Below are 55,528 nucleotides of genomic sequence, written 5' to 3'. Positions count from 1 at the left end.
GGTCCGTGGCGGAGGACGCGCCGGTCGAGGCCGGCGCCGCGGGGGCGTCGGAGCCGCACGCCGTGAGCGCGCCGGCGAGCACGAGCGCCGCGGCGAGCGCCCCGGCGGTCCGGGCGCGCCCGCGCGCGGCGGACAGGAGGGAGAAGCGGGCCATCGTCGGTCCTTTGCGGTCGCTCTCGATTAATCAGGTTTGCCTAACCTAAGTCAGATCGCCCGGGCGATGCAACCACGTCGACTGCGGCGAGCCTCACTCCGTTACGAGCCGTCCAGCCGGCGCGTCCCCGACCACGCGGCCCACAACGTCGCGTACTGACCTCCGGCCGCGACCAGCTCGTCGTGCGTGCCCGTCTCCACGACCGCGCCCGCGTCGAGCACCACGATCCGGTCCGACGCCGCCGCCTGCGTGAGCCGGTGCGCCACCACGAGCCCGGTCCGCCCGTCGAGCGCCGCCGCCGCGGCCGCCTCCAGCGTCTTCGCGCCCGCACTGCCCGCTTCGGCCGTGGCCTCGTCGAGGATCGCCACCGGCGGGTCGGCCAGCACGAGCCGCACGAGCGCGAGCTGCTGCGCCTGCGTGACGGTGAGCTGGTGGCCGCCGTCGCCGACCACGGTGTCCAGCCCCTCCGGCAACGCTTCGGCCCACTCCAGCGCGCCGACAGCCGTGAGCGCCGAGCGCAAGTCCTCTTCGGACGCTTCGGGCCGCGCCAGCCGCAGGTCGTCGGCCAGCGTGCCGCTGAAGACGTGCACCTCCTGGCTGATCAGCGCCACGGTGCGCCGCGTCTGGGCCGGGCCGAGCTCCGCGAGCGGCACGCCGCCGAGCGACACCGAACCCGAGCCCGGCCGGTGGATGCCCGCGATGAGCTTCGCCAGCGTCGTCTTGCCCGCGCCGCTCGCGCCGACCAGGGCGACGCGTTCGCCGGGCGCCAGGTCGAGGTCCACCTCCCGCAGCACCGGGTGACCGTCCACATAGGAGTGCCGCAGCGCGCCGGCCTTCACCGACGAGTCGACCGGCCGGGCCGGCCGCTGCGGTTCCGCGGGCGCGGGCAGGTCGGCCACACCGATCAGCCGCGCGAGGCTCGCCGCGGCCGCCTGTGCGTCGTCGACGAGCGCGAGCGCCGTGTTGATCGGGCCGAACAGGCTGTGGAAGTACAGCGCCGCCGCGGTGGCGACACCGACTGTCGCGAGGTTCGCGCCCACGAGCAGGTAACCCGCCGCGAGCACGGCCGAGAGCCCGACGAACTCCGCGAGGTTCAGCCGGCCGAAGAACCGCGTGACCAGCCGGATCCCGCGCAGCGCCAGCTCGACGGCGCCGTCCGAACGCTGCCGCACGCGCTCCACGTGCTCGTCGGCCAGCCGGAACGCGCGCACGGTCTTGGCGCCGCCGATCGTGTCGAGCAGCTGTTGTTGCTGCGCACCGATGGCGGCCCGTTGCGCCGCGTAGAGCGGCTTCGCCGGCCGGACGTACCAGCGCACGGTGTGCAGCTGGATCGGCACGGCCAGCAGGGCCGCGAGGAGAAACCGCCAGTCGAGCACGGCCATGGCCACCAGCGTCAGCACGATCGTGAGCACCGACCGGCCCAGCTCCGGCAGCGCCTCGCGCACCGCCTCCGCGACGACCGAGACGTCGTTGGTCATGCGCGTGGTGAGGTCGCCGGAGCCGGCCTTCTCGACCTGTTCCAGTGGCAGGCCCAGCGCGCGGTCCACGAACCGCTCCCGCAGGTCCGCCAGCATCGTCTCGCCGAGGCGCGCGAGCATCGAGGTCCCGACGGCCGTGGCGATCGCCGAGGCGACCGCCACGAGCACGAGTTCCACCACCGGCGTCACGAGGTCAGTTGCCGGGCGGTGCTGCGCGACGATGTCGACGACGCGGCCCAGCAGGGGCGCGGTGAGCAGGCCGACGGCCGTGGCGGCCACGACGAAGGCGAACGACCCGGCCGCGCGCGCCTTCGAGCGGCGCACCAGTTCGCCCAGTACGGCGCGGATGCGGTGCCCGTCCGTGGTCGGGAGCAGTTCGCGGGTGCTCACGAGAGCACCGCCGCGCGGTAGTCGGCGCGCTCGCGCACGAGGCCGGCGTGCTCGCCCTCGGCGACCACCCGCCCTTCGTCGAGCAGCACTACGCGGTCGGTGGCCGCGAGCAGGGCCGGGCTGGTCGTCACCACGATCGTGGTGCGGCCGCGGCGCAACCGGGCGATGCCGTCGGCGATCCGGGCTTCGGTCACCGTGTCGACGGCTGTGGTCGGGTCGTGCAGCACCAGCACCGGCGTGTCCGCGGCCAGCGCCCGCGCCAGCGCGACGCGTTGCCGTTGCCCGCCCGAGAGCGAGCGCCCCCGTTCGGTGACGGCCGTGGCCGTGCCGGACGGCAGCGTGCTCGCCACCTCGTCGGCGGCCGCGGCCGCCAGCACCCCGTCCGGCACCGCCGGGCCACCCGCTCGCACGTTCTCCTCCAGGGTTCCTTCGAACAGGTCGGCGTCGTGGGCGGCGACGAGCACCACCTCCCGGACGCGGTCCGGGTCCACAGTGGACAGGTCGACCGCGTCGACGCGCACCACGCCGGTGCCCGGGTCGGTGAACCGGCCGAGGCAGTCGAGCAGGTCGGTGGCCGTGGCCGGGTCCGCGGTGACGACCCCCAGCAGCTGCCCGGCGGGCACGGACAGGTCCAGCTCCCGCAGCTTTCCGTGCGTCACACGGGAAAGCTCGATGCCGCCCGCGGCCGGCGCCGGCAGCGAGGCGCTGCCCTCGGGCACCGCAAGCGGCGAATCGAGCACGGCCGCGACGCGTCCGGCCGACGCGCGACCCTGGGCGAACTGGCCGTTGACCCACGCGAAGATCGAGAAGGGCGTCTGCAGGAACTGCGCGAGCCCGACCGCCGCCACGAGGTCGCCGACGCTGATGTCGCCGTTGACCGCGAGGTTCCCGCCGACGAGCGCCACCAGCGCGATGAAGATGCCCGTCAACGCGAGCAGGGCGCCGTTGTGCCAGGCCTGCGCGCGGGCGGCGCGCACGGTGGCCAGCAGCGAATCCCGGCTGGTGCGGCGATACCGGTCGACGGCGGCCGGCTCCGCGCCGATGCCCTTGAGCACCCGCAGCCCCGCCACCAGGTCGGCCGCGACGCCCGACGCGTGCGCGGCGCGCTCCTGCTCCACCTCGCTGCGCTTCTCCAGCGGCTTGCCGATCAGGTGGGCGACGAACAGCAACGGGGGAGTGCCGAGCAGCACCAGCAGGCCGAGCGGCACCGACATCCGCAGCAGCGCGACGGCGCTGACCACGAGGCCCGCCAGCGCCGAGATCCCGAACGGCAGCGTCGCGTTGATCATCCCGACGCGGCGCGCGTCCGACGTCCCGATGCTGGCCAGCTCACCCGCGAGCGCACCCGTTTCGGTGCCGCCGCGCGAATGGAGCACGCGCCGGGACAGCGACAGCCGGATGTCGTGCGCGGCGCGCTCGGCCGCGCGTTCCGCGGCCCGCGCGCCGAAGCGGTAGCTGGTGGACAGCACCAGGAACACCACCGCCAGCACCCCGAGCCAGGTGAGCAGCGTGAGCACGGAGCTGTCGGCCACGGCGTGGTCGATCACCACCCCGATCACCACGGGCACCAGGGCTTCGCCCCCCTGGTGCGCGGCGGCGAGGACCGACGAGACCGTCACCGCCCCCCGCTGTCCGGAGATCGCGCGCCGCAGCACGTCCCGCCCGGTCGTCGCTGCAGCCGTCGTCACCGGCGCCCTCCCTTTCGCTCCACCTGTCCAGCGTGCCGCCCGCACCGCGATGATAGGTAAGGCTAGTCTAAGAAACGCCCGCGAAGGAGTGCCCGGTCCCCAGGAGGTGTCGGTGGTCGTCAGCGTCAGCCCACCCGTGGCGGCGGGGCCACCCGCACACCGGGGGCGGGCCCGAACCCTGCGCGGCGGCGGCCTGGTGTGTGCCGTCGCGCTGCTCGTGCTGATCATGCTCGTGAGCCTCTGGGTGGGCTCGAAGAGCATCCCGTTCGGCTCGACCTGGTCGGTGCTCTGGCACAACGACGGCAGCGCGGACGCGGTCATCATCCACGACCAGCGGCTGCCGCGGACGCTGCTCGGCGCCCTCGTCGGCGCCGCTCTCGGCCTCGCCGGCGCGGTGATGCAGGCGCTCACCCGCAACCCGCTCGCCGACCCGGGCCTGCTCGGGGTGAACAACGGCGCGGCCGCCGCGGTGGTCTCGGCCATCGCGTTCGCCGGCGTCACGACGGTGCTCGGCTACGTGTGGTTCGCGTTCCTCGGCGCCGCGGTCGCCTCGGTGGTGGTCTACCTGCTCGGCACGGCGGGCCGCGGCGGCGCGACGCCCGACCGGCTGGTGATGTCGGGTGCGGCGCTCACGGCGGTGCTGCAGGCCTACATCGGCGCGGTGCTGCTCATCGAGCCCGACACGTTCAACCAGTTCCGGTTCTGGAACGTCGGCTCGCTCAGCGGCCGCCGCGCGGACGTGCTGGTGCAGGTGTCGCCGTTCGTCGCCGTCGGCATCGTGCTGGCGCTGCTGCTGGCGCGGCCGCTGAACGTGCTCGCGCTCGGCGAGCAGACCGGCAAGGCGCTCGGCGCGCACATCGGCCGCACGCGGGTCATGGGCGCGATCGCGGTCACCCTGCTGTGCGGGGCGTCGACGGCGGCCATCGGGCCGATCGCGTTCATCGGGCTGGCGGTGCCGCAGGCCGTGCGGATCCTGGTGGGTCCGGACCAGCGGTGGGTGCTGCCGTATTCGATGATCCTGTCGCCGGTGCTGCTGATCGGGTCCGACGTGATCGGCCGCATCCTCAACCCGCCCGAGGAGCTGCAAGTGGGCATTGTGACGGCGTTCCTCGGCGCGCCGGTGTTCATCGCGCTGTGCCGGCGCCGGAAGCTGGCGCGCCTGTGACCGCGATCGAGGAACGTCCCGTCCGGGTGCGGCGGGTTTCGCTGCGGGTGACGCCGCGCGCGCTGGTGGTGGGCATCGTGCTCGCCGTGGTGCTGTTCGTGCTCAGCGCCGTGAGCATGACGACGGGCGACTACCCGCTGTCGGTGCTCGACGTCGTGAAGACGCTCTTCGGTTTCGGCGACGCGGGCACCGACTTCATCGTGACCACGCTCCGGCTGCCGCGGCTGCTGCTCGCGGTCCTGGTCGGCGCGGCGCTCGCGGTGAGTGGTGGCGTGCTGCAGAGCCTGTTCGGCAACCCGCTGGGCAGCCCGGACGTCATCGGGTTCACCGAGGGCTCGGCGACCGGCGCGCTGCTCGTGATCGTGCTGGCGCACGGCGGCTCCGGCGAGGTGGCGCTCGGCGCGCTCGTCGGCGGGGTCCTCACGGCGCTGGCCGTCGGGCTGCTCGCCTACCGGCGCGGGCTGCAGGGCTTCCGGATGATCCTGGTCGGCATCGGCGTCGCGGCCATGCTCACGGCCGCGAACTCGTACCTGATCACGCGGGCTTCGCTGCAGGACGCGTACGCCGCGCAGGCGTGGCTCGTCGGTGGCCTCAACGGCCGCGGCTGGGACGAGATCTGGCCGGTCGCGATCGCCGTGGTGGTGCTGCTGCCGCTCGCGTTCGGTTACGGCCGGCGGCTCGCGCTGCTGGAGATGGGCGACGACTCGGCCAAGGGGCTCGGTGTGCCGGTGGAGCGCAGCCGGGCGGTGCTGCTCGCGGTGGCCGTGACGCTGTGCGCGATCGCCACCGCCGCGACGGGACCCATCGCGTTCGTCGCGCTGGCCGCGCCGCAGCTGGCGAAACGGCTGGCGCGCTCGGCGAAACCGGCGCTGGTGTCGTCGGCCCTGATGGGAGCGCTGCTGCTCGTGGCCAGCGATCTGGTCACGCGCCTGGTGTTCGGCGAGGAAGGCCTGCCGGTCGGCATCGCGACCGGCGCGATCGGCGGCCTCTACCTGATGTGGCTGCTGTCGAACCAGTGGCGGCGCAACCGCGGCTGACCCTCAGGCGGGCTGCTCGATCGGCGCCGGCTCGCCGAACCGCGCCAGCGCGAGCGCCGCGGTGACCGCGAGCACGAACCCGGCGACGGCCACGATCACGAAGCCGGGCCGTGTGCGGTCGCCGAGCAGCACCACACCGATGAGTGACGGCAGCACGGTCTCGCCGAGCACCATCATCGCGGTCGAGGTGGTCACGCTGCCGCGCTGCAACGCCGTGGCGTAGAACAGCATCGCCATGCCGCCGGACACCGCGACGAGGTAGAGCGCGGGGTCGGTCAGCAGGTCGAGCGGGGCGAGGCTCGGGATGATCCGGCCCGCGACGGCGACCAGTCCGAAGCACAGCCCGGCGATCAGGCCCAGCGCGGGCGTCCGGACGCGGCGCCCGGCCTTGCCCGCCACGATCCCGGCCAGCCCGAGCACGACCACGGCGCCGGCGAGCGCGAGGCGGAAGCCCAGGCCCACCTGGTCCGAACCTTCGCTCTGCGCCGACGAACCCAGCAGCGCGAGGCCCGCGCAGACCACGACCACGGCCGCCCACTCGCGCGCCCCGAGCCGCACGCCGAACACCCGCGCGGCCACGGCCGTCACGGCCAGGCTCGCCGCCTGCGTGGCCTGCACGACGAACAGCGGCAACACGTGCAGGGCGGCGATCTGCGCGACGAACCCGAGCACGTCGAGACCCAGGCCGGCGACGTACTTCCACTGCCGCAGCACCCGCAGCAGCAGCCGCGGGTCGACCCCCGCGCCCGCGTCGGGCGTCGCCTTCGCCGCCACGGCCTGCATCACCGAAGCGACGCCGTACGCCACGGCCGAGAGCAGCGCACACAGCAGTCCCCACACCATGACCGTCACCCTATTCCGGGCGGGGCGGCGGAGCTCAGGCCGTTCCCCCGGCGGAGGACCGGCCCGGTGCGGGCCGCCGCGCCGGTCAGGCCAGCTCGAGCAGGACGCCGTCCTCGGCTTCGCGGCCGCCGGGGCCGTGGATGCGGATGATGTCGACGATCTCGTCGAACAGGGTCGGGCCCTCACCCCGCCGCGCGGCGGCGATCCGGGCCTCGATCGAGGGCCGGTTCGACGGGTGGCAGGTCCGGAGCAGCTCGGTCAGCCGGAGGATCGTCGCGCCGTAGCCGAGGGCGGCACGGGACGCCTCCGAGTCGAGCCAGCGCAGGACCCAGCCGCCGCCGGGGGTGCCGAAGCCTCCCCGGAGCACGTCGTTGAACGCGTCGAGGCTGCCGCGCCAGCGGTAGCCGTCGAGCAGGCGCGAAAACTCGCGGGTGAACCCGGCGAAGTCGGAGAACCGGGAGCCGTCGACGACCAGCACCGGAAGGTCGCTGTGGCCGGTCATGGTGCCAGCATGGCACGACCCGCGCTGTAGGCTGCCTGTCTTGCGTCAGGATCTCGGCCGCGTTGGAGGCCCTGCAAGGTCGGTGGTCGAGTGCCAAACCCAGCGTCGCAGGCGGCATCCCGACCGAACGGCCAGGTTCCCTCGCCTCGTGGCGGCCCGTACGTTCGCCGACTCCAAGCGTTCGCCGCTGCGGCAAGGTCGTCTGCTGCAGCCATCGTTTCGACGTACGAGGGTGTCGCCGCCGCTCGGAGCCGGTTGTCCTCGGTGTATCCCAGGACCACACACCGCAGCTGCCGACCCGTCGCCGGCCACGGTTCGCCGGGCTCGTCCGTGATGTGTGCGCGGTCCACAAAACCGCGTTCACCTGTGGCCTGGGTTTGCTTCCACGTGGACACCGACATCGGGCTCCACCCCATGTCGCCGCGCGGCCTCGGCCGCGGTCAGCTCACCGGACAGCACCGCGAGTGCAACCCTGACCTTGGCCTCGACCGGGACCTTCGACCGCCGCGTTCTAGCCATGGTCCCCCTTCCGGCTGCCGCGCTCGGGGCGTAAACCGAGCGGCCCTGCCAGGAAGTTCGATGCGGGAGATGCGCGGCACGTCGAACACGAGTTCGAAGGTCGAGCGGGCGTGGCCCGGCCCGCTGAGCTGCGACGAGCTGACCGTGCAGCTGCGCTTCCTCGACTTCCGGCGGGCGACCGCCGTCGACAAGGTCGCGGGCCTCACCCGGGAGCAGGCGGCCGCGACGCCGCTGCCGAGCTCGCCGCGGACGAGTGCGCCCGGGGTGGTCAAGGACCTGACGGCCGTCGAACGGTGGTGGCTCTCGATCGAGGCCGGTGGTCGCCGCCGACCGCGCGGAGTGTGAGCGGTCGGCGGCCGCGCTGGCCGGGCTCACGCCCGGGGACCGGACGCGCCGCGGCGGGGAGTTCACCGTGCGGTGGGTGCCGGCCCAACGTCGTGCAGGAGACCGCCCGCCACGCCGGTCACCTCGACGCGCTGAGGGAGCTCGCCGACGGCGAAGTGGGGGAGTGAGCACCGGGTCGTTACGCTGCCCGCATGGCAGACCAGCTGTACTTCCGCCAATTGCTCGCCGGCCGGGATTTCGCGGTCGGGGACCCGGTCGCGACGCAGATGGTCAACTTCGCCTACCTGATCGGCGACCGCGAGTCGGGTGAGGCCGTGATCGTCGATCCGGCCTACGCGGTGGGCGACCTGGTGCAGGTGCTCCACGACGACGGCATGCGCCTGGTCGGTGTGCTCGCCACGCACCACCACCCCGACCACGTCGGCGGCGACATGATGGGCTTCTCGCTGCCCGGGATCGCCGAGCTGCTCGCGATCCAGCAGGTGCCGATCCACGTCAACACCGAAGAGACCGAGTGGGTCCGCCGCGTCACCGGCGTCTCCGGCACCGATCTGCGCGCGCACGATCACGACGACGTGCTCGGCGTCGGCGCGGTCGACATCCGGCTCCTGCACACGCCCGGCCACACGCCGGGCAGCCAGTGCTTCCTCGTCGGCGACCGGCTCGTCTCGGGCGACACGCTGTTCCTCGAGGGCTGCGGCCGCACCGACTTCCCCGGCGGTGACGCCGACGCGATCTACCGCAGCCTCCAGTGGCTCGCGACGCTGCCGGGCGACCCCGTCGTCTACCCGGGGCACCAGTACTCGGCCGAGCCGTCGGCCGCGCTGTCGCACGTGAAGGACACCAATTTCGTGTTCCGGCCCCGCTCGCTCGACGAGTGGCACCGGATGTTCGGCGCCTGACGGCGTCCCACTCCTCGGATACCCCGCGCCGCCGAGGCCGGGCACAGGTGGCACAAGAGCCGCCGGAGTACCAGTGCCTGGGAGCGGGCGCGGGTTTTGTTGACGCGGTCCGCCGGATCGGGTGAAGCTCGGGACATGAACCTCGGCGCGCTGCTCGTGAGCCGCCTGCACGTCGACCTCCGGCGGCAGGCGAGCGCGATCTGCCGTCCGCGCTGAGCATTTCCCTTTCCCCGTAGCAAAACCCGTACCCGGGAGAAATCCGTGTCGATTTCCACCACGGGCGTGCTGGCGCGCGCCCGAAAACCCGAGGCCACCGGTCCACCCAGGCCTGCCCGGCGGACTTCCGCGCGCCGGGTCTCCCTGCGCCGCTGGATCAGCCCGGTCGTGCTCGTGGCCGCGTGGCAGCTCGCGAGCGCCACCGGCGTGCTGCCCCCGGAGAAGCTCAGCGCCCCGTGGACGGTGCTGACCAGCGCGTTCGACCTCGCTCGCACCGGTGAGCTGGGCAACGCCTTCGTCGTGTCGCTCGGCCGGGTCGGGGCGGGTTTCGCGATCGGCGCCGTCGTCGGAGTGCTGCTCGGGATCGTCGCCGGCCTGTCGCGCTGGGGCGAGGCGCTGGTCGACCCGCCCGTGCAGATGCTGCGGACGCTGCCGTTCCTCGGGCTGATCCCGTTGTTCATCCTGTGGTTCGGGATCGGCGAGGAGACGAAGATCGTGCTCGTGGCCCTCGGGGTCGCGTTCCCGCTCTACCTGAATGTCCACTCGGGAATCCGCACGGCCGACGCCCGGCTGGTGGAAGCCGCGCGGGCACTGGGTTTCACGCGCGGCGAACGGCTGTGGCACGTGGTGCTGCCCGGTGCGCTGCCGCAGGCGCTGGTGGGGCTGCGGCAGTCGCTCGGGCTGGCGTGGCTGGCACTGATCGTCGGCGAGACCGTGAACGCCGACGCCGGCCTGGGCTACCTCATCAACAACGCGCGGGAATTCCTCCGCACCGACGTCGTGGTGGTCGGCCTGATCGTCTACGCGATCCTCGGCCTCGCGACCGACGCGCTGGTGCGGGTCCTGGAACGGAGGGCACTGCGATGGCTGGCCCCGTGACGCCGGTGGTCGCGGTGCGCGACCTGACGAAACGGTTCGGCGAGCGGACCGTCCTCGACGGACTGGAGCTCGAGATCGGCCGCGGCGAGTTCGTCGCGCTGCTCGGCCGCAGCGGCTCGGGCAAGTCGACGCTGCTGCGTGTCCTCGCCGGGCTCGACACGGACCTCGACGGCGCCGCGCACGTCGAGGGCACCGTGTCGGTCGCGTTCCAGCAGCCGCGTCTGCTGCCGTGGCGCAAGGTCTGGCGCAACGTCGTGCTCGGCCTGCGCCGAGACGGCGAGAACCGCTCGCGAGACCGCCGCGTCGCGGAGCAGGCGCTGGAGGAAGTGCGCCTGTCCGGGCACGAGGACGACTGGCCGCTGACGCTGTCCGGTGGTGAGGCACAACGGGTTTCGCTCGCCCGCGCGCTGGTGCGCGAGCCGGACCTGCTGCTGCTCGACGAACCCTTCGGCGCGCTCGACGCGCTGACGCGCCTCGCGATGCATCGGCTCGTCGAACGCCTGTGGCGCACGCACGAACCCGCGGTGCTGCTCGTGACCCACGACGTCGACGAGGCCCTGCTGCTCGCCGACCGCGTGCTGGTCCTCGACGAGGGCCGCATCGTCTCCGAACACGTCCTCGGCCACCCGCGGCCGCGGACGGCGACCGACCACGCCGACGTGCGCTCACGCGTGCTGGCCGACCTGGGAGTGACCGAAGGTGCACCTGCGTAACGCCGTCCGCACCGCCGCAGCCGCGGTGCTCCTGCTCGGCGGGCTCACCGCCTGCTCCGCCTCCGGGGCGGCGAGCGGACCCGCGCCCGTGCCCGCTCCCGTCTCGGCGGCCGACCTGGCGAAGGTGACACTGCGGGTCGGCGACCAGAAGGGTGGCGTGAAGTCCCTGCTCACGGCGGCGAACCTGCTGTCCGACGTGCCCTACCGCATCGAATGGTCCACCTTCACGTCCGGGCCGCCGCTGCTGGAGGCGGCCTCGGCGGGTGCGATCGACATCGGCCGCGTCGGCAACACGCCGCCCATCTTCGCGGCCGCGGCGAAGGCGAAGATCTCGGTGGTCAGCGTCGCGAAGAGCAACGTCGAACGTGAGGCCATCCTCGTGCCGCCGGACTCACCGTTGAAGGACGTGGCTTCCTTGCGGGGCAAGACGATCGCGGTGTCGAAGGGCAGCTCCGCCCACGGGCAGCTGCTGAATACCCTCAAGCGCGCGGGAATGTCCACGAAGGACGTCAAGCTGTCGTTCCTGCAGCCCTCGGAGGCGTACGCGGCGTTCACCCAGCACCAGGTGGACGCGTGGGCGATCTGGGACCCCTACACGGCTCAGGCGCAGCTCGACGCGCACGCCCGCGTGCTCTCCGACGGCCGCGGCAGCTCGAACGGCCTCGCGTTCGAGACCGCGAGCACCGGCGCGCTGGCCGACCCAGGCCGCAACTCCGCCATCCGGGACTTCGTGAAGCGCGTGGTCAAGGCGCAGCTGTGGGCGGACACCCACCGCGACGCGTGGGCGAAGGCGTGGGCCGCCGAGACGGGCCTGGAGCCCGCGGTGGCGCAGAAGGCCGTGTCCGCCGGGCGCGACGAGCCGATCCCGCTCGACGACTCGGTCGTCGCGTCGGAGCAGCAGCTGGCCGACGCCTTCACCGAGGATGGCACGTTGCCCGGGAAGGTCGATTTCGCGGCGTTCGCCGACCGCCGCTACGGGCCCGACATCGAAGCCGTGAGGAGCAACGGATGAGCCTGAAACTCCACTGGTTCCTGCCGACGAGCGGCGACGGCCGCACGATCGTGGAACGCTTCCACGCCAACAAGTCCCTGGGCCGAGCCGCGCAGCGACCGGCGGACGTCGACTACCTCGCCCAGATCGCGCGGGCGGCCGAGCAGCTCGGGTTCGAGGGCGTGCTCACGCCCACCGGCACGTGGTGCGAGGACGCGTGGCTCACCACCGCCGCGCTGATCCGGGAAACGCGCCGGCTGAAGTTCCTGGTCGCGTTCCGGCCCGGGGTCATCTCGCCGACCCTGGCCGCGCAGATGGCCGGCACGTTCCAGCGCCTGTCGTCGGGCCGGGTGCTGCTCAACATCGTGACCGGCGGCGACGCGGTGGAGCAGCGCCGCTTCGGCGACTGGCACGACCACGACGCCCGCTACGCCCGCACCGACGAGTTCCTCACGATCGTGCGCGGCGTGTGGTCGGGCCGCCCGTTCGACTTCGCAGGCGAGCACCTGGAGGTCGCGGGCGCGACGACGCTGGCCGCGCCGGATCCGGTGCCACCGCTGTACTTCGGCGGCTCGTCGCCCGCCGCGCTGCCGGTGGCCGCGCGGCACGCCGACGTCTACCTGACGTGGGGCGAGCCACCCGCGCAGGTCGCGGAGAAGATCGGGAAGGTGCGCGCGCTGGCCGCGGCCGAAGGCCGGACCGTCCGGTTCGGCGTCCGCCTGCACACGATCGCGCGCGACACGTCGGCGGAGGCGTGGGCCGAAGCGCAGCGCCTGCTCGACGCGCTCGACCCGGCGCAGGTCGCGCAGGCACAGGCCCAGCTCGCCGCGAGTGAGTCCGAGGGACAGCGGCGGATGGTCGCGTTGCACGGCGGCCGCCTCGACGCGGGCGCGCGCGGGCTCGAGATCCACCCGCATCTGTGGGCCGGCATCGGTCTCGTGCGCGGCGGCGCGGGCACGGCGCTGGTCGGCAGCCACGAGGAGATCGCCGACCTGATCGAGGAGTACCACGCGGCCGGCGTCTCCGAGTTCGTGTTGTCCGGTTACCCGCACCTGGAGGAGGCGTACTGGTTCGCGGAGGGCGTGCGGCCGGTTCTGGCCCGGCGCGGTCTCCTGGCCGGCGAGCCCGTGCCGCGGCTCCCGGAGGAGCTCGCGCAGCGGAGCGTGGCGGCCCAGTAGGTCAGGTCCAGCGGGTCGAGGCGTAGACCACCACGTTGTCCCGATAGGACCGGGCGGCGGCGTCGAAGGCGCCGCCGCAGGTGATCAGGCGCAGCGCGGCACCCGGGGCGGGGCCGTACACGGTGTCGGTCGGGAAGGCGTCCTTCGGGTAGCGCTGCACGGCGTCGACGACGAAGCGGGCGGCGGCGCCGTCGGAGCGTTCGACGCGGACCTCGTCTCCCGGCCGAAGCTCGCGCAGGCGGAAGAACGGCGCCGGGCCGGACCGGGAGTCCACGTGGGCGGCGATCACCGCAGGCCCGGGATCACCCGGTGCCGGGCCGGCGGCGTACCAGCCGACGTCGGCGAAGCTCGCCGGCGCCTGCAGCTCGTGCGCCGGGCCGAGGGCGAGCGGGACCAGTCCGCGCACGTCGATCCCGATCTCCGGGATCGTCAGGCGGACCGGGCTCACATCCGCCGCGGGCGGCAGCGGCCCGACACTGCCGCGCGGCTCGGTGGCTGTCGTGACGGGAGGCGAGGCGGGTGTCGTCGCGGGGACCACTGTGGACGGTGCAGGCGCGCACGCGGCGCAGGCCAGCACGACCGCGCAGCACGCCCGGATCAGGTCAGCGCGCACGGCCTTCCCGAATCCGCCGGACCAGCGGCGTGAGCACCAGCACGAGCAGGAACACCACGACACCGGCCGCGAACCACGGTTCGGAGTGGTCGCCGCCGGACGCCGTGCCGCCGCCCCCGGTCTCGACGCCGAGCTTCGGCGGGTTCGGCAGATCGGCGCCGTCGGAGATCGGGGTCGCCTTCAACGCCCCGTTGTCCTGCGTCACGAGCAACGTCGTCGATGAGCCGGCCGCCACGGGGACGTCGGCGTTCGCCTTGACGCTGCCGCTCGTCAGCTGCACCGGGACGATGCCCTCCGGTACCTCGGCGTACGGCGTGGTGTCGCCGTAGGCCGCGTTCGTGGCCAGTGCCATGCCGTCCGGCCCGCCGACGGTCACCGGCGCGGGCGTCGCCGACCCTTCGACCACGCGCACGCGGCCCTTGCCCGGGCCCGGCGCGGTGAGGTCGTCGGTCACGAGAGTGCCGCGCAGCGTCTGGTCCGGACCGTTCTCGAACACCAGCAGCGAGTGGGCGGTCTGCTGCTCGACCGAGATCGTCGCGCTGAGCGCGGGCGCGGTCGTCGGCGCGGCGTCGGCGGGCCGCATCGAGAGCGTGTACCGGCCCGGGTCCAGCGAGGAGTACGGCGTGACGGCGCCGTAGCCCGCCTTGCGGATGACCACCTTCCCGGGCTGCCCGAACGGCGCGAAGTAGATGTCGACCGGTGGCACGCCCGGTGACAGGTGCCCGACGCGGATCCAGCCGACGCCGGGTCCCGGGCCGGTGGCCGCGCCCGCGGCGGGAGTGGTCGTCAACAGCAGCAGCCCGGCGGCCGCGAGAAGACCGGTGGGTCTCAGGAGTGTTCGAAGGCGCATCGGAGGGGACCTTTCGGAGGATCAGGGTGCGGTGAACGAGGTGAGCAGGCCGGGCGGGGCGAACGGCGGGTAGGTGACGAGCACGCCGCCGGAAGTCCGCACGACCGCGGCCGGGCGGAACACGGCGCGCTGGCCGGCGTAGAACCGGGTGGCCGCCTCGTCGGCGCCGGTGACGAGCACCTGCCGCCGCGGCTGCCCCGCCGCGTCTTCACCGGGCACGGGCGGGAACGCCGCCACCCGCACCGGCTGCTGCGACGCGAACGCCGCCAGTGTCGAGATCAGCCGGGGATCGAGATCGCCGCCGCCGAGCACGGCACGTGCTTCCGGCACGCAGTTCACGCGTCCGGACCTGGTCAGCGCCGCACCCGCATGGGCGCGCGCGGTCTTCTCGCCGGTCTCGTCCGGCACGGGCACGGGCGGCCCGAGCCGGGCGACGGTGACCTGTCCCGCCCCGGTGCCGAACACCGCGCCCGCGGCGGGGGAGTCCACTGTGGACGACCGGGCGAGAGCCGGTGGCGGGAGCGCGGCCCAGTCGGGTGGCGGGTTCGCGCCGGCCGTCGTGACGAGCAGCCCGGTCGGCCACCCACCGGCGGCCAGCGTGGTCCAGGTGGCGTCGTCGACGAGCACGCGGGAGCCCGCCGCGTTGGCCTGCAACCAGGTGCGGGCCTCGACCGCCGGGTCCGGGCCCGCGGGTCCGGGGCGCAGCGCGGTGAACCCGTGGGCCCAGCTCGCCCCGAACGCCGCGGTCAGGACCACCGCGCCCACGGCGACGCCGGCCCCGGGCCGGGCGGGCGCCCGGCGGTGCGCCGGTTCGTGGTGCGAGGACAGCCCGGCGTGCGCCACCCCGGCCCCGACCAGGGGCGGGAGCGGCAGCAGCAGGGCCAGCACCGCAGTGGCCGGCAACCCGGGGACCGCGAGCAGAGCGGCCACGAGGATCCCGGAGACCGCGAGCGGGCGCACCGTCGCGACGAACAGGCCGGCGATCAGCGCGAGCGCCGACACCGCCGTGAGGGCCGGATCGAAAACCAGCCACCGGGGCAGGGCGGTCTCGTCGCCGGTGGCGAGAGCGGGGCGCAACCAGGCGGCCCGCGGCCCGAAGGCGAGGCCCAGGCCGAGGTTCACCACCACGGCGACGAGCGCGGCCCGCGCCGGAGAACGGCGAAGCAGCAGCCAGCCCGCGGCGGGCAGGAGCAGCAGCGTGAGCGCCGAGGTCAGCACGGCGGCCAGCAGGCAGCCGGCGCCGAGCAGGTCCTGGGCGAGGCCGTGGCGCCCGGGTCCACTGTGGTCGCCGGCTGCGCCCGAAGAGCGCAGGGGTGAGGCGAGCAGGCACAGCCCGGCCAGCGCCCACAGCACCGCGAGGTGCTCGACGACCACCCCGTGCTGCAGGCCGATCGCCAGCGGCGACCCGGCGAGCAGCACCGCGGCGACCAGGCCCGCCCAGCGGGGAAGGCCGAGCCGGCGGGCGAGCAGCCACAGCAGCACCGTCGTCACGACCGCGGCGACGACCACCGCCTCGCGCACGGCGGCGGCCGGCGTCGCCGCGCGGTCGAAGGCGTGGGACAGCACCGTGTACCCGGCGAGCTGGAGCTGGCCGAGCCCGCCGGCGCCGGCAGTGGTCGTACCGCCGTACTCCGTGAGGTGGCCGAGCGCGTAGGCGCGGGCGACGGTCGTGGCCTCCCCGGGCACGGCGGGCGTGGTGGCCGCGAGGCAGACCACGCGCAGACCACCGGCGAGGGCAAGCAGGCCGAGGACGAGATCGAGTGACAGCAGCCGGGTTCCGGCCGCCGCGGCGGGCGCGGCGGACCCTGGAGATCGGCTCAGGGGACCGGCCCGGGAACGTGATCCCCCAGCTCTGCTGGGCCATCCGGCCGATCGTAGTTACGGAGAATCACGAGACCAGGCCTGTGCCCCCGAGGTCATCCGAACGGCCTAACCCGCGCGTAACCCGTTGTGTGGCACGAATTTTTCCGACTGCTCAGGTCTGGACAAACGACCGCGACAACGCGAGCGCGACCGTGCGCACCGCCGGGGCGACACGCTCCGTGCGCATCCGGGTCGCCCAGCCGGTGATGGAGATCGCCGCGACCGCGGTGCCCGCCGCGTCGAGCAGCGGGCTCGCGGCACAGACCACTCCGACACCGGACTCCTCGCGTTCGAACGCCACTCCCTCGGCGTGGATGCGCGCGAGCTGGTGGCGCAGCAGCCCCGGCGCGGTGATGGTGCGCCGGCTGATGCGGGGGAGCCCGGCGTCGATCACCCGCGCCACCAAGGGTTCCGGCGAGAACGCGAGGATGGCCTTGCCGACACCGGTGGCGTGGGCCGGGAAGCGGCCGCCGATACGGGACGGCACGTCGGGCGCGTCCGGACCACGCAGCACGTCGAGGTAGACCACCTCGGTGCCCTCCAGCACGGCGAGGTGCACGGTGTTGCGCGTGGCCTCGCGCAGGTCGGCCAGCGACGGCCGGGCGGCTTCGACCAGGCCGCGGCGGCGGATCGCGAGCTGGCCGATCTCGAACAGCCGCAGCCCGAGCCGCAGCGCGGTGCCCTCGGGTTCGAGCAGGCCGGCGTCGCAGAGGTGGCGGGTCAGGCGGTGCACGGTCGTCTTCGCCAGTCCCGTCCGCCGCGCCAGCTCCGACACGCCGACGGTGTCGTCGCCCGGGCGGAAGGCACCCAGGATCGCCGCGACGCGCGAGGCGACCAGGCCCTCGCCGCCGTTCCGTCCAGTGGTACGCACGGGTTGAGTGTGCACCGCCGTGGCGAGGACCGTCGGAAAACATGGCGGAACGCAAGGTGACGGCCGCGATCGTCGGCCCCGGCAACATCGGCACCGACCTGCTCGCGAAGCTGCGGCGCAGCGAGAAGATCGACGTGCGGTACATGGTCGGCGTCGACCCGGCGTCCGACGGGCTCGCCCGCGCGGCGCGACTCGGCCTGGAGACTTCGGCGGACGGCGTCGGCTGGCTCCTGCGGCAGGCCGAACCGCCGCAGCTCGTTTTCGAGGCGACGTCGGCGAAAGCGCACCTCGCGCACGCGCCGCGCTACGCCGAAGCAGGCATCCGCTCGATCGACCTGACGCCCGCGGCCGCCGGCCCGTTCACCTGTCCCGCGGTGACTCCGCCGGAGCGGCTCGACGTGCCCGACCTCAACCTCATCACGTGCGGCGGCCAGGCGACGATCCCGATCGTGCACGCCGTCGCCCGGGTGACTCCGGTGCCGTACGCCGAGATCGTCGCGTCGGTGTCCTCTCGGTCGGCGGGCCCGGGCACCCGGGCGAACATCGATGAGTTCACCGAAACCACCGCGCGGGGCCTCGAAGAGGTCGGCGGCGCCGCGAAGGGCAAGGCGATCATCGTCATCAACCCGATGGACCCGCCCATGATCATGCGCGACACCGTCTTCTGCGCGGTCGACCCCGACGCGGACTTCGCGGCGATCACCGACTCGATCCACCGCATGGTCGCCGTGGTCCGGCGGTACGTGCCGGGCTACACGCTCATCGCCGATCCGCAGTTCGACCCGCCGCGTCCCGAGTGGAACGGCGTCGCCCGCGTCGGCGTTTTCCTCGAGGTCGCGGGCAACGGCGACTACCTGCCGACCTACGCGGGCAACCTCGACATCATGACGGCCGCCGCGGCCCGCGTCGGCGACCTGGTGGCCGCGGAGCTGGTGACGGCATGAGTGCGCCGACCCGGAACCAGCCCGCGCGGAACCCGCCGGTGCGACTGGTCGACACCACCCTGCGCGACGGCAGTCACGCCATGGCCCACCGCTTCACCGAACGCCAGGTGCGCGACACCGTCCGCGCCCTCGACGACGCCGGGATCTCGCTCGTCGAGGTGACCCACGGCGACGGCCTCGGTGGTTCGACCTTCACCTACGGCTTCTCCCTCACCGACGAACGAGAGCTCATCGCCGCCGCCGTCGACGAGGCGAACCGGGCGAAGATCGCCGTGCTCCTGCTTCCCGGCCTCGGCACCGTCACCGACCTGAGCGCCGCGGCGGACCTCGGCGTCGGGGCAGCGCGCATCGCGACCCACTGCACCGAAGCCGACGTGTCCGTGCAGCACTTCGGCGCGGCTCGTGACCTCGGCCTGGAGACCGTGGGATTCCTGATGCTGGCGCACATGGCGGCGCCCGAGGACCTCGCGAAGCAGGCGCGGATCATGGCCGACGCCAGCTGCCAGTGCGTGTACGTGGTCGATTCCGCCGGTGCGCTCATCCTCGAAGAAGCCGCCGGTCGCGTCGCCGCGCTCGTCGCGGAGCTGGGCGACGACGCGCAGGTCGGCTACCACGGTCACCAGAACCTCAGCTTCGGCGTCGCCAACTCCGTGCTCGCCCACCGCGCCGGAGCGCGGCAGATCGACGGTTCCCTCGCCGCTCTCGGCGCGGGCGCGGGGAACTCGCCGACGGAGGTGCTCGCGGCGACGTTCGAACGCCTCGGGATTCCGACCGGCGTCGACAAGGACGTGCTCATGGCCGCGGCCGAGAACGTCGTGAAGAAGTACCTGACGCGGCTGCCGGTGATGGACCGGTCGTCGATCGTGCAGGGTTTCGCCGGCGTGTACTCGAGTTTCCTGCTGCACGCCGAGCGCGCGGCGGAGCGCTACGGCGTGCCCGCGCACGAGATCCTCTACCGCGTCGGCGCGGAGCGGTACGTCGGTGGCCAGGAGGACATGATCATCGACATCGCGTTGCGGCTGCGGGCGGAACGGGCTCAGTGATCGAACTCGTCCGCGCCGAGCACCAGCCGGACGCAGTGGGCCACGAGCCGTTCGCGGCTCACCCGCAGCGTGCCGTCGAGGTAGGCGATGAACACGTTGCTCAGCGCGCCGACGAGCCCGATCGACACGAGCTGCCGGCCGGTCTCGTCGCCGTGCGACAGCTGTTCGCCGACGAGTGCCGCGAACGCCGGCAGCAGGTGCAGGCCACGGCGGGTCAGCGCGGGATCGGTCAGGGGCGCCAGCAACAGCACCCGGCCCTGGCGCGGGTCGTCGACCATCAGGGCCACGAACGCCCGCACCGCGCGTTCGGCCCGTTGCCGCGGATCCGGCGCGTCGCGGATCGCGTCGACCAGCGCCTGGCGCGCCCGCTCGCCGACGTACTCGTACACGGCCGCGACGAGCTCCTCGCGGTCGGCGAAGCTCTCGTAGAAGTAGCGCTCGGTCAGGTGGGCGTGGCGGCAGACCGCGCGCACGCTGACGGCCGCGGAGCCCTCGGTGCCGAGCAGGTCGAGGCCCGCGGCGACCAGCTGGTCCCGCCGCGCCGCCTTGCGATCGTCCAGCGTCGTGCCCGCCCACGTGCGGCCCGGCATATCCACTCCCGTAGTTGACCACGCCTGTTGTCACATCCTAACCTGACAACAGGCGTAGTCAGTTCATCGACGCAACCGCAGGAGCCGCGATGCCGGGGGAAGAACCCGAACCGCTGGGACCGGACTCGCTCACGTGGCGCTACTTCGGCGACTGGCGCGGGCTGCTGATCGCCCTGTGGGCCGGGTCGATGCAGAACATGCACCCGGGACTCGGTGCCGGAGTGGAGCAGCACTCGCGGTTCTTCGAGGAACGCTGGCAGCGGCTGTTCCGCTCGCTCTACCCGATCGGCGGCGTGGTCTACGACGGCCCGCGCGCCCACCGGACCGCGCTCGAAGTGCGCGGATACCACAACCGCATCAAGGGCGTCGACGCGAAAGGCCGCCGCTACCACGCGCTCGACCCCGACACCTTCTACTGGGCCCACTCCACGTTTTTCGTCAGCACGATCCTCATCGCCGACCATTTCATGGGCGGCATCGGCGAAGAGGAGAAGCGCGAGCTGTTCGACGAGCACGTGCGCTGGTGGCGCATGTACGACCTGCCGATGCGCCCGGTGCCCGCGTCCTGGGAGGACTTCCGGCGGTACTGGAAGCATATGTGCGCCGAGGTCCTGGAAGACAACAAGGCCACGCGCGACGTCCTGGATCTGCGCGGGATCGCGAAACCGCCGTTCCTGCCGTGGCTGCCCGACGTGCTGTGGCGGCCGGTCTCGGCGGTGATCGCGAAGCAGTTCGTGTGGCTCACGGTGGGGCTCTACGACCCGGAGATCCGCGACCTGCTCGGCTTCACCTGGACTGCCCGCGACGAACGCCGGCACCGGTTCGCCGGGCGCGCGATCAACGCCGTGTTCTCCCTTGTCCCGCACGACCGCCGCTACCACCCGCGGGCACGCGCCGGCTGGCGCCGGGCGAGGGGCGCGGTGGCCGCGGACGCGTCCGTGGTCGAGACTCCACGGAGGAACCTGCCGCCCGTGGGGGAGCGCGGCAAGCCGGAGCACTACTCGCCGAACGTCCGAGCCGACGTCTGAGCCACGGAGGGCCGTATGAAGCTGGGTTACCACCTCGGGTACTGGGGGAGCGGCCCGACGCCGGGCGCGCTGGAGGGCGTGCTCGAGGCCGAGCGCCTCGGGTTCGACTCCGTGTGGTCGGCGGAGGCCTACGGCTCCGACGCCTTCACCCCGCTTGCCTGGGCCGGTGCGTCGACCAGCCGGGTGAAGCTCGGTACCAACATCGTGCAGATGTCCGCGCGCACGCCCACCGCCACCGCGATGACGGCGCTGACGCTCGACCACCTCTCCGGCGGCCGGTTCGTGCTCGGGCTCGGCGCGTCGGGCCCGCAGGTGGTGGAGGGCTGGTACGGCCAGCCGTACCCGAAGCCGCTGGCCCGCACCCGCGAGTACGTGGAGATCATCCGCCAGGTGCTGGCGCGAGAGGCACCCGTGACGCTGGACGGGCGGTTCTACCAGCTGCCGCTGCAGGGTGGCGCGGGGCTGGGCAAGGCGCTCAAGCCGACCGTGCACCCGCTGCGCACCGACCTGCCGATCTACCTCGCGGCCGAAGGCCCCAAGAACGTCGCGCTGTCGGCGGAGATCTGCGACGGCTGGCTGCCGCTGTTCTTCTCGCCCAAGGCCGACGCGTTCTACCGCAACGCCCTCGCCGAGGGGTTCGCCCGGCCGGGTGCCCGGCGCAAGCCCGAGGAGTTCGAGGTGCCCGCGTCGGTCCCGGTGATCGTCCACGACGACGTGGAGGAGGCGGCGAGCTGGATCAAGCCGGCGCTCGCGTTGTACATCGGCGGCATGGGTGCCAAGGCCGTGAACTTCCACCACGACGTGTTCGCGCGCCTGGGTTACGAGGAGGTGGCCGACAAGGTGCAGGAGCTCTACCTCGCCGGGCGCAAGGACGAGGCCGCCGCCGCGATCCCGACGTCGCTCGTGGAGGACACCTCGCTCGTCGGCCCGGCCGCGAAGATCCGCGAGGAGCTCGCGGCCTGGGAGGACACCGTGGTCACGACGCTGCTGCTGCGCGGCGACGCGGAATCCCTCACGAAGGTGGCCGAAGCCCTGTCGTGAACAGGGCACGGGGCGGGGTCGGGCCGGTACGCGCGGTGCATTACGACGGTGGCACGATTCCCCCCGACCACTACCGGGGAACGGCGAAGATCCACTAGGCATTGCGTTCGTCGGACCGCCCTCGAGGAGGACCCTTGGCGCCGCTGCCCCGCCGGACGCGTCTCCACTACTCGCTCGGCTCGTTCGTCACCGGAGCGTTCGGCACGGTGCCGGGACTGCTCCTGCTGCCCTACCTCACGGACACGATGGCGGTGCCCGCGGCGGTGGCCGGCGTGATCGTGTTCGTGCCCAAGGCGTGGGACGTGGTGTTCAACCCGATCGCGGGCCGGCTGTCCGACGCGGACCTCGTGAAGACCGGCAGCCGGCGGCGGTTCCTGCTGCGTGGCGGGATCGGCGTCGCGATCCTGTTCGCCGCGTTGTTCGCGCACCCGGGGTTCGGCAAGCCCGCGATCGACGCGACCTACGTGGTGATCGTGTTCTTCCTGTGCGCCACCGCGTACGCGTTCTTCCAGGTGCCGTTCAACGCGCTGCCGGCGGAGCTCACGGACTCGGCGGAGGAACGCACGAAGCTCACGAGCGTGCGCATCGGCGTGCTGGCCGTGGCCATCCTCGTGTCCGGCGGCGCCGCCCCGGCGATCACCGACATCCTCGAAGGCGTGGCCGGCTACCGGGTGATGGGCCTCGTGATGGCCGTGATCATCCTGCTCGCCACCCTGGGTGTCTACTTCGGTCTGCGCGGCGCGCCCGTCGGTTCGCTGCGGCCCAACGCCGTGAGCTTCAAGCAGCTGATCCGCACGATCGCGCAGTGGCGCCCGTTCTGCTGGCTGATGGGCTCGTACTTCATCCAGGCGCTGGGCATCGGCACGGTGCTCGCCGCGATCCCGTACTTCGCCGAGCACGTGCTGGGCGACCCGAGCTACCGCACGGTGCTGTTCGTCGGCTTCGTCGGGCCGGCGCTGATCACGATGCCGCTGTGGCCTCGGCTGGGGCACCGCTGGGGCAAGCTCGTGGGCTTCCGCATCGCGACGACCGCGTTCACCGTCGGCCTGCTGGGAATCCTGTTCGCCAAGGACATCCCGTTCGCGGTGACGATGGTGTTCGTGGCCCTGTCGGGCATCGGGTACGCGGGCATCTCCGTGTTCCCGCTGGCGATCCTGCCCGACCTCATCAGCGCCGAAGAGGAACGCACCGGCGAGACCCGAGCGGGCATCACGGCGGGCGTGTGGACGGCGTCGGAGACGCTGGGGCTGGCGCTCGGCCCGGGCCTGTTCGGGCTGGTGCTGCAGGCCGGCGGCTACGTGTCGAGCACCGACGCGACGACGGCGCAGCCGTCCTCGGCGATCACGGCCATCACCGTGGGCTCCTCGGTGCTGCCCGCGGTGCTCATCGCGCTGGCGATCCCGCTGCTGCGCCGCAAGGTGCTCGAACCGCGACCGGTGGAGCCGCAGCGGTGACCGACATCCTGGCCGAGCTGCGGGAGCTGCGCGCGGGCGACCTGCCGACGCACGGCGGGCGCACGCTCGCCTACGTCTACGACAGCGGTCTGTCCGAAGTGGACCGGATCGCCGCGGCCGCGCACGCGCTCGCCTCGTCGGCCAACGGCTTGGACCCCACGGCGTTCCCGAGCCTGCTGCGCCTGGAGAACGATCTGGTCGGCCGCGCGGCGGGGCTCCTGGGCGGAACTGCCGGGACCGTCGGCACGGTGACGTCCGGCGGCACCGAGTCGTGCCTGCTCGCGGTGCTGGCCGCGCGCGACGCCCGGCCGGAGGTCACCGCGCCGAGCATCGTGCTGCCCGACACCGCGCACGCGGCGTTCCACAAGGCGGCGCACCTGTTCGGGCTGCGCAAGATCGTGGTGCCGGTCGACGCGAAGACCTTCCGCGCGGTGCCGGACGCCGTGGCCGCGGCGATCGACGAGTCCACGGTGCTCGTGGTGGCCAGCGCGCCTTCCTACGCCCACGGCGTGGTCGACCCGATTCCGGAGATCGCGGCCGCCGCGGCCGCTCGCGGCGTGCGGATGCACGTGGACGCGTGCATCGGCGGCTGGGTGCTGCCGTACTTCGCGAAGCTGGGCGCGGACGTGCCGCCGTTCGACTTCCGCGTGCCGGGCGTCACGAGCATGTCGGTGGACCTGCACAAGTACGCCTACTGCGCGAAGGGCGTCTCGGTGCTGCTGCACGCCAACGCCGGGCTGCGGCGCACGCACTACTTCGCCAGCGCGGCCTGGCCGGGCTACACGATGCTGAACCCGACGCTGCAGAGCACCCGCTCCGGCGGCCCGCTCGCCGCCGCGTGGGCCGTGGTGAACCACCTCGGTGAGGACGGCTACCTACGCCTGGCGGAGGTGACGCGCGAGGCCGTGACCCGGATCCGCGCGGGCGTCGAGAACCTGCCCGGCCTGGGCGTCCTGGGCGACCCGGACTCGACGCTGATCGCCTTCGCCGCGGCCGACGACGGCTTCGACCTGTTCACGGTCGCCGACGAGATGAAGGTGCGCGGCTGGTACGTGCAGCCGCAGTTCGCCCACGGCGGCTCGCCGCTGAACCTGCACCTCACGATCACGGCCGCGAACCACGGCAGCGAGGCGGAGTTCCTCGCGGACCTGACCGCCTCGGTCGCCTCGGCGCGTGAAGCCGGCCCGACGCCGGTGGACCCGGACGTGGCCGCCTTCGTAGCGGCGCTCGACCCGGAAACCCTGACGGCGGACCAGTTCGCGGGCCTGCTCGCCGCGGCCGGCCTCGTCGGCGACGCCGGCCTGCCCGAACGCATGGCCCCGATCAACGCCCTGCTGGCAACCGCGGCGGAACCACTGCGGGAACGGCTGCTGCTGGAGTTCCTGGGCGCGCTGTACACGCCCTGACCGGCTGCCCTGGATGTCCGAAATCGAACCCGCCAAACCGGGGTGTGGGTGCAAACTGGTGCGGTGCCGACGTCGTCTCGAACAGATCCCTCCGAGCAGGGACCGCACTGGGGCTCCGTGCCCGTACACAGATCGACGCTGCGTGTCCTCACAGTGGGTGGACTTTCCCTCATCCTGATCGTGACGCTGCAGGACACGCTGGGGTTCGCGTCCATCCCGATGCTCGGTCTGGGTGTCGGGTGTTGTGCCGCGTCCGGCTTTGTGGCACTGGCCGCGCCGGCGCGCGAAATGCAGCCGGACGACGAAGTCGCGGAATCCCTGCGGAGCGTCGACTTCGACGACTTCGATGCCTGGACGGCCAGGCTCGCTCTTCTCATACTGCTCGACGAAGCCCTTGCCGACGAAAAAGTCATTGCGGCCTTGGCCGGTGAACAGGTATCGCGCCAGGATGTTCGTGCGCAGTTGGTTGCCGATGATGCACTCCTGACACGGATTCGTATCGAGCAAGATCGGTCGGTCAGCGCGGGCAAGCACCCGTCGTCGGTGACCTCGCCCCTGGCGTCTTTGCGGGGCGGCCAGTACTTCTGGCTCGCGGCTACAGCGATATTCGGAGTCGGCTACGTTTCCTTGATGCGGGCTGCTTGGCCCCTGCTGTCGTTGCCGATGCACGTGTTTGCGATCGTAGGGTTCTGTGCGGTTGCCGCGCTGTCGGCCCGGATGTTGGCGCGGCGAGTGCCGGACGTACTCGGAATCCCGCGACGGCCACATCAGACCGAGCCACATCCCGACCTTCTGCGGATCGGTGACCGCGGTGGTCACCTATTGGCTGAGGTCGTTGTGCCGGCCGTCCTGGACTACGCCCGAGTTCACCGTTCGCGCCGCCATGGCACCGCCCTTGTTCTCAACGGCGTCTCTGGCCTCCGTGAAGCCGAGAGCGCGGAGACCTTGATGACCGCCGGGGCGGAACGGCTCCGGCGGATCATCGAGCGGACCGATTCGGGGGCGGTGGCGCTCGCCGGATCGCGAGGAGTCGGCAAGACGACGGCCATCGAAGCCATGCGCCATGGTCGGTTGACCACCGCCGGTGAGCCGCCGCTCGTAGTCATGGCGTCCGCTCCTGCCAACTACGAGGCCCGGGACTTCGTCCTGCATCTGCATGCGCTGCTCTGCCGGACGGTGATCGACAAGACCAACGAGGCGCTGCTGCCATTCTGGCCGTTCAGCAAACGCAGCATCTGGGCGGTGCTGCGTCAGGGTGTCGCCAGGCTGCTGAGGTTCCTACTCTTCGCGGGTTTTGCTCTCGGCGCCGCCGTCCTGTTGTGGGGCGCGCCGTTGTCCAGATTCCCGGTGGAGATCGCAGCTCTCCTCACCACCGCGGTCGCGGACCTGCCTGTGTCCGCCGGCGTGCTGTGGGAGTCTCAGCCGACAGCTCACATCATCGCCTTGGTGCTGATTGCGCTGGTCGCGTGGAGACTCGCGCTCGCATTCGTGCTCGCGCCGTTCGACCTACTCACCCGTTCCGGGATACGCCGACGTCACCGTGACCTCTTCGAATTGCGCAGCGCTGCTGTGCGTCAGCTGGCTCAGACACGATTTCTTCAGACGTACACCACGGGCTGGTCTGGCAAGCTGAGCCTGCCGTTGAAGGGCGAGGCCGGCCGGACCTGGTCGACGCAGCGGGCCGAGCAGCAGCTCACGCACCCCGAAGTCGTCGAGACTCTGCGATCCTTCGCCGCCGAAACCTCGCAGACGCTGCGCAAGACTGGTCTGATCGAGCGCATGGTGATCGCCATCGACGAGCTGGACAAGATCGGCGAGCCGGAGAAGGCCCACCAGTTCATCAACGACATCAAGGGCGTGTTCGGTGTGCCCGGCTGCCTGTTCTTCGTGTCGGTGTCGGACGACGCCGTGCTGAACTTCGAGCAGCGCGGGTTGGGGATTCGCGACGCGTTCGACAGCGCGTTTTCCGAAATGGTGCGGCTGGACCACTTCACGCTGGACGAGAGCAGGCGTTGGGTGGCGTCGAGGGTAGAGGGGATCACGGAGCAGTTCTGCTACCTCTGTCACTGCCTGTCCGGCGGACTGCCCCGAGACCTGCGACGGTACGCCGTCGAAATGGTCGACGTGGCGGCAACGGTCCACCAGCCGAGCCTCGCGACCGTGACCGAGACGTTGGTGCGAAGGGATCTCTCCAGCAAGATCCACGCGCTGACCGCGCTCACCACCACCCTCGACACCACGTCCGACCATGTGGCACTCACCGCTCGGCTGCTCGCCATCCCCGACACGGGGGACCCTCTCGAGCTCGCCCGCGTCGCCGTGGACCTTGTCGAAGAATCAGCGGAAGGATCAGTGAACGAGACCGACGCCCTTCGCTGGAACGCCGCCTGTTTCACCCTGTTCTGCGCCACACTCCTGGAAGTCTTCGGCAACAACCTCGACCAGGACCAGCTCTCCATGGAATTCCACCACCTCGCCCTCGCCCGCCGGCAGATGGCGGCGCACCCGCAGTTGGCGTGGCAGCGGATCGTGGATTTCCGCAAGGCCCGCGACCTTGATCCGGGTGTTCAGGTCGAGGCATGACCTGCACACCCGGGTAGCCGCGGGTGGTCTGGTTCGGGACTACTGGTTACGCGAAGCCAGCCCCGCCGGTGCCGACGCCAGCGCGGTGCGGATCGCGTCGGCGAGGGCGAGGGCGTCCTCTTCGGTCAGTTCCAGCGCGACGCGCGCGGCCGGGCCCATCGACGGGTTCCGGAAGTCGATGTTCACGGTGTGGGCGAAGCGGGCGTGCGTCGGGTGGTCGACGTAGACGGTGGCTTCGTTGACGCTGTGCCAGCCGGACGCGCTCTTGCCGCTGCCCTCCACGGCGAACTTCTCGGTGAGGTAGGTGCACATGGGAAACGTCCTTCCTGAAAAGCGGGGTCAGGCCGCGAGGTGCCGGCCGTAGAAGTCGAGGATCTTGGCCCAGCCGTCGACGGCGGCCTCCGGGCGGTAGCTCGGGCGGTCGACGGCGAAGAACGCGTGGCCGGCGCCGTCGTAGGTGTGGAACTCGTGCTCCTTGCCGAGGCGGTCGAGCTCGGCGGCGAGCTTCGCGGTCTCCTCGGGCGCGGGGTACTGGTCGTCGGCGCCGAAGAGGCCGAGCAGCGGGGCCGACAGCTGCGGCGCGAGGCCCAGCAGCGGCTTCATCGACGCGGGCATGCCGGCCGGCGGCTCGTTGACCACGAAGGCGCCGTAGCAGTCCACGGCCGCGTCGACCTGGGTCGAGCACGCGACGAGGAACGTCTGGCGGCCGCCGGAGCAGTGGCCGATCACGCCGATCTTGCCGTTCGCGCCGTCCAGGGCCTTGAGGTACGCGGCCGCGCCCTCGACGTCGCCGACCAGGCGCTCGTCGGGCACGCCGCCGTTGGCGCGGACGGTCGCGGCCGCGTCGTCCGGGCTCGCGCCCGGCGCCTCGCGCGAGTACAGGTTCGGGCACAGTGCCGCGAAGCCCTCGGCGGCGAAGCGGCGCACCATCTCCTTGGTCGCCGGGTCGTAGCCGGGCATGTGGTGGATCACCACGACGCCGCCGCGCGGAGCGGGGTCGAGCGGGCGCGCCAGGTACGCCTCGATCTCGTCACCGCCGTGGCCGGTGATCGTGACGGTGCCGGCGGTGAGCGTGTCGTTCATCCGTTCTCCTTGTCCGGGGTGCTGCGTTGCCCGCCTGCGCGCGGGGCGAGGTCGGGGTGGAAGTAGCGCTTGCCGCGCGACACCGAGGCGAGGCCCGCGACGAGCGCCATCACGGCGGCCGCCGTGAAGACCGTGACCAGCCCGTCGTGGAACGGGCCGGAGATGAGCTGCGGGAAGAACTCCTTGCCGGTCAGCGCCGCCGAGTCGCTCGGCGACAGTGCGGAAAGGACACCCGGGCCGAGCAGGTGCGCCACCGGGTTGCTGCCGAGGAACGCCGCGAACAGCGTGCTCACGGGCGGCAGCTGGGCGACGTTCGCCGCGACGGCCGCGGGCACGCCGTGCGCCTGCAGCCCGCCGGTGAGCGTGGCCGGCAGCGACCCGGCGAGCCCCGCGATCATGAGCGAGAAGAACACGCCGATCGACAGCGCCGTGCCGGAGTTCTGGAACGTCGAGCGCATGCCGGAGGCGACCCCGCGCTGGTGGTCGGGGACGCTGCTCATGATCGCCGAGGTGTTGGGCGCGGAGAACATGCCCTGCCCGATCCCGCTGAGCACCAGCAGCGCCGCGAACACGGGATAGGAGAAGTCCACCGGCAGGGCCAGCAGGCCGAGGAACGCCGCGGCGACGAGCACGAGCCCGCCGGTCGAGAACAGCCGCGCGCCGAAGCGGTCGGACAGGTACCCCGACACCGGGCCCGCGATGAGGAACCCGACGGTGAGCGGCAGCAGGTAGATCCCCGCCCACAGCGGCGTTTTCTCGTACTCGTAGCCGTGCAGGGGCAGCCAGATGCCCTGCAGCCAGATGATGAGCATGAACTGCATGCCGCCACGGGCGATCGCCGTGAGCAGTGCCGCGAGGTTGCCCGCGCTGAACGCCCGGATCCGGAACAGCGAGAGCTTGAACATCGGGTCCTTCACCCGGGACTCGATCACGCCGAACACCACGAGCAGCAGCACGCCGGCGCCGATGCCGCCGAGCACCCACGGGTTGCCCCAGCCGGTGGCCGCGTTGCCGTAGGGCTGGATGCCGTAGGTGATCGCGGCGAGCAGCACGCCGGTGCCCAGCGCGAAGGTGATGTTGCCGCCCCAGTCGACGCGCGCCCGTCGTGGTTTGCCGATCTCGCGCAGGCTGCGGATCGACCACACCGTGCCGAGGATGCCGAACGGCACGCTCACCCAGAACACCGCGCGCCAGTCGATCTCGGCGAGCAGGCCGCCCGCGACGAGGCCGAGGAACTGCCCGGCCAGCGCGGTGATCTGGTTGATGCCGAGTGCCATGCCGCGTTGCTCGCGCGGGAACGCGTCGGTGAGGATCGCGGCCGAGTTGGCCGTGAGCATGGACCCGCCGACGGCCTGGACGATGCGCCAGCCGATCAGCCACAGCGCGCCCTGGCCCCCGTGGAACGGGTCGAACGACAGCGCCACCGAGGCGACGCTGAAGATCACGAACCCGACGTTGTACATCTTCACGCGGCCGAACATGTCGCCGAGGCGCCCGAGCGTGACGACGAGGACCGCGGACACCAGCAGGTAGCCCAGGATCATCCAGAGCAGGTAGCCGATGTTGGCCGGCGCGAGCGGGTCGAGCCCGATGCCGCGGAAGATGGCGGGCAGCGAGATGATCACGATCGACCCGTCGAGGGTCGACATGAGCACGCCGAGGGTGGTGTTGGAGAGGGCGACCCACTTGTAGCGGTCGCCGCGGCTGGTGGCCGTGGTCGTCACAGTTCGTCCGCCAGGCGTTCGAGCAACGGGATCACCTCGAGTAGTCGGTGGCGTTCTTCGGCGCTGAAGCCGGCGGCGAGGGCCTGGGCGACGCGCTGGGTGCTGAGGGAACGCCGGTCGGTCAGGAGCTTCCGGCCGGTGGCGGTCACGGACATCAGGACGCGGCGGCCGTCGGCGGCGTCGGGGCTGCGGCTCACGAGCCCGCGCTCGACGAGCCCGGCGAGGGTCACGCCCATCGCCTGCGGCTTCACCCGCTCCTGCTCGGCCAGGTAGCCGGGCGTCGAGGGCCCGTCGCGGTCGAGCCGCGAGAGCACGGAGCTTTCCGAGAGCGTCGCCTCGCCCGCCACGTAGCCCTGCCGCATCCGCCGCACGAGCCGCCCGAGCGCGACCCTCAGGTCGGCGGCGGCCTCCACGAGATCCTTGCTGATCCGATCCGGCACATTAATCAACCTAGACTGATAAACCTGGGTTGATCAACCTTCGCGAAACACCCCTAACCCCAACGAATCGCCCAGTTCAGGCGTGCTGCGTCCGGCAGGGGCCCGGCCCGAACAGCATGATCACGCGGAGCGGTGAACGATCAAGGAACTCCCGGGAACACGAAGGCCGCGCGACCTGTGACACGGGTCGCGCGGCCTTCGGAAACGTCCGTCCTCAGTGGACGTGCACGGGCTCCCAGCCGGGGAAGGGATCCGCCGTCACCGGCTCGTCGGTGAGGCACGCCTCGAGGGCGGCCAGCAGCGGGCCGCCCTCGAGCCCGACGCCGATGAAGACCAGCTCCTGCTGCGGCGCTTCGGCCACGCCCTGCGGTTCGAACCGCGCGACCGTGCCCGCCTGCGACCACAGGCCGAGCACCCCCGGTCGCGACGCGAGCGTGAAGAACCCCTTGGAGCGCAACACGGTGCCGAACTCGCCCGACTCGAGGCGGGTCGTGACGAAGTCCCACAGCGGCGCCGGGTCGAACGCCCGGGTGGCGCGGAACACGACGCCGGAGATGCCGTACTCCTCGGTCTCCGGCACGTGGTCGCCGTTGAGCTCCGCGACCCAGCCCGGGGCCTGCTGCGCCCGCAGCGGGTCGTGGCGGCCGGTGCCGACCACGCGCCCGAGCGGCACCCGGCCGAACTCCGCCGTCACGACGTCGGCGCCCGGGTTGAGCCGGGGCAGCGTCGCCACGAGCCGGTCGGCCTCGGCGGGGGAGACGAGGTCGGTTTTGTTCAGCAGCAGCACGTCCGCGAACTCGACCTGGTCCACGAGCAGATCGCTGACCGTGCGCTCGTCGCCCTCGTACTGGTCGAGGCTGCGCTCGGCCAGCGAGTCGCCGCCGGCCAGCTCCCGGCCGAAGTTCACGGCGTCGACGACGGTCACCATCGTGTCGAGCCGGGCGTCCGACAGCGCCGGCGTGCCGTCGTCGCCGGGGAAGGAGAACGTGGCGGCGACCGGCATCGGCTCGGAGATCCCGCTCGACTCGATCAGCAGGTGGTCGAACCGTCCTTCCGCGGTCAGGCGCGCGACCTCGTCGAGCAGGTCCTCGCGCAGGGTGCAGCAGATGCACCCGTTGGTCAGCTCGACCAGGCGCTCCTCGGTCCGGGACACGCTGTCGCGCACGAGCGAGGCGTCGATGTTGACCTCGCTCATGTCGTTCACGATCACCGCCACCCGCAGGCCTTCCCGGTTGGCGAGGATGTGGTTGAGCAGCGTGGTCTTGCCCGCGCCGAGGAACCCCGAAAGGACGGTGACGGGGACGCTCACCGGTCGAGCCGCTGGAAGTGCTTGATCAGGCGGCGTGGCACGAGCTTGCGCTCGCCGTCCACCGTGATCGGCACGAGGTCGGGCACCGCGGCCTTCCACTGCGACCGCCGCGCGCGGGTGTTGCTGCGGGACTTCTTCCGCTTCGGCACGGCCATCAGCGCGCACCGCCCTTCTCGCGCCGGCCGTAGCGGCGGTGGAACTTCTCGACCTGGCCGGCGGAGTCGACGATCCGCTGGTTGCCGGTCCAGAACGGGTGCGACCACGAGCTGATGTCCACGACCACCAGCGGGTAGGTGTTGCCGTCGCTCCACTCGATCGTCCGCTCGGACGTGGCGGTGGAGCGGGTGAGGAACGCGTCGCCCGTGGACGAGTCGCGGAACACCACGGGGTGGTAGTCGGGGTGGATGCCGGGTTTCACTGCGGTTCTTCCTTCCGGTTGGCGGCGTTGACGTGCCGCTCTTCGTCTTCTGCGTCGTCTTCGGTCGCCTCGCACGGGTCTTCGTGCCACTCGCCGAACGGGTCGGGGTAGCTGCGCCAGGCAGCTTCTCCCTCGGCCAGCTCGGCGTCGGTGAGCAGCGCGGTGTGCAGCGCGTCCTCGATTTCGTTCGGTGCCACCAGATCCGTGACCACCACGAGCTCCTGCGCGCGGTCGCCGTGCACCGGGTGCCAGCGCAGCGACGCGAGCGTGCGGCGTTCGGGGGAGACGTCGGCCCAGTCCGGGCCGTCGGGCGAGGCGAGCCACGGCCCGGCGTGCCCGATGGCGAGGCCGCCGCCGGCGGACTCGAGCCAGAACGCGATGTCGGGCTGGCTCGCGACCCACGCGCGGCCGCGCGTGCGGATCACGCCGCCCAGCAGCGTGTCGATGGCCTCGTGCAGGCGCTCGGGGTGGAACGGCCGCTGCGAGGTGAAGGTGAGCACCTCGATCCCGCAGTCCGCGTGCAGCGGTGGCTGGCCCCGCAGGAGCGCGCCGTGCAGGTCGATCACCTCGCCGCGCCGCGACTCCGCGGGCACGGCGGCGAGCAGCAGCCCGGCGTTCGCGCCCTTGAGCACGACACGCGGGACCGAAGGGGCGACGCGGTCGAGCACGGCCGCGGTCTTCGCCGCGCACCACGCGTCGGGCACGTCGCCCGCGAGCGCCAGCACGTCGGCGAACTCCACCTGCCCCAGCGCGACCTGCGCGACGGTCCGCTCGTCGTCGGGGCTGCCCTGAAGACCCCGCTCCACGAGCAGGTCGTCGCCGGACGCGTCGGCCAGCCAGGCGGCGCGGTCGACGGTGGTGAACACGGCCTCGATCTCGACGTCGTCGCTCACGGGCCGGTCGCCGACCAGGACGTTGGCGATCGCCCAGCTCACCGGCTCGGGCTCCATGGCCTCGTCGAGGCGCAGCACGATCCGGTCCACCTCCGGGCGCCGCGCGAGCCGGCGCAGCAGCGGCAGGAGGTCTTCGCGCAGCGTGCAGTTCACGCAGCCGTGGGCCAGTTCCAGCGCGGTGAGCTGGTCACGGGGGCCGAGGCGGATCCGCCTGCGGACGATGCCGCTGCCGATCTGCCGCAGATCGTGGTGGACCACGGCGACGCCGGGGCCGGCGCGGCGCAGCAGTTCGGCGAGCTCGTCGTTGCCTTCGGCGGCGAGCCCGCTGACGAGCACGAGCGGGACACGCGGGTGTGGGGTCACTGAAGCTCCAGTCGACGGGACGGGGTACGGTGGCCAGCGTAATTGAAAACGAATATCACTACCAACTCGGGAGGGTCCGTGTCAGCCGTGTGCCAGGTCACCGGCCGCAAGCCGGGCTACGGCAAGCAGGTCTCGCACTCGCACCGCCGCACGTCACGGCGCTGGGAGCCGAACCTGCAGACCCGCCGCTACTTCGTGCCGAGCCTCGGCCGGACCGTGCGGCTCAAGGTGTCGGCGAAGGGCATGAAGACGATCGACAAGCGCGGGATCGACGCGGTCGTCGCGGAGCTGGCCGCGAAGGGGGTGAAGCTCTAGATGGCGAAGAGCACCGACGTCCGGCCGATCATCAAGCTGCGGTCCAGTGCGGGTACCGGCTACACGTACGTGACGAAGAAGAACCGGCGCAACGACCCCGACCGGATGGTCCTGCGCAAGTACGACCCCGTGGCGCGCAAGCACGTCGAGTTCAAGGAAGAGCGCTGATGGCGAAGAAGTCGAAGATCGCGAAGAACGAGCAGCGGAAGGTGATCGCCGCCCGCTACGTCGAGAAGCGCCGGGCGCTCAAGGCCGTGATCGCCTCGCCGCACTCGTCGGCACAGGACAAGGCGGACGCGGTGGTGGCGTTGCAGCGCATGCCGCGTGACGCGAGCGCCACGCGCATCCGCAACCGCGACACCGCCGACGGCCGCCCGCGCGGCTACCTGCGCAAGTTCGGCCTGTCACGCGTGCGCATGCGGCAGATGGCGCACAACGGCGAGCTGCCCGGCGTCTCGAAGTCGAGCTGGTGAGCCGGATGCCCAAGCACGAACGCGCACCCCGCAAGCGGGCGAACCCGTTGCACACCCGCGGGATCACGGAAGTCGACTGGAAGGACGTCGACCTGCTGCGGATCTTCATCTCCGACCGCGGCAAGATCCGCGCCCGCCGCGTGACGGGCCTGACGCCGAAGCAGCAGAAGCAGGTGGCCTCGGCCATCAAGAACGCGCGGGAGATGGCGCTGCTGCCGTACCCCAACTCGGCGCGCGGCTGACGAACCGGCGTCCCGGGAGCCGGCGTGCCAGACTCGGCGCATGGCTTCCGGGACGCCGTCGGACGAGGAGCTCGACCTGTGGGCCCGCCTGTTCACCATGGCGCGGGAGGGTGACACGGAGCGCCTCGCCGCCTACGTCGACGCCGGTATCCCCGCGAACCTCACCAACGACCGCGGCGACACGCTGGTGATGCTCGCCGCTTACCACGGCCACGCGGAGACGGTGGCCGCGCTGCTGGCGCGCGGCGCGGATCCGAACCGGGTCAACGACCGGGGCCAGAGCCCGCTCGCCGGCGCCGTGTTCAAGGACGAGCCCGAGGTCGTGAAGGCGCTGGTGGCGGGTGGTGCGGATCCTCGCGCGGGCACACCGTCGGCGCTCGAGGCGGCGACGATGTTCGGCAACACCGGGCTGCTGGCCCTGCTGCAGCGCTGAGCGGACCGGGCAGGCAGACTTTCCGGCTATGGACGACCCGCACTACCTCTCCGGACTCCAGCTCGCCGGCCGCCGCGTCGTGATGGTCGGGGGCGGCTCGGTCGCCCAGCGCCGCCTCCCGCGCCTCATCCGCGCGGGCGCGCGGGTGGAGCTCGTCTCGCCGCACACCACGCCGTCGGTGAGCGCGATGGCCGACGCGGGCGAGCTGGTCTGGCACGAGCGCCGCTACGCCGAGGGCGACCTCGCCGACGCCTGGTACGCGCTCGCCTGCACCGACGACCCCGAGGTCAACGCGGCCGTGTGCGCCGAGGCCGAACGCGAGCGCGTGTTCTGTGTGCGCGCCGACGAGGGGGAGTCCGGCAGCGCCGTCACCCCGGCCTCGGGCCGTCACGGCGGGCTGCTGTTCGGCGTCCTGTCCGGCGGCGAGCCGCTGCGCTCGGCCGCGGTGCGCGACAGCATCCTCGACGCCCTGCACGCCGGCACCGTCAAGGATGCTGCCGGCGGCCGCGCGCCGCGAGACACCGACACCGAGCTGCCGGGCGTCGCCCTGGTCGGCGGTGGCCCGGGTGACCCGGACCTGATCACCGTCCGCGGCCGCCGGCTGCTCTCGCGCGCCGACGTGGTGGTCGTCGACCGCCTCGCGCCGCGCGAGCTGCTGGACGAGCTCGCACCCGAGGTCGAGGTCGTCGACGCGGCGAAGATCCCGTACGGCCGCGCCGCGAGCCAGGACGTGATCAACAGCACGCTGATCGAGAAGGCCAAGGAGGGCAAGTTCGTCGTCCGGCTCAAGGGCGGCGACCCCTACCTGTTCGGCCGCGGGTTCGAAGAGGTGCTGGCCTGCGCCGAGGCGGGGGTGCCGGTGACCATGGTCCCGGGCATCACGAGCGCGTTCGCGGTCCCGGCCGTCGCCGACGTGCCGGTCACCCACCGCGGCGTCGCCCACGAGGTCGTGGTCGTCTCGGGGCACGTCGCGCCCGGTGATCCGCGCTCGCTCGTCGACTGGTCCCTGCTGGCGGGCCTGCGCGGCACGATCGTGCTGATGATGGGCGTCGAACGTCTGCCCCAGTTCGCGTCGGCGCTGCTCGACGGCGGCCGTCCCGCCGACACGCCGGTCGCCATCGTCGAGGACGGCACCATGCGCACGCAGCGCACCCTGCGCTCCACGCTGGGGAAGGTGGCCGACGAAGCGGCCGCCGCGGGTGTCCGGCCGCCGGCGGTGATCGTGTTCGGTCCGGTGGCCGGCCTGGCGAAGTGACGACTCAGCTTTCGTAGCAGCGCTCGGCGAAGTCGGTGATCGCCGAGGTCAGGCGCTTCGGGTCGGAGCGCAGCTCGACCGGGCTGCGCGCCTGCACGAATTCCGCGTGCGGCATGTCCGCGGCCAGGGTGTCGGCGTCGCCGAAGGGGTGGATCGGGTCGCCTTCGTGGCCGATCACCAGCGCCCGCGTGGTGATGGCCCGGCGGACCGACTTCGGCGGCGCGATGCGGCCGAACAGCACGCCGTGCAGGAGCGCGGCCATCGGCTCGGGCTGCTGGGTGAGGGTGTCGGTGACGACGTCGACCCACTGGCTGCCGTGCGGCACGAGGTTGGCGGCCAGCGCGACGCCGCGCACGGTGACGGGCAGGAAGCGCGCGGCGAACAGCAGGGGGGCGAACGTGAGCAGCCCGGCGACGATCGCGTTGTCCAGCACCGGCATCTCCACGACCAGCCCGCGGGCCCGCGCCGGCTGCGCCACCGCCACCTCGAGCGCGACGTTCGCGCCGAGCGACGTCCCGCCCAGCACGGCGTCGTCCAGGCCGAGGTGGTCGAGCAGTGCCACGGCCTGCTCCCCGAACGCCGGCATCGAGTAGCGCCACGACTCGGTCGGCCGGTCGGACTCGCCGTGGCCCAGCAGGTCGAGGGTGATCACGCGGAAACCCGAGCGCGCGAGCCGGCGGGCCAGGGGCGCGTGCATGCGGCGGGTGAACATGATGCCGTGCATCAGGACCACGACGCGCTCGCCCGAGCCGTACTCGGTGTAGGCCAGGCGGTGGCCGTCGCAGCTGAACGAGCCGGACAGCTCGATCGGGCGCGAGCGGCGCGCCGGCGGGGGATCCGCCGGCAGGTCGTCGACGGCAAGAACGGGGGCCGGGCTCATGCGCCACCTTCCTCTCGTGGTCGAGGGCCGCTTCGATCTCTCGTGTCCATCCCAGGAAAGCATCCCGCGACCGAATTGGCACAGCGTCAACCGGATGGTTCAAGATGACAGGCATGACCGCACCTGCCGACTCCCTGCCCGATCTCGTCTCGCTGAAGGTCGACCTCGACGGCCACATCGCCGAAGTCACCCTGCTCGGCCCGGCGAAGGGCAACGCCATGGGCCCCGACTTCTGGCGCGAGCTGCCGCTGGTCTTCGCCGCCCTCGACGCCGACCCGCGCGTGCGCGCGATCGTGCTCACCGGCAGCGGCGCGCACTTCTCCTACGGCCTCGACCTGCCCGCGATGATGGGCGGCTGGGCCCCGATGCTCGCCGGCGACGCGCTGGCCGGCCCGCGCACGGACTTCCACCGCGAAGTCCGCCGGCTGCAGGAGTCCGTGAGCTCGATCGCCGAGTGCCGCAAGCCCGTGATCGCCGCCGTGTCCGGCTGGTGCATCGGCGGCGGCGTCGACGTGATCAGCGCCGCCGACGTCCGTCTGGCCAGTGCCGACGCGAAATTCAGCGTGCGCGAGGTGAAGGTCGCGATCGTCGCCGACCTCGGCAGCCTGCAGCGGCTCGCCACGATCGTCGGCGAGGGCCACGTGCGCGAGCTCGCCCTGACGGGCAAGGACGTCGACGCCGCGCGCGCCGAGAAGATCGGCCTGGTCAACGACGTGTACCCCGACCAGGAGACGCTGCTGGCCGAGGCGCGCAAGCTCGCCGCCGACATCGCCGCGAACCCGCCGCTGGTCGTGCAGGGCACCAAGCAGGTGCTCGCCGCCAACACCGAGCGCGTGGTCGCCGAGGGCCTGCGCTACGTCGCGGCGTGGAACTCCGCGTTCCTCCCGAGCAAGGACCTCGCCGAGGCGGTGCAGGCGTTCACGGAGCGCCGCGCGCCCGAGTTCAAGGGCGAGTAGAACAGGCACGTACGCGAGCACGAGGGAGCACGACGTGAGCAATGGCGCTTCGGGGAACCAGCGGGCCGGCGAGGCCTACCAGGTCTTTCGGGAGGCGCGGGACTACCTCCAGTCCCACCGCGAGGACTACGACACCGCCGTCCGGGAGTTCGCGTGGCCGCAGCCCGCGGAGTTCAACTGGGCGCTCGACTGGTTCGACGTGGTCGCCCGCGACCCGGCCAACGCGCAGCGGTACGCGCTGTGGATCGTCGAGGAGGACGGCACCGAGAACCGCTGGACCTACCCGGAGATGGCCGCCCGCTCGGACCAGGTCGCCACGTGGCTGCGCCGCCTCGGCGTCTCGCGCGGCGACCGGCTGATCCTCATGCTGGGCAACCAGGGCGAGCTGTGGGAGACGATCCTCGCCGCGATCAAGCTCGGCGCCGTGATCATCCCCGCCTCGACGCTGCTCGGGCCGGCCGACCTCGTCGACCGCGTGGAGCGCGGCAAGGCCAAGCACGTGGTCGTGCGCTCGGCCGACGCCCCGAAGTTCGCTGACGTGGAGGGCGACTACACGCGCATCGCCGTCGGCGAGCCGGTGGAGGGCTGGCACGCCTACGCCACGGCGTACGCCGAGCCGGCCGGCTTCACCCCCGAAGGCGTGACGGGCGCGGGCGACCCGCTCCTGCTGTACTTCACCTCGGGCACCACGGCGAAGCCGAAGCTCGTGCAGCACACGCACGTGTCCTACCCGGTCGGCCATCTGTCCACAATGTACTGGATCGGCCTCGAGCCGGGTGATGTGCACCTGAACATCTCCTCGCCCGGCTGGGCGAAACACGCGTGGAGCAACGTGTTCGCGCCGTGGAACGCCGAGGCCACGGTGTTCCTGTACAACTACACCCGGTTCGACGCCACGGCACTGATGGCGCAGATGGACCGCTGCGGGGTCACGAGCTTCTGCGCGCCGCCCACCGTGTGGCGCATGCTCATCCAAGCCGACCTGACGGCGCTGAAAACCCCGCCTCGGAAGGTCGTCGGCGCCGGCGAGCCGCTCAACCCCGAGGTGATCGAGCAGGTCGAGAAGGCCTGGGGTGTCACCATCCGCGACGGGTTCGGCCAGACCGAGAGCAGCGTGCAGATCGCCAACACCCCCGGCCAGGACGTGGTTCCCGGCTCGATGGGCCGGCCGCTGCCGGGCTTCGTGGTCGCGCTGGTCGACCCGGTGACGGGCGAGCGCGCCACCGAGGGCGAGATCTGCCTCGACCTCGCGCACCGGCCGGTCGGCCTGATGGTGGGCTACGCGGACGACGACGAGCGCACCTCGGAGGCCTTCCGCGGCGGCTACTACCACACGGGCGACGTCGGTTCGGTCGACGAACGCGGCTACATCACCTACGTCGGGCGCACCGACGACGTGTTCAAGGCGTCGGACTACCGGATCTCGCCGTTCGAGCTGGAGAGCGTGCTGCTGGAGCACGAAGCCGTCGCCGAGGCCGCCGTGGTGCCCGCGCCGGACCCGATCCGGCTCGCCGTGCCCAAGGCCTACGTCGTGCTCGCCGCGGGCCACGAGCCCACCGGGGACACCGCCCGGGCGATCCTGGCCTACGCGCGCGAGCACCTCGCGCCGTACAAGCGGATCCGGCGTCTGGAGTTCGCCGAGCTGCCGAAGACGATCTCCGGCAAGATCCGCCGCGTCGAGCTGCGCGGGCGCGAGCACGAGAACACCCGGCCCGAGGGCGAGTACCGCGAGGACGACTTCCCGGACCTCAAGGCCTGAGCCGCGCGGCCGTCGTCCTCCTCGGCTTCACTCCGAGGGGACGACGGCCGCGAACACCGTCTGCTCGCCCTTGCTGCACGTCGTGCCGCCCTGTGCCGCCGGCGGGCCCGAGGTGCAGAGCCAGCCCGACACGGTGTCGTTGACGGCGTCGTTGGACCCCGAGCCCTGCCGGCCGGCGATCTTCGCGTGGAAGTCGCGCACGAGTGCCATGGCCTCGGCGCACGGCACGCCGCCCGCCCGGCTGTCGAACACGTACAGGGTCAGCCCGCTCGCGGCCGTCACGGTGCCGCAGGACCCCGGAACGGCCGGCGTGGTGCTCGGGGCCCGGGTGTGCGTGCTCGGCGGCGCCTGCGTCGTCTCAGGCGGTGGGGGAGGAACCGAGTGCGGCGACGAGGTCGTCGGCGGCGCCGTGGTCGCGGACGGTGGCGGCGGTACCGCCGCCCGGGGCTCGGGTTCGCCCGAACAGGCGGCGAGCGCCGGCAGCACGAGCCAGGCCGCGAGCAGCGGCCGCCACGCGGGCTTCGACGGGGGCACCGGGGTCCTTTCGCCAGGGGTCCTCCCGGCATTCTGGCCCGCCGCAGGCGCTGTGACCCGCACCGACACCCGGCGCGGCGGGCGGAGGTTACCGGAAGCGGGGTTTCCGCCTCGGCGGGCTCCCCCGGTGATGAGTCTATTGTGGACGGTTAAGCTCGTGTTAACGCACTGATACAGCGCGAATTCCTTCCTCACCGATCGGACGAATCTTCGCGGTGGCCGTTAACGTCCGTCGCCTTCGGACCGAAATACGTGAGGAGCGCCCAGCGCGTTCCCGTCCCCGATCACCCGCCGACCCCGAGAGACAAGAGCACCGCACAGCATGACCACCGAAACGGCCACCGAGCCCGGCATCCCGTCAGCCTCCGACCTCACCGACCCGGCCGCGCGGCCCGCCACGCCGCCCACGGCGCCCTGCAGCGTCGTGTGGTGCTGCGGCCGCCCCTACGTCCTCGAAGGCCGGGCCGGCCGCGCCCGCTGGGTCGGCAACGACGACCGCGGCCGCCCCGAGCGCCTCAGCAACGCGGAGCTGCAGCGCCGCGGCTGGAGCCACCGCCGCGCCGGCTGACCGTCCCGCGGCTTTCCCGCTCACCGCTTCGAAGCCCCCGGTTTTCGCTGCCTCACGGTGGCGAAGCCGGGGGAGCGGCCTCGCGGCGGTGAAGCCCCCAGCCCCGCGGTCGGGTCGCGCGCCACGAACCCGCGACCCGACCGCGTGACCACCGGCGTCGGCGCCGGTCCTCACCTCTAGGCTGAGCGAGTGACCACGGTCCCCGAGCCCAAGACGGAGCCTTCCCTGCTGCGGCAGGCGTTCAACGTCCCCAACCTCCTGTCGCTGCTGCGGCTCGCGGGCGTGCCCGTGTTCCTCTGGCTGCTGCTCGGCCCGAAGGAGGACGGCTGGGCGCTCGCGCTGCTCGTCTTCTCGGCGCTGACCGACTGGCTCGACGGCAAGCTCGCCCGCTGGCTCGACCAGATGTCGCGGCTGGGCCAGCTGCTCGACCCGGCCGCCGACCGGCTGTACATCCTCGCGACCCTCGTCGCGTTCCTCATCCGCGGCATCATCCCGTGGTGGGTCGTCGTGCCGCTCGTGCTGCGCGAGGCCGTGCTCGCGGTCTGCGTGCTCGTGCTGCGCCGCGGCGGGTTCGCGCCGCCCGAGGTGACCTACATCGGCAAGGGCGCGACCTTCGTGCTCATGTACGCCTTCCCGTTCCTGCTGCTCACGCAGGGCGGCTCGACCGTGGCCACGGTGGCCCGGCCGATCGCCTACGCGTTCATGGTCTGGGGCGGGGTGCTCTACGTCTGGTCCGGCGCGCTCTACGTCGTGCAGGCAGTGCGCGCGCTGCGCAGCCGGTGATGGAAGACTGCCCGCGACGAAGTCGGTTCGAGGAAGGGGAGGGGCGTTGACCACTCCAGAAGAGCTGCGTTACACCGAGGAACACGAGTGGGTGGCCACGCGTGAGGGTGCGCTGGTCCGCGTGGGCATCACGGAGTACGCCCAGGACCAGCTCGGCGACGTGGTGTTCGTCGACCTGCCCGAGGTCGGCAAGCACGTCGACGCGGGCGACGTCTTCGGCGAGGTGGAGTCCACCAAGAGCGTCTCCGAGCTGTTCGCGCCGGTCGACGGCGAGATCGTGGCGGTGAACTCCGCGGTCTCCGATTCACCGGAGCTGATCAACTCCGACCCGTACGGCGAGGGCTGGCTCGTGGAGATCCGCCTCGACGACCCCGCGGGGCTCGACGCCCTGCTCGAAGCCGAGGCGTACCAGGCGCTCATCACCGGCTGAGGCGGGTTCGGCCTGGCCCGGGGGTTCCGCCCGCCCAAGGGGGAGCCCCGGGGTCCCGAACCGATCAGGCACGGTACGTTGGCAGCTACACGTTCTTGGTCATAGGCAACATTGTGTGTAGAGGAGAGCTCAGGTGAGCACGAACGACGGGCCCGGCGTTCCCCCGGAGCAGTCTCCGGAGCGGACCTCTGTCTTCCGGGCCGACTTCCTGGCCGACGTCGAAGGCCAGGAGTCCGCGCCGGCCGCCGAGGCACCGGTGCAGGGCGTCGACGCCCTCCCGCCGGGTTCCGCCCTCCTGGTCGTGAAGCGGGGCCCCAACGCGGGGTCGCGCTTCCTGCTGGACCGCGACACCACGAGCGCGGGCCGGCACCCCGACAGCGACATCTTCCTCGACGACGTCACCGTTTCCCGCCGGCACGCCGAGTTCCGGCGTGAGGGCGGGGAGTTCGTGGTGATCGACGTCGGCAGCCTGAACGGCACCTACGTCAACCGCGAGCCGGTCGACCAGGCCGTGCTGGCCGGCGGCGACGAGGTGCAGATCGGGAAGTTCCGCCTCGTCTTCCTGACGGGCCCGGGGCACGGGGGCCAGGGGGCACAGTGACGGCGGCCGGGCAGCCCGGTCGTTCGGAGGCCCGGCGCGACGGGTTGAGCATCGGGGCGGTCCTGGCGCAGCTGCGCGGCGACTTCCCCGATGTCACCATCTCCAAGATCCGGTTCCTCGAGGCGGAAGGCCTGGTCCGGCCGGGCCGCACGCCCTCGGGGTACCGGCAGTTCGCTCCGGCGGACGTGGAGCGGCTTCGCTTCGTGCTGTCCGCGCAGCGGGACCACTACCTCCCGCTCAAGGTCATCAAGGAACAGCTGGACGCGGCGGACTCCGGAGCGGAGCCCGCCGCGGTCGCTCCGCGCCTGCCCCGGAAGCTGGTGTCGCTCGACCCGGCCGACACCGGCGGGCTGCCCGAAGCGGACGACTTCGAGACCGGTCCCGAGATCCGGCTGACGCAGGAGGAGCTGCTGGCGCAAGCCGGCATCACCGCCGCGACGCTCGCCGAGCTGCAGCAGTACGGGCTCGTGCGGCCGGGTGCGGCGGGGTTCTTCGGCCCCGGCGCAGTGCAGATCGCGCGCACGGTGAAGGCGATGACCGAATTCGGTATCGAGCCGAGACATCTGCGTGCCTTCCGCGCCGCGGCCGACCGCGAAGTCGGCCTGCTGGAGCAGATCGTGACCCCCGTGTATCGCCACCGTGACGCGGACGCGAAAGCGAGGGCGGACGAGGTGGTCCGGGAGCTGGCCGCGCTGTCGGTCACGCTCCACATGCTCCTCGTGAAAGCGGGGATCCGGGGAGTCACCGGCGGTTGAACCGGACGTAACGGGCTCAACACCGGTGTGCGTCACATGTCAATGACTGAATGTTCGGGACCGCATGCCGTACCGTGAGAGACGGTTTGCGGTGCAGCGAACCGAGAATGTCCGCCACTAGCGAGCACAGCGCCCGGATGACGGGTAGCGTCGAACCCAACGGCGCGAGTACGTCGCAAGCGCTGCAGCCCGTGTGCACGAGAGGGAGGCGAAACCCGATGAGCGAGATGCGCGTCGTCGGTGTGCGGGTGGAGCTGCCCGCCAATCAGCCGATCTTGTTGCTGCGGGAAACCGAGGGCGAGCGCTACCTGCCGATCTGGATCGGCTCGGTCGAGGCCACCGCCATCGCCTTGGAGCAGCAGGGAGTACGACCCGCCCGGCCACTGACGCACGATCTCCTCAAAGAGGTCATCGGGGCGCTCGGCCGTGAGCTGGAGCAGGTCGTGATCACGGACCTGAAGGAAGGCACGTTCTTCGCCGAGCTCGTTTTCGACGGCGACATCCGGGTGTCCGCGCGCCCCAGCGACTCGGTCGCGCTGGCGTTGCGGATCGGGGTCCCCATCCACGCCGTGGACGCGGTGCTGGAGGAGGCGGGCCTGATCATCCCGGACGAGCAGGAGGACGAGGTCGAGAAGTTCCGCGAGTTCCTCGACTCCGTGTCCCCCGAAGACTTCCGCGGCGCCGACACCTGAGCCGCCGGCGGCGGGAACGCGGTCGTGCACCACGTTCCCGCCTTGCTTTCCGACGGCGCGGTCACCGCTTCGGAGCAGTCGCCCTTTCGAAGAGGTCGGCGATTTCCCGCCCGTAGCGATCGAGGTCGGTCGACGGATCGGCCGCGTAGGTCGCCGCCGCCCCGTCGATGGCCTGCGCGATCGACATCGCCATCACCTCCGGCGAGAACTCGCCGAACACCCCCTCGTCCTGCCCCTGCTTGAGCTGGCGCTGCACGCCGCCCACCCGCAGCTGGCCCACGAGCACCGAGGTCATCGCCCAGCCGTCCGTGTCGTCGGCGTTCGCCGAGAGCTCCGCGAGCACCCGGACGCATTCCGGGTAGTCGCGCAGGAACGCCACCGACGTCTCGATGTGCGCCCGCAGGTTGCCCGGGCGGTCGCCGGGGTCGACGTCCTTGCTGCGCGCCTGCAGGAACATCGCCTTCGTCTCGGACACCGTGCTCAGCACGGCCTGCATGAGCCCGGCCTTGTTCGTGAAGTGGTAGGAGATCATGCGCGTGCTGCTCAGCCCCGCGCGTTCCTTGATCTTGGCGAACGTGGTGCGTGCGTAGCCGTGGTCGGCGATCGTCGCGATGGTCGCCGCGATGATCTGCGCCCGGGTCGTCGCCTCCGTCACGCTCAGCCCGAGCTCCGCCTGCGTGTCAAAGTTTACTCGCATGAGTAAGAAGTTACGCAACTGAGTAATAAGTGTCAAACCCGTACGACGAACGGACCAAAGCCTCAAGACGAGCTTGAGGTGCGCCGCGCGTCGCGTTGACCGGCCCGCGGTGCGGCCTTACCGTCGAAGGCGGTAAATCGCCACGATGTGATTCTCCGACCGGAGCACGATCGTGGCGGTTGTCCCCGGCCGATCCCGCTCCTGGGCTCGACCGGTGTCGTTCGCCGGCCGCCAGGTCGGGCGAAGGGAGGCTTGCGTGGTCGAGGCTGGTAGTCCGGAGAGGCCGCCCGTTCGTGCCGCCGATGGCGAGCAGGGTGAGCTGTTCCCCGACGCCTCCCTTCCGGACGAGCTCGTCGGCTACCGCGGTCCCGCCGCGTGCCAGATCGCGGGGATCACGTACCGCCAGCTCGACTACTGGGCCCGGACGAAGCTGGTCGCGCCGAGCATCCGCACCGCGCACGGTTCGGGCTCGCAGCGGCTGTACTCGTTCAAGGACATCCTCGTTCTGAAGGTCGTGAAGCGGCTACTGGACACCGGGGTCTCGCTGCAGAACATCCGGGTCGCGGTGGAGCACCTGCGCGTGCGCGGCGTGCGCGACCTCGCGAAGGTCACCCTGTTCTCCGACGGCACCACGGTGTACGAGTGCACCTCGCCCGAGGAGATCGTGGATCTGCTCCAGGGCGGGCAGGGTGTGTTCGGCATCGCCGTGAGCGGCGCGATGCAGGAGATCAGCGGCACGATCCACGAGTTCCCCGCCGAACGCGCCGACGGCGGCGTGATCGAATCGGTCGTCCCGGACGAACTCACCCAGCGCCGCAACTCCCGCCGCACCGGGTGATCACCGTCCGCGAGGGCAAGGTATTCTGAACGCGCGGTCGACGAACCCGCGCGGGAGAGACCGAGCCGGCATCCACGAGCTCGGCGCCGAAGGAGCAAGTCCTCCCCGGAACCTCTCAGGCACCCTGGACCGCGCGGACGAGACGCCTCTGGAAAGTGGGCCCGCTGGACACCACCAGCCGGTTCCGCCGACGGTGCAAGCCCGGGTATCCACGCGGGTGAAACTCTCAGGCGCCCCACGGGGTACGGACAGAGTGGGGAGGACCTCGGACCCGGTGTTCATCGGGTCCGAGCCGGATGGTTCAGACCTCCGAAAAGTCCCGGTTCTTCGCAGTGGTCCGGACCTGTCGCGGGTCGCGGGATTTCCGCCGCGGGCGCGCCTCGCCTGTGATCCACGCCTCATCCGCTGTCCACTGTGGAGCAACGGCGGACCCGCCCGATCGCGAGTCCGCCGCGCTTGTGCCCCACGACCTCAGCCCGGGATCTTGTCCAGGAACCCGTGCACCTTCGCGATCCGGCCGTCGGCCAGCTCGACGACGTCGAACCCGATGGCGATCGGCTCGTCGGCACCCGGCGCCGAGAGGTACCACTGGAACCGCGCCAGGTCATGGTGGGCGTCGGGAGCCTTCGGCAGGCTGAAGGTCAGCCCGGCGAACTGCGCCTGCGCGCCGCCGATGAACCCGTCGATCCCGTCGTGGCCGGTCACCGAGCCCAGGGGATCGGTCATGGACGCGTCCGGGGTGAAAACCTCGGCGACGAGGGCGCGCCGGCGCTCGGCGTCGGTCTCGTTCCAGATCGCGATGTACTGCTCGACAGTGCTCGTCACGTCGGACACGGGGAAGCTCCCTTTGCCTGGCGGACAACGGGTTCGTCGTCCTGGTGCCACCAAGACTGCGGGGCCGGGCGCGGTTCGTCGATTACCCAGGAGGTAACGGCCGCACCCCTGCTCGCGCTCTCCCCGGCTTTACCCGCGAGGTAATGGCCTGGGCGCCGGCGGACCCGTAGCGTCGGGGGCGTGACGACTTCGGTGAAGGCCCCGGCCCGGCGCGCGGTGGGCGAGCTCCTGCGGGAGTGGCGCGACCGGCGCCGCATCAGCCAGCTCGACCTCGCGATCGCCGCGGACATCTCCACCCGGCACCTGAGCTTCGTCGAGACCGGCCGCTCGACGCCGAGCCGGGAGATGGTGCTGCGCCTCGGCGAGCACCTCGAAGTGCCGCTGCGCGAACGCAACCGCCTGCTGCTGGCCGCCGGCTATGCCCCCGCGTACGGCGAGACCGAGCTGGGCGCACCGGAGCTGACGGCCGTGCGCGACGCCGTCCGCCAGCTGCTCACCGGCCACGAGCCGTATCCCGCGGCCGTGGTCGACCGCGGCTGGAACCTCGTCGACGCCAACGCGAGCCTCGGCGTGTTGGTCGAGGGCGTCGCGCCGGACCTGCTGGCGCCGCCGGTGAACGTCCTGCGCGCGACCCTGCACCCCGACGGCATGGCCCCGAACGTGCTGAACCTGGGGGAGTGGCGGGCCCACCTGCTGGGCCGCCTGCGCCGCCAGGTCGAACAGACGGCCGACGCGGGGCTCGCCGAGCTGCTGGCGGAGCTGCGGGAGTACCCGTGCGACCAGCCGGTGCCCGAGGTCGAGGTGCCCGGGCCGGGTGACATCTTCGTCCCGCTGCGCTACCGGCACCGGGGCACCGATCTCACGTTCTTCAGCACGGTCGCGACCTTCGGCACCCCGCTCGACGTCACGGTGGCCGAGCTGGTCATCGAGTCCTTCTACCCGGCGAACCCGGAAACAGCCGAGTACCTGCGTGTCCGGGCGAGCGCCTGAGCAGGACCGCTCGATCGGGCGGCGGGGTGACGAGCCCGTGGGCCGGGGGAGTGGAAGGATCGGAGAGGTCATCCCAGGACATCGCAGTGAGGATCCGCCTTCATGGCCAACCCACCCCTGCTCACCCTGAACAACTCCGTCACCGTCCCGCAGCTCGGCTTCGGCGTCTACCAAATCCGCACCGCACAGGCCGCGAAGGTGATCGGTGCCGCGATCGAAGCGGGCTACCGCAGCATCGACACCGCCGCGATGTACGGCAACGAGGCCGAGGTCGGCGCGGCGATCCGTGCTTCGGGCCTGCCCCGGGACGAGTTCTTCGTGACCACGAAGCTGTGGAACGACCAGCACGGGTACGACAACGCGTTGCGCGCGTTCGACCACAGCGCCGCCGCGCTCGGGCTGGAGCAGATCGACCTGTTCCTCATCCACTGGCCGCAGCCGCGCCGTGACCGCTACGTGGAGACCTGGCGGGCGCTGGAGCAGCTGTACCGCGACGGGCGTGTGCGTGCCATCGGCGTGTCGAACTTCGGCATCACGCACCTGCGCCGGCTACTCGACGAGACCGACGTGGTCCCGGCGGTGAACCAGGTCGAGCTGCACCCGTGGCTGCAGCAGCTGCCGCTGCGCACCTTCCACGCCGAGCACGGCATCGCCACGGAGGCCTGGAGCCCGCTCGCGCGGGGCCGGCTGCTGGGCGACCGCGTGATCACGGCGCTCGCGGCCAAGTACGGCAAGACGCCCGCCCAGCTGGTGCTGCGCTGGCACCTGCAGATGGGCACGATCGCCATCCCGAAGTCGGCGACGCCGGCGCGGATCCGGGAGAACTTCGCCGTGTTCGACTTCGAGCTCGCCGACGACGACCTCGCGGCGCTGGCCGAACTCGACAACGGCACCCGCACGGGCGCCGACCCCGACACCTTCGGCTGAGTCACGCCGCCCGGCGAAGAAAACGGCCGGCCCCGGGAGCTGCGGGACCGGCCGTTTCGGCGTTTCAGGCGATGCGGCTCAGGACGCCCGGATACCGGCGGCCGCGAAGTCGGCCAGCTGGGCGGGCTCTTTGAGGTATGCGCGGAAGCTCTGCGTGGCGCGCTGCTGGTTCTCGTCGGTGGTCGTACCGCCGACGGTCGACGCCGCGAGGCCCACGAACGGGTAGTCGGCGGGCGGGCCCGACCCGATCGGCATCGCCGGCGAGCCGATGAGCTCGGGCTTGGCGTTGGTCAGCTGGGTGACCCAGTACGACGACTCGGGGACCCAGCCGTCGGGCACGCCGCCGATGGTCGAGAGGTCGGCTTTGCCCGTCAGCGCGTCGAACACCTCGGACGAGGGCTTGGTCGTGACGTCGACGTGGAAGCAGGCGCCGTGCACCGGGGTCAGATCGGCGTCCCAGCGGCTCGCGGCGGCCTCGACCGGCTTCGCGACCTGCGGGGTGACGACGAGCCTGATGGTGGTCCGGTTTCCGCCGCAGCTGGCGGCCTCGGCCTCGGCGCGGTTGTTGAGCACGCTGTCGGCCCAGTTCCAGCCGAAGACGCCGAGTCCGACCAATACGACGAGCCCGGCACAGGCGATGGGCCACTTGGCGATCCGGCGGCGCGGGGCCTTCGCGGCGACGATGCGGTGTGAGCCCGTCGTCTCGCTGCGGCCTTGCTGGCGTTTCGGCGGATCGAGAGGGTGCGGCACCGGCTCTTCGGCCAGTGTGTGTCGCCCCATCGTTGTCCTTTCGAGATGTGCGCACACGCGCTGCTATGCAATCAAACCGTTATCACTCTAACAGGTTAGCGACCCTGGGTGAATATTGTGACTCAGAGTTGCACGGTCTGTACACAATTCACCGGATGCCGCCGAGCAGGTGACGGCAGCGCGCGAATCGGCCGAGCCCGTGGCGGGAACGGGTCCGGCCCGCGACGAGGTGTCGAAAATACCCCGCCGCGGGCCGGACTTGATCAGCGGCTCACCGAAGGCGTCTCACAGGAGGCACAACAGGGAACAAGCCTTGGCCGAAGACCACGCCGAGTACGACGGCGGGGTCCCGGCCGGGGCGTTGGCCGGGGTGTAGCTCACCTTGGCCTGATTGGTGATCGGAAACAGGTTGAGCAGGGCGTGGGTGGAGCAGTACACCTGCTTCGACTGGCCGGGTTCCAGGGAGAAGGCCGCCACCGCCTGGCACGAGGGCTCCACGCTGTCCACCACGTGGGTGCCGCTGATGCCCACCGGGCCGTGGTCGGTCACCGTGATCCGCCAGTACGCCGTCGCGTCGAGCAGGCCGAGGATGCCGACCGGCGCCTGTTTCGCCCAGGCACCCGAGCCGCCCGGCCCGCACTTCGCCGCGCTCGCCGAGGTGCAGATCTCCTTCTCGACGGTCACCACGGGGGTGCAGGACGCGCCGGGCGCGACCGGGAGAGTCACCGTGCCGGAGGTGAACGTGCCGGTCGGGTCGGTGCCGGTCGCGGTGTCGGACACGCTGCTCACGCTGCAGTCCGTGGAGATCGCCGTGCGGAAGCACACCTGCGGTGCGTCGCCCGCGAAGTCCACGACGAGCTGCGGCTGGTTGCCGCCCGCGAAGTCGGCCGAGCTCTTCAGCACGAGCGTGGTGGTCACCGTGAGCGAGGTGTGGGCGGCGGCCGACACCCCGCTCAGGTCGACCGAACCGTCCGGGGCGAAGCCCGGGTTGGCCACGACCGCGCCGGCCTGGTCGACGACGGTGACCCGGGAAGCGGCGAGGTCTACGTTCGCGGGTGTGATGCCGGTCAGGCGCGCCACGCCGTAGCCCTGCACGTGGCCGCTGCCGCCGTCGCAGTAGAACTCGCCCGGTTCCAGCGTCACCTGGGCGCCGGAGCGCAGGCACGGTGACGCGCCGGTGGCCGGGTCCATCGAGAACAGCACACCGGCGTCGCCGAGGCCGATGAGACAGCCGGTGGGGGCGTCGAAGCTGTAGCCGTAGTCCCGGGTCGCGCCGCCGGCCACGCCCGGGTGCGTGATCGGGACGGGCAGCCCGGCACACGCCGTCGCGGTGGTCCAGTCGTGGCAGATCGCCGCACCGGCGTACGGGCCGCCCCACACCGGGAGATAACTGCGCTGGTGGCCGGCGGGGTCGGTGACCACCTCGGGGTTGAACGCGAGTACGCCGCCCGGCAGGTTCGCCATCGTGGCCGGGGTCGCCAGTGGCGAGCCGTCCAGGGTGAAGCACGTGGTGACGTCGGTGGTCCCGTTCGTCGTCGAGCAGACGCCGGCCGGGGTGCCGTCGGTGCCGAACGCGGTGTAGGCGTTGTAGGTGTAGTTCCCGGCCGGTCCGGTCGGGCGGGGGCTCGCCCAGCCCGCGCAGGCCGCGTTCGTGGCCGGGTCGAAGCAGCCCAGGTCCGGCTGCCCGAGGCCGGGGTAGGAGGAGGACGCGAAGACCTTGCCGGCCACGACGTCCAAGGCTCCGTACATGAGGTCCCCGGAGCCGGGGCGGTCGCCGCTCGGGCGCACGATCGGCGCGTACGGCTGGCCGGCGCACGCGGCGTGCGTGGAGAGCGTCCAGCAGACGACGGTGCCCGTGGTGGCCACTCCGTAGAGGTTGCCGCCGCTTTCGACCAGTCCGGAGAGGCTGTTCACGGCCGACGGGGAGCCGCCGGTGGCCAGGAGTGGCCAGTACCCGCAGTTCGCCGCGGCGGCCAGGTCGAGGCAGCCCACGCCGATCGACGCCGCGGTCACGGCGGGGTAGTAGACCGTGGAGCTCTTGGCGGGATCACGCACGTACTGGGGAGTGAGGGTGGAGGCGATGTCCCCGGTGGCGCCGGTGCCGAGCGGGCCCGGGGCGGTGTTCAGCGGCCTGGGCCAGGGCCCGCCGGGGCAGCGCTGGCCGGTGCCGAGATCGCTGCACACCAGCTTCGGCGTGGGGGCGCCGAGGTGGTGGAAGACGTTCCAGGCCTGCAGGGTGCCGTTCGGCGTGCGCTGCAGGATCGGGGTGAACCCGTCCCCGCCGGTGGCGGTGGCGAGCGCCTGTACGGGCGGGGTGAGCAGCCCGGACGCCGAGGTGGCGTCGGAACCCGAGCGCGGGTCGAGCGCCCGCACCGCGACGGTGCCCGAGGCGGGTTCGGTGGTGGTGTAGGTGCTGCCGTCGGTAGACCACGACGGGGTCCAGCCGGGTGGCACGTGCAGTGACCCCGGCTGGTAGGTCTGTCCCGCGCCGACGGGGTCGGTGATGGTGGCCGGACCGGCGGTGGTGGCCCGGTCCTCGTAGGCGACGACCCAGGTCGGGGTTTCGCCGTGGCCGGCGGGGGACGACACCCCGCGCACCGATTTCGTCAGGGTCGAGCCGGCGGTTGGCGGCGCCGGATCGGCCGACGCCACGGAGGGGAACGCGGCGGCGATTAGGAACAGCGGCAGCACTGACACTCCGAGGCGGCGCACGCGCGCGCGTCTTCGCATGAATGGTCCTCGATCCGTTCGGGAAGGATTTCCAGGAAATGTGTTTCCTGGCCGAAGGAAAATCCTAGGTCGGTTCGGTGTGCCGATGAACCGGCCTCACTCGTGCGCCCGGAAAACCGACGCGAACAGCTCAGCCGGCGTCGGACGTTCTTCTCTGACCAGCATTTCCGGGAGTCCGGTTCACCTGAACGTGGGGCTGACGCCGCCTTTCGGTGCGGCAACGACGTATTTATCCGATGGCCGAAAAGCCGATTGCTCCACGCCGGATCAAGCCTTTCCACCGAATGCGGAAGCGGGGCGCCCGGGTTGCGGATTCGGCGGATCGGCGATTCGGAGCATTCCGCTTCCCGGGGACGGCATTTCTGCCGTTCGCCCACCCGTGGCGCCGCCGAATGCTCGCCGTATCCTGGCCGGGTGCCGCCCGCCGAATCACCGACCGGTCTCGTCGCGCTCGACGAGGAGGTGTGGCGTGCCCGGGCCGCGGCGCACGAGGCGCGCGTCGACGAGCTCACGGGCGAGCACCTGGCCCGCCGCCGCGACGGCGTGAAGCACCCGGTGCACGACTTCCTGTTCACGTACTACTCGTTCCGGCCGACCCAGCTGCGCCGGTGGTCGCCGGGCTACGGGGTCGCGCTGACCGGCGGGCCGGAGCCGGTCGCGGCCGCCGACGTGGTGGCCCGCCGCGAACGCATCGACGGCATCCACGCGCTGCTGGCGGCCACCGCGGCCCGGCCGGCGAACTTCGGCTGCTTCGGCTTGCACGAGTGGGCGATGGTCTACGGGCTCACCGAGGACCGGGTTCGTCACGCGGCGTACCCCCTGCGCCTCGGTGCCGCCGGGATCGACCGGGTGGTGCGGGGGCACCGGATCGCGTGCTCGCACTTCGACGCGTTCCGCTTCTTCACCGCCGCGGCCCGTCCGCTCAACACGCTGAGCCCGGCCGCGCACGACCGGCCCGCCTTCGAGCAGCCCGCGTGCCTGCACGCGGGCATGGACCTCTACAAGCACGCGTTCCGGCTCGTGCCGCTCGTCCCGTCCGAGCTGGTGGCCGACTGCTTCGAGCTGGCTCGCGACATCCGGGTGCTCGACATGCGGGCCTCGCCCTACGACCTCGCCGATCTCGGCTACGAGGCCGTGCGGATCGAGACGGCCGAGGGCAAGCAGGAGTACGCGGCCGCCCAGCGCGCGTTCGCCGAGCGCGGTGCCCCGCTGCGGCGCCGGTTGATCGAGCAGTGCGAGCGGCTGCTCGCGGTCACGGCCTGACCTGCCCCCGCGACCCGGTCAGGCCGTCACGTGCGTGCCGTCGCGCACGGTGCCCACGTACTCCTCGACGAGGTCCTCCAGCGCCACGACACCCACCGCCTTGCCGGCGGCGTCGAGCGCCCGCGCGAGGTGGCTGCCTTCCTTGCGCATGGCCGAGAGCGCCACGTCGAGCCGCGCGTCGGCGCGCAGCTCCGTGAGCGGCCGGGTCTTCGAGTCCGGCACGCTCGTGTCCGGGCTCTGGCCGACCAGGTCGAGCACGTCCTTCACGTGGATGTAGCCGGTCAACGTGCCGTCGTCGGTGCAGACCGGGAACCGGGAGAACCCGGTCGAGGACACCGCGCGCTCCACGTCGCCGAGCGTCGGTCCACAAGGGAGGGTGGTCAGCTGTGCCGTGGGCACGAGGACGTCGGACACCGTCTTCGCGACCGACGACAACGTCTGCGAAAGCCGTTGGTGCTCCGACTGTTCGAGCAGTCCCTCGCGCCGCGACTCGCTGAGCAGCTCGGCCAGCTCGTCGGAGGTGTAGGCCGTCTCCAGCTCGTCCTTCGGCTCCACCTTCACCAGGTGCAGGAACGAGTTCGCGACCAGGTTGAGGAACCAGATCACGGGGCTCGCGAGCTTCACCCACGCCACGTGCGCCGGCACCAGCCACAGCGCGAGCCGTTCGGGCTCGGCGATGGCGAGGTTCTTCGGCACCATCTCGCCGATCAGCACGTGGAGCATCGTGATGAACGCCAGCGCGATCGCGAACGAGATCGGGTGCAGCAGCTGCTCGGGCAGGCCGAACAGGTCGAAGAACCCGGAGAGCCGGTGCGCCACGGCGGGTTCGCCCAGCCGGCCGAGCAGCAGCGAGCAGATGGTGATGCCCAGCTGCGCGCCCGCGAGCATCCGCGAGACGTGGCGGCTGGCGTTGATCACGATCCGCGCGCGCGTCTTCCCCTGTTCCAGCAACGCTTCCAGGCGGTCGCGCCGCGAGGAGATCAGGGTGAACTCGGCGCCGACGAAAAACGCGTTGGCGAGCAGCAGCACCACGACCAGGGCGATGTTCAGCCAGTCGGTCACGCGACCACCTCGCGTTCGGTGACCGGCCGCGGCGCGGCGGCCGCGTCCTGGTCGGTGTTCTGGCCAGGGCCGGGTTCCACGGGCCGCACCTCGACCTCGGCGATGCGGTGGCGGTCCATGCTCGTGACGGTGAGCCGCCAGCCGTCGACGACGGCGGCGTCGCCCTCGGCGGGGATGCGGCCGAGGCGTTCGAGGATCAGGCCGGCGATCGTCTCGTAGTCGCCGTCGGGCATGCGGAAGCCGGTGACCTCACTGACCTCGTCGGAGCGCAGCTGGCCCGACACGAGCCAGCTGTCGGAGCCGACCTGCTGCGACGCCGGGGCTTCGCGGTGGTCGTGCTCGTCGCGGACGTCGCCGATGATCTCCTCGACCACGTCCTCCAGCGTCACCAGGCCCGCCGTGCCGCCGTACTCGTCGACGACGATGGCGAGCTGGTAACGGGAGTCGCGCAGGCGGTTGAGCAGGTCGTCGCCCGAGAGCGACTCGGGCACGGTCGGCACCGGGCGCATGACCGACCCGATGCGCACCGTGGCGCGCTCCTCGCCGGGCATGGCGAAGGCCTGCTTCACGTGCACAGCGCCCTGCACGTCGTCGAGGTCCTCGCGGTAGACGGGAAACCGCGAGAAGCCGGTCCGGAGCGAGATCTCGATGAGATCGTTGATCGTGTCGTCCACGGTCAGCGACTCGACCTGGACGCGCGGGGTCATCAGCTCGTCGGCGGTGCGCTCGCCGAAGCGCAGCGAGCGGTCCAGCAGCTCCGCCGTGGAGGTGTCGAGCTTCCCGCTCTCGGCGCTGGAGCGCACGATCGAGCCGAGTTCCTGCGGCGAGCGCGCGGACCGCAGCTCCTCCTGCGGCTCGACGCCGAACTTGCGCACCAGGAAGTTGGCGCTGTTGTTCATGAGCGTGATGAGCCAGCGGAACAGCGCGGAGAACCGCGAGTGGTAGCCGGTCACCGCGCGGGCGGTGCGCAGCGGGCGCGCGATCGCGATGTTCTTCGGCACCATCTCGCCGAGGATCATCGACAGGAACGTGGCCAGCACCAGCGCGACGGCGATCGACGCACCGGCCGCGACGGCCTCGGACAGGCCGAACGCGTCGAAGACCGGCCGCACGAGCTCGCCGATGAGCGGCTCGGCGAGGTAACCGGTGATCAGCGTGGTGAGGGTGATCGCGACCTGGGCACCCGAGAGCTGGAAGCTCAGCGTGCGGTGCGCCTTCTGCACCGCGAGCGAGCGGCGGTCGCCC

Annotated in this window: 59 protein-coding genes, 1 pseudogene and 1 riboswitch (2 of these 61 cut by a window edge); of the genes and pseudogenes, 34 read left to right on the top strand and 26 right to left on the bottom strand. The window is 72.0% G+C overall.

Annotated features, from left to right (window positions below; genetic code table 11):
* The 3 genes from AB0K15_RS13055 to AB0K15_RS13045 all read right to left on the bottom strand — a co-directional run.
* Positions 1-154, bottom strand: the beginning of a protein-coding gene (locus AB0K15_RS13055; protein WP_364048945.1) for an iron-siderophore ABC transporter substrate-binding protein. The gene continues 923 nt to the left of window position 1, outside the view; 154 of the gene's 1,077 nt are visible here — the first part of the coding sequence; its start codon is at positions 152-154; the stop codon falls past the left edge of the window.
* 101 nt (positions 155-255) lie between these two features.
* The gene (locus AB0K15_RS13050; RefSeq protein WP_364048943.1) at positions 256-2,022 is read right to left on the bottom strand and encodes an ABC transporter ATP-binding protein; all 1,767 of its coding nucleotides are present in this window, start codon (positions 2,020-2,022) and stop codon (positions 256-258) included.
* Positions 2,019-3,710: an ABC transporter ATP-binding protein gene (locus tag AB0K15_RS13045; protein WP_364048941.1), complete on the bottom strand. Its 1,692-nt coding sequence runs from the start codon at positions 3,708-3,710 to the stop codon at positions 2,019-2,021. The genes AB0K15_RS13050 and AB0K15_RS13045 overlap by 4 nt, the downstream gene beginning before the upstream one ends.
* Positions 3,711-3,822: 112 nt before the next feature.
* Between AB0K15_RS13045 and AB0K15_RS13040 the strand changes: the two genes are divergently transcribed.
* Together AB0K15_RS13040 and AB0K15_RS13035 are read left to right on the top strand one after the other, a co-directional pair.
* On the top strand, positions 3,823-4,875 hold the full coding sequence (locus tag AB0K15_RS13040) for an iron chelate uptake ABC transporter family permease subunit (protein ID WP_364048939.1): 1,053 nt from the start codon (positions 3,823-3,825) through the stop codon (positions 4,873-4,875).
* Entirely contained in the window at positions 4,872-5,912 is a 1,041-nt protein-coding gene (locus AB0K15_RS13035; RefSeq protein ID WP_364048937.1) for an iron chelate uptake ABC transporter family permease subunit, read from the top strand. The genes AB0K15_RS13040 and AB0K15_RS13035 overlap by 4 nt, the downstream gene beginning before the upstream one ends.
* A gap of 3 nt (positions 5,913-5,915) precedes the next feature.
* Here AB0K15_RS13035 and AB0K15_RS13030 read toward each other — a convergent pair whose 3' ends face one another.
* Together AB0K15_RS13030 and AB0K15_RS13025 are read right to left on the bottom strand one after the other, a co-directional pair.
* Positions 5,916-6,755, bottom strand: coding sequence for a DMT family transporter (locus AB0K15_RS13030; protein ID WP_364048935.1), 840 nt, complete (start codon positions 6,753-6,755; stop codon positions 5,916-5,918).
* An 85-nt stretch (positions 6,756-6,840) separates the two neighbouring features.
* Complete coding sequence (locus AB0K15_RS13025; protein WP_364048933.1) at positions 6,841-7,257, bottom strand: barnase inhibitor; 417 nt, start codon at positions 7,255-7,257, stop codon at positions 6,841-6,843.
* 588 nt (positions 7,258-7,845) lie between these two features.
* Between AB0K15_RS13025 and AB0K15_RS13020 the strand changes: the two are divergent.
* The 7 genes and pseudogenes from AB0K15_RS13020 to AB0K15_RS12990 all read left to right on the top strand — a co-directional run bounded on the left by AB0K15_RS13020 (position 7,846) and on the right by AB0K15_RS12990 (position 13,000).
* Positions 7,846-8,288: pseudogene (locus AB0K15_RS13020) on the top strand (DUF664 domain-containing protein).
* Between the two features lie 24 nt (positions 8,289-8,312).
* Positions 8,313-9,023 (top strand): MBL fold metallo-hydrolase, encoded by a 711-nt coding sequence (locus AB0K15_RS13015; RefSeq protein ID WP_364048931.1) that lies wholly within the window; start codon positions 8,313-8,315, stop codon positions 9,021-9,023.
* Positions 9,024-9,158: 135 nt separating this feature from the next.
* Positions 9,159-9,239 carry a putative leader peptide gene (locus AB0K15_RS13010; RefSeq protein ID WP_364049009.1) on the top strand — a complete coding sequence of 27 codons (81 nt, stop codon included), beginning with the start codon at positions 9,159-9,161 and terminating at the stop codon, positions 9,237-9,239.
* 45 nt (positions 9,240-9,284) lie between these two features.
* On the top strand, positions 9,285-10,118 hold the full coding sequence (locus AB0K15_RS13005; protein ID WP_364048929.1) for an ABC transporter permease: 834 nt from the start codon (positions 9,285-9,287) through the stop codon (positions 10,116-10,118).
* Positions 10,103-10,831 carry an ABC transporter ATP-binding protein gene (locus AB0K15_RS13000; RefSeq protein ID WP_364048927.1) on the top strand — a complete coding sequence of 243 codons (729 nt, stop codon included), beginning with the start codon at positions 10,103-10,105 and terminating at the stop codon, positions 10,829-10,831. The genes AB0K15_RS13005 and AB0K15_RS13000 overlap by 16 nt, the downstream gene beginning before the upstream one ends.
* A 25-nt stretch (positions 10,832-10,856) precedes the next feature.
* Entirely contained in the window at positions 10,857-11,843 is a 987-nt protein-coding gene (locus tag AB0K15_RS12995; protein WP_364049007.1) for an ABC transporter substrate-binding protein, read from the top strand.
* Positions 11,840-13,000 (top strand): LLM class flavin-dependent oxidoreductase, encoded by a 1,161-nt coding sequence (locus tag AB0K15_RS12990; protein ID WP_364048925.1) that lies wholly within the window; start codon positions 11,840-11,842, stop codon positions 12,998-13,000. Before AB0K15_RS12995 ends, AB0K15_RS12990 begins: the two co-directional genes overlap by 4 nt.
* Position 13,001: 1 nt before the next feature.
* Here the strand turns inward: AB0K15_RS12990 and AB0K15_RS12985 are convergent, their stop codons facing one another.
* The 4 genes from AB0K15_RS12985 to AB0K15_RS12970 form a co-directional block, all read right to left on the bottom strand.
* Entirely contained in the window at positions 13,002-13,613 is a 612-nt protein-coding gene (locus AB0K15_RS12985) for a class F sortase (protein WP_364048923.1), read from the bottom strand.
* Complete coding sequence (locus tag AB0K15_RS12980; protein WP_364048921.1) at positions 13,603-14,463, bottom strand: DUF4397 domain-containing protein; 861 nt, start codon at positions 14,461-14,463, stop codon at positions 13,603-13,605. The genes AB0K15_RS12985 and AB0K15_RS12980 overlap by 11 nt, the downstream gene beginning before the upstream one ends.
* A gap of 21 nt (positions 14,464-14,484) precedes the next feature.
* Entirely contained in the window at positions 14,485-16,179 is a 1,695-nt protein-coding gene (locus tag AB0K15_RS12975; protein WP_364048919.1) for a glycosyl transferase, read from the bottom strand.
* A gap of 259 nt (positions 16,180-16,438) precedes the next feature.
* Positions 16,439-17,197 (bottom strand): IclR family transcriptional regulator, encoded by a 759-nt coding sequence (locus tag AB0K15_RS12970; protein WP_364048917.1) that lies wholly within the window; start codon positions 17,195-17,197, stop codon positions 16,439-16,441.
* A gap of 41 nt (positions 17,198-17,238) precedes the next feature.
* Here AB0K15_RS12970 and AB0K15_RS12965 point away from each other — a divergent pair, with 41 nt between their 5' ends.
* Together AB0K15_RS12965 and dmpG are read left to right on the top strand one after the other, a co-directional pair.
* Positions 17,239-18,141, top strand: a complete 903-nt coding sequence (locus AB0K15_RS12965; RefSeq protein WP_364048915.1) for an acetaldehyde dehydrogenase (acetylating) — start codon at positions 17,239-17,241, stop codon at positions 18,139-18,141.
* On the top strand, positions 18,138-19,184 hold the full coding sequence (dmpG, locus tag AB0K15_RS12960; RefSeq protein ID WP_364048913.1) for a 4-hydroxy-2-oxovalerate aldolase: 1,047 nt from the start codon (positions 18,138-18,140) through the stop codon (positions 19,182-19,184). The genes AB0K15_RS12965 and dmpG overlap by 4 nt, the downstream gene beginning before the upstream one ends.
* On the opposite strand, the gene AB0K15_RS12955 is transcribed toward dmpG, so the two are convergent.
* The gene (locus AB0K15_RS12955; protein ID WP_364048911.1) at positions 19,178-19,774 is read right to left on the bottom strand and encodes a TetR/AcrR family transcriptional regulator; all 597 of its coding nucleotides are present in this window, start codon (positions 19,772-19,774) and stop codon (positions 19,178-19,180) included. The two genes, dmpG and AB0K15_RS12955, sit on opposite strands and share 7 nt — an antisense overlap.
* Positions 19,775-19,863: 89 nt before the next feature.
* Here AB0K15_RS12955 and AB0K15_RS12950 point away from each other — a divergent pair, with 89 nt between their 5' ends.
* The 5 genes from AB0K15_RS12950 to AB0K15_RS12930 all read left to right on the top strand — a co-directional run bounded on the left by AB0K15_RS12950 (position 19,864) and on the right by AB0K15_RS12930 (position 27,286).
* Positions 19,864-20,802, top strand: a complete 939-nt coding sequence (locus AB0K15_RS12950) for an oxygenase MpaB family protein (RefSeq protein ID WP_364048909.1) — start codon at positions 19,864-19,866, stop codon at positions 20,800-20,802.
* Between the two features lie 15 nt (positions 20,803-20,817).
* Entirely contained in the window at positions 20,818-21,843 is a 1,026-nt protein-coding gene (locus tag AB0K15_RS12945; RefSeq protein ID WP_364048907.1) for an LLM class F420-dependent oxidoreductase, read from the top strand.
* 134 nt (positions 21,844-21,977) lie between these two features.
* Positions 21,978-23,297 carry an MFS transporter gene (locus AB0K15_RS12940; RefSeq protein ID WP_364048905.1) on the top strand — a complete coding sequence of 440 codons (1,320 nt, stop codon included), beginning with the start codon at positions 21,978-21,980 and terminating at the stop codon, positions 23,295-23,297.
* Positions 23,294-24,703: an aminotransferase class V-fold PLP-dependent enzyme gene (locus AB0K15_RS12935; RefSeq protein WP_364048903.1), complete on the top strand. Its 1,410-nt coding sequence runs from the start codon at positions 23,294-23,296 to the stop codon at positions 24,701-24,703. The genes AB0K15_RS12940 and AB0K15_RS12935 overlap by 4 nt, the downstream gene beginning before the upstream one ends.
* A 180-nt stretch (positions 24,704-24,883) precedes the next feature.
* On the top strand, positions 24,884-27,286 hold the full coding sequence (locus tag AB0K15_RS12930; RefSeq protein ID WP_364048901.1) for a hypothetical protein: 2,403 nt from the start codon (positions 24,884-24,886) through the stop codon (positions 27,284-27,286).
* Positions 27,287-27,325: 39 nt separating this feature from the next.
* Here AB0K15_RS12930 and AB0K15_RS12925 read toward each other — a convergent pair whose 3' ends face one another.
* The 8 genes from AB0K15_RS12925 to AB0K15_RS12890 all read right to left on the bottom strand — a co-directional run bounded on the left by AB0K15_RS12925 (position 27,326) and on the right by AB0K15_RS12890 (position 33,516).
* Complete coding sequence (locus AB0K15_RS12925) at positions 27,326-27,598, bottom strand: DUF6295 family protein (protein WP_364048899.1); 273 nt, start codon at positions 27,596-27,598, stop codon at positions 27,326-27,328.
* A 27-nt stretch (positions 27,599-27,625) separates the two neighbouring features.
* Positions 27,626-28,369 (bottom strand): dienelactone hydrolase family protein, encoded by a 744-nt coding sequence (locus tag AB0K15_RS12920; RefSeq protein ID WP_364048897.1) that lies wholly within the window; start codon positions 28,367-28,369, stop codon positions 27,626-27,628.
* Positions 28,366-30,093: an MFS transporter gene (locus AB0K15_RS12915; RefSeq protein ID WP_364048895.1), complete on the bottom strand. Its 1,728-nt coding sequence runs from the start codon at positions 30,091-30,093 to the stop codon at positions 28,366-28,368. Before AB0K15_RS12915 ends, AB0K15_RS12920 begins: the two co-directional genes overlap by 4 nt.
* Entirely contained in the window at positions 30,090-30,533 is a 444-nt protein-coding gene (locus AB0K15_RS12910; protein ID WP_364048893.1) for a MarR family transcriptional regulator, read from the bottom strand. Before AB0K15_RS12910 ends, AB0K15_RS12915 begins: the two co-directional genes overlap by 4 nt.
* A gap of 214 nt (positions 30,534-30,747) precedes the next feature.
* The gene (locus AB0K15_RS12905; RefSeq protein WP_364048891.1) at positions 30,748-31,842 is read right to left on the bottom strand and encodes a GTP-binding protein; all 1,095 of its coding nucleotides are present in this window, start codon (positions 31,840-31,842) and stop codon (positions 30,748-30,750) included.
* Positions 31,839-31,997 carry a 50S ribosomal protein L32 gene (rpmF, locus tag AB0K15_RS12900; RefSeq protein ID WP_364048889.1) on the bottom strand — a complete coding sequence of 53 codons (159 nt, stop codon included), beginning with the start codon at positions 31,995-31,997 and terminating at the stop codon, positions 31,839-31,841. The genes AB0K15_RS12905 and rpmF overlap by 4 nt, the downstream gene beginning before the upstream one ends.
* Positions 31,997-32,260, bottom strand: a complete 264-nt coding sequence (locus tag AB0K15_RS12895; protein ID WP_220240908.1) for a type B 50S ribosomal protein L31 — start codon at positions 32,258-32,260, stop codon at positions 31,997-31,999. Before AB0K15_RS12895 ends, rpmF begins: the two co-directional genes overlap by 1 nt.
* Positions 32,257-33,516: a GTP-binding protein gene (locus AB0K15_RS12890; protein WP_364048886.1), complete on the bottom strand. Its 1,260-nt coding sequence runs from the start codon at positions 33,514-33,516 to the stop codon at positions 32,257-32,259. The genes AB0K15_RS12895 and AB0K15_RS12890 overlap by 4 nt, the downstream gene beginning before the upstream one ends.
* A gap of 78 nt (positions 33,517-33,594) precedes the next feature.
* On the opposite strand from AB0K15_RS12890, the gene rpmB reads away from it, so the two are divergent.
* The 6 genes from rpmB to cobA are packed head-to-tail and all read left to right on the top strand — an operon-like array spanning position 33,595 to position 36,234.
* Positions 33,595-33,831, top strand: coding sequence for a 50S ribosomal protein L28 (gene rpmB, locus AB0K15_RS12885; RefSeq protein ID WP_360601704.1), 237 nt, complete (start codon positions 33,595-33,597; stop codon positions 33,829-33,831).
* The gene (gene rpmG, locus AB0K15_RS12880) at positions 33,832-33,999 is read left to right on the top strand and encodes a 50S ribosomal protein L33 (protein ID WP_364048884.1); all 168 of its coding nucleotides are present in this window, start codon (positions 33,832-33,834) and stop codon (positions 33,997-33,999) included.
* Complete coding sequence (gene rpsN, locus AB0K15_RS12875) at positions 33,999-34,304, top strand: 30S ribosomal protein S14 (RefSeq protein ID WP_364048882.1); 306 nt, start codon at positions 33,999-34,001, stop codon at positions 34,302-34,304. Before rpmG ends, rpsN begins: the two co-directional genes overlap by 1 nt.
* A 5-nt stretch (positions 34,305-34,309) precedes the next feature.
* Positions 34,310-34,546 (top strand): 30S ribosomal protein S18, encoded by a 237-nt coding sequence (rpsR, locus tag AB0K15_RS12870; protein ID WP_364048880.1) that lies wholly within the window; start codon positions 34,310-34,312, stop codon positions 34,544-34,546.
* 40 nt (positions 34,547-34,586) lie between these two features.
* Positions 34,587-34,979 (top strand): ankyrin repeat domain-containing protein, encoded by a 393-nt coding sequence (locus AB0K15_RS12865; protein ID WP_364048878.1) that lies wholly within the window; start codon positions 34,587-34,589, stop codon positions 34,977-34,979.
* A 28-nt stretch (positions 34,980-35,007) separates the two neighbouring features.
* On the top strand, positions 35,008-36,234 hold the full coding sequence (cobA, locus tag AB0K15_RS12860; RefSeq protein ID WP_364048876.1) for a uroporphyrinogen-III C-methyltransferase: 1,227 nt from the start codon (positions 35,008-35,010) through the stop codon (positions 36,232-36,234).
* Positions 36,235-36,238: 4 nt separating this feature from the next.
* Here cobA and AB0K15_RS12855 read toward each other — a convergent pair whose 3' ends face one another.
* Positions 36,239-37,114 (bottom strand): alpha/beta fold hydrolase, encoded by an 876-nt coding sequence (locus AB0K15_RS12855; RefSeq protein ID WP_364048874.1) that lies wholly within the window; start codon positions 37,112-37,114, stop codon positions 36,239-36,241.
* Between the two features lie 113 nt (positions 37,115-37,227).
* Here AB0K15_RS12855 and AB0K15_RS12850 point away from each other — a divergent pair, with 113 nt between their 5' ends.
* A complete protein-coding gene (locus AB0K15_RS12850) occupies positions 37,228-38,070 on the top strand; it encodes a crotonase/enoyl-CoA hydratase family protein (protein ID WP_364048872.1) in 843 nt (280 codons plus the stop codon).
* 34 nt (positions 38,071-38,104) lie between these two features.
* Positions 38,105-39,829: an AMP-binding protein gene (locus AB0K15_RS12845; RefSeq protein WP_364048870.1), complete on the top strand. Its 1,725-nt coding sequence runs from the start codon at positions 38,105-38,107 to the stop codon at positions 39,827-39,829.
* A gap of 27 nt (positions 39,830-39,856) precedes the next feature.
* Here the strand turns inward: AB0K15_RS12845 and AB0K15_RS12840 are convergent, their stop codons facing one another.
* Entirely contained in the window at positions 39,857-40,363 is a 507-nt protein-coding gene (locus AB0K15_RS12840) for a hypothetical protein (RefSeq protein WP_364048868.1), read from the bottom strand.
* 322 nt (positions 40,364-40,685) lie between these two features.
* Between AB0K15_RS12840 and AB0K15_RS12835 the strand changes: the two genes are divergently transcribed.
* The 6 genes from AB0K15_RS12835 (at position 40,686) to AB0K15_RS12810 (ending at position 44,192) form a co-directional block, all read left to right on the top strand.
* Positions 40,686-40,931, top strand: a complete 246-nt coding sequence (locus AB0K15_RS12835) for a hypothetical protein (RefSeq protein WP_364048866.1) — start codon at positions 40,686-40,688, stop codon at positions 40,929-40,931.
* A gap of 189 nt (positions 40,932-41,120) precedes the next feature.
* Complete coding sequence (locus tag AB0K15_RS12830) at positions 41,121-41,714, top strand: CDP-alcohol phosphatidyltransferase family protein (RefSeq protein WP_364048864.1); 594 nt, start codon at positions 41,121-41,123, stop codon at positions 41,712-41,714.
* A gap of 46 nt (positions 41,715-41,760) precedes the next feature.
* Positions 41,761-42,144 (top strand): glycine cleavage system protein GcvH, encoded by a 384-nt coding sequence (gene gcvH, locus AB0K15_RS12825; RefSeq protein WP_364048862.1) that lies wholly within the window; start codon positions 41,761-41,763, stop codon positions 42,142-42,144.
* A gap of 133 nt (positions 42,145-42,277) precedes the next feature.
* Positions 42,278-42,745, top strand: a complete 468-nt coding sequence (garA, locus tag AB0K15_RS12820; RefSeq protein WP_033287853.1) for a glycogen accumulation regulator GarA — start codon at positions 42,278-42,280, stop codon at positions 42,743-42,745.
* Positions 42,742-43,500 carry a MerR family transcriptional regulator gene (locus tag AB0K15_RS12815; RefSeq protein ID WP_364048859.1) on the top strand — a complete coding sequence of 253 codons (759 nt, stop codon included), beginning with the start codon at positions 42,742-42,744 and terminating at the stop codon, positions 43,498-43,500. The genes garA and AB0K15_RS12815 overlap by 4 nt, the downstream gene beginning before the upstream one ends.
* A 218-nt stretch (positions 43,501-43,718) precedes the next feature.
* Entirely contained in the window at positions 43,719-44,192 is a 474-nt protein-coding gene (locus AB0K15_RS12810) for a bifunctional nuclease family protein (protein WP_009078856.1), read from the top strand.
* A 61-nt stretch (positions 44,193-44,253) separates the two neighbouring features.
* Here AB0K15_RS12810 and AB0K15_RS12805 read toward each other — a convergent pair whose 3' ends face one another.
* Positions 44,254-44,889: a TetR/AcrR family transcriptional regulator gene (locus AB0K15_RS12805; RefSeq protein WP_364048857.1), complete on the bottom strand. Its 636-nt coding sequence runs from the start codon at positions 44,887-44,889 to the stop codon at positions 44,254-44,256.
* 256 nt (positions 44,890-45,145) lie between these two features.
* On the opposite strand from AB0K15_RS12805, the gene AB0K15_RS12800 reads away from it, so the two are divergent.
* Positions 45,146-45,727: a MerR family transcriptional regulator gene (locus AB0K15_RS12800; RefSeq protein WP_220240879.1), complete on the top strand. Its 582-nt coding sequence runs from the start codon at positions 45,146-45,148 to the stop codon at positions 45,725-45,727.
* Positions 45,728-45,768: 41 nt separating this feature from the next.
* Positions 45,769-45,869: riboswitch (glycine riboswitch) on the top strand.
* 329 nt (positions 45,870-46,198) lie between these two features.
* Here the strand turns inward: AB0K15_RS12800 and AB0K15_RS12795 are convergent.
* Complete coding sequence (locus AB0K15_RS12795) at positions 46,199-46,561, bottom strand: nuclear transport factor 2 family protein (RefSeq protein ID WP_364048855.1); 363 nt, start codon at positions 46,559-46,561, stop codon at positions 46,199-46,201.
* 180 nt (positions 46,562-46,741) lie between these two features.
* On the opposite strand from AB0K15_RS12795, the gene AB0K15_RS12790 reads away from it, so the two are divergent.
* Positions 46,742-47,551 carry a helix-turn-helix transcriptional regulator gene (locus AB0K15_RS12790; RefSeq protein WP_364048853.1) on the top strand — a complete coding sequence of 270 codons (810 nt, stop codon included), beginning with the start codon at positions 46,742-46,744 and terminating at the stop codon, positions 47,549-47,551.
* A 102-nt stretch (positions 47,552-47,653) separates the two neighbouring features.
* Entirely contained in the window at positions 47,654-48,478 is an 825-nt protein-coding gene (locus tag AB0K15_RS12785; protein ID WP_364048851.1) for an aldo/keto reductase, read from the top strand.
* 78 nt (positions 48,479-48,556) lie between these two features.
* Here AB0K15_RS12785 and AB0K15_RS12780 read toward each other — a convergent pair whose 3' ends face one another.
* Positions 48,557-49,258 carry a hypothetical protein gene (locus AB0K15_RS12780; RefSeq protein ID WP_364048849.1) on the bottom strand — a complete coding sequence of 234 codons (702 nt, stop codon included), beginning with the start codon at positions 49,256-49,258 and terminating at the stop codon, positions 48,557-48,559.
* Between the two features lie 255 nt (positions 49,259-49,513).
* Positions 49,514-51,958: a hypothetical protein gene (locus AB0K15_RS12775; protein ID WP_364048847.1), complete on the bottom strand. Its 2,445-nt coding sequence runs from the start codon at positions 51,956-51,958 to the stop codon at positions 49,514-49,516.
* Between the two features lie 414 nt (positions 51,959-52,372).
* Between AB0K15_RS12775 and AB0K15_RS12770 the strand changes: the two genes are divergently transcribed.
* Positions 52,373-53,221, top strand: coding sequence for a 3-methyladenine DNA glycosylase (locus AB0K15_RS12770; RefSeq protein WP_364048845.1), 849 nt, complete (start codon positions 52,373-52,375; stop codon positions 53,219-53,221).
* An 18-nt stretch (positions 53,222-53,239) separates the two neighbouring features.
* Here AB0K15_RS12770 and AB0K15_RS12765 read toward each other — a convergent pair whose 3' ends face one another.
* Complete coding sequence (locus AB0K15_RS12765; protein ID WP_364048843.1) at positions 53,240-54,283, bottom strand: hemolysin family protein; 1,044 nt, start codon at positions 54,281-54,283, stop codon at positions 53,240-53,242.
* Positions 54,280-55,528 carry the 3' portion of a hemolysin family protein gene (locus tag AB0K15_RS12760; protein WP_364048841.1) on the bottom strand. It continues 137 nt past the right edge of the window, so the window shows 1,249 of its 1,386 coding nt (coding positions 138-1,386); its start codon lies beyond the right edge, outside the window; it ends in the stop codon at positions 54,280-54,282. Before AB0K15_RS12760 ends, AB0K15_RS12765 begins: the two co-directional genes overlap by 4 nt.

This window comes from Amycolatopsis sp. NPDC049253 (assembly GCF_040678995.1).
Taxonomy (GTDB): Bacteria; Actinomycetota; Actinomycetes; order Mycobacteriales; family Pseudonocardiaceae; genus Amycolatopsis.
This window is presented reverse-complemented; position numbering and strand designations above follow the sequence as displayed.

Coding starts and splice junctions, on each gene's coding strand:
- AB0K15_RS13030 (WP_364048935.1), bottom strand. CDS start 6,755: ATGGTGTGGGGACTGCTGTGTGCGCTGCTCTCGGCCGTGGCGTACGGC.
- AB0K15_RS13025 (WP_364048933.1), bottom strand. CDS start 7,257: ATGACCGGCCACAGCGACCTTCCGGTGCTGGTCGTCGACGGCTCCCGG.
- AB0K15_RS13015 (WP_364048931.1), top strand. CDS start 8,313: ATGGCAGACCAGCTGTACTTCCGCCAATTGCTCGCCGGCCGGGATTTC.
- AB0K15_RS13010 (WP_364049009.1), top strand. CDS start 9,159: ATGAACCTCGGCGCGCTGCTCGTGAGCCGCCTGCACGTCGACCTCCGG.
- AB0K15_RS13000 (WP_364048927.1), top strand. CDS start 10,103: ATGGCTGGCCCCGTGACGCCGGTGGTCGCGGTGCGCGACCTGACGAAA.
- AB0K15_RS12990 (WP_364048925.1), top strand. CDS start 11,840: ATGAGCCTGAAACTCCACTGGTTCCTGCCGACGAGCGGCGACGGCCGC.
- AB0K15_RS12980 (WP_364048921.1), bottom strand. CDS start 14,463: ATGCGCCTTCGAACACTCCTGAGACCCACCGGTCTTCTCGCGGCCGCC.
- AB0K15_RS12965 (WP_364048915.1), top strand. CDS start 17,239: ATGGCGGAACGCAAGGTGACGGCCGCGATCGTCGGCCCCGGCAACATC.
- dmpG (WP_364048913.1), top strand. CDS start 18,138: ATGAGTGCGCCGACCCGGAACCAGCCCGCGCGGAACCCGCCGGTGCGA.
- AB0K15_RS12955 (WP_364048911.1), bottom strand. CDS start 19,774: ATGCCGGGCCGCACGTGGGCGGGCACGACGCTGGACGATCGCAAGGCG.
- AB0K15_RS12950 (WP_364048909.1), top strand. CDS start 19,864: ATGCCGGGGGAAGAACCCGAACCGCTGGGACCGGACTCGCTCACGTGG.
- AB0K15_RS12945 (WP_364048907.1), top strand. CDS start 20,818: ATGAAGCTGGGTTACCACCTCGGGTACTGGGGGAGCGGCCCGACGCCG.
- AB0K15_RS12925 (WP_364048899.1), bottom strand. CDS start 27,598: ATGTGCACCTACCTCACCGAGAAGTTCGCCGTGGAGGGCAGCGGCAAG.
- AB0K15_RS12920 (WP_364048897.1), bottom strand. CDS start 28,369: ATGAACGACACGCTCACCGCCGGCACCGTCACGATCACCGGCCACGGC.
- rpmF (WP_364048889.1), bottom strand. CDS start 31,997: ATGGCCGTGCCGAAGCGGAAGAAGTCCCGCAGCAACACCCGCGCGCGG.
- rpmG (WP_364048884.1), top strand. CDS start 33,832: ATGGCGAAGAGCACCGACGTCCGGCCGATCATCAAGCTGCGGTCCAGT.
- rpsN (WP_364048882.1), top strand. CDS start 33,999: ATGGCGAAGAAGTCGAAGATCGCGAAGAACGAGCAGCGGAAGGTGATC.
- rpsR (WP_364048880.1), top strand. CDS start 34,310: ATGCCCAAGCACGAACGCGCACCCCGCAAGCGGGCGAACCCGTTGCAC.
- AB0K15_RS12865 (WP_364048878.1), top strand. CDS start 34,587: ATGGCTTCCGGGACGCCGTCGGACGAGGAGCTCGACCTGTGGGCCCGC.
- cobA (WP_364048876.1), top strand. CDS start 35,008: ATGGACGACCCGCACTACCTCTCCGGACTCCAGCTCGCCGGCCGCCGC.
- AB0K15_RS12855 (WP_364048874.1), bottom strand. CDS start 37,114: ATGAGCCCGGCCCCCGTTCTTGCCGTCGACGACCTGCCGGCGGATCCC.
- AB0K15_RS12850 (WP_364048872.1), top strand. CDS start 37,228: ATGACCGCACCTGCCGACTCCCTGCCCGATCTCGTCTCGCTGAAGGTC.
- AB0K15_RS12835 (WP_364048866.1), top strand. CDS start 40,686: ATGACCACCGAAACGGCCACCGAGCCCGGCATCCCGTCAGCCTCCGAC.
- AB0K15_RS12810 (WP_009078856.1), top strand. CDS start 43,719: ATGAGCGAGATGCGCGTCGTCGGTGTGCGGGTGGAGCTGCCCGCCAAT.
- AB0K15_RS12805 (WP_364048857.1), bottom strand. CDS start 44,889: ATGCGAGTAAACTTTGACACGCAGGCGGAGCTCGGGCTGAGCGTGACG.
- AB0K15_RS12785 (WP_364048851.1), top strand. CDS start 47,654: ATGGCCAACCCACCCCTGCTCACCCTGAACAACTCCGTCACCGTCCCG.
- AB0K15_RS12780 (WP_364048849.1), bottom strand. CDS start 49,258: ATGGGGCGACACACACTGGCCGAAGAGCCGGTGCCGCACCCTCTCGAT.
- AB0K15_RS12775 (WP_364048847.1), bottom strand. CDS start 51,958: ATGCGAAGACGCGCGCGCGTGCGCCGCCTCGGAGTGTCAGTGCTGCCG.